General features: G+C 54.2%; 55 protein-coding genes and 4 pseudogenes (1 of these 59 cut by a window edge). 17 read left to right on the plus strand and 42 right to left on the minus strand.

From position 1 onward, the window contains the following. Positions 1–40 precede the first annotated feature (40 nt). Positions 41–955: an AEC family transporter gene (locus ACWI0H_RS20440; protein ID WP_101146886.1), complete on the minus strand. Its 915-nt coding sequence runs from the start codon at positions 953–955 to the stop codon at positions 41–43. A gap of 104 nt (positions 956–1059) precedes the next feature. Here ACWI0H_RS20440 and ACWI0H_RS20445 point away from each other — a divergent pair, with 104 nt between their 5' ends. Beyond that, positions 1060–1563, plus strand: a complete 504-nt coding sequence (locus ACWI0H_RS20445) for a hypothetical protein (RefSeq protein WP_485874394.1) — start codon at positions 1060–1062, stop codon at positions 1561–1563. Between the two features lie 5 nt (positions 1564–1568). Further along, the gene (locus tag ACWI0H_RS20450; RefSeq protein WP_485874395.1) at positions 1569–2162 is read left to right on the plus strand and encodes an SCO family protein; all 594 of its coding nucleotides are present in this window, start codon (positions 1569–1571) and stop codon (positions 2160–2162) included. A 6-nt stretch (positions 2163–2168) separates the two neighbouring features. On the opposite strand, the gene ACWI0H_RS20455 is transcribed toward ACWI0H_RS20450, so the two are convergent. The 7 genes from ACWI0H_RS20455 to ACWI0H_RS20485 form a co-directional block, all read right to left on the minus strand. Next, on the minus strand, positions 2169–3260 hold the full coding sequence (locus ACWI0H_RS20455; RefSeq protein ID WP_485874396.1) for an alpha/beta fold hydrolase: 1092 nt from the start codon (positions 3258–3260) through the stop codon (positions 2169–2171). A gap of 3 nt (positions 3261–3263) precedes the next feature. Then, the gene (gene bamJ / locus ACWI0H_RS20460) at positions 3264–3944 is read right to left on the minus strand and encodes a BamJ family beta-barrel-assembly machinery protein (RefSeq protein WP_176303036.1); all 681 of its coding nucleotides are present in this window, start codon (positions 3942–3944) and stop codon (positions 3264–3266) included. Positions 3945–4084: 140 nt separating this feature from the next. Then, positions 4085–4528: a universal stress protein gene (locus tag ACWI0H_RS20465; RefSeq protein WP_008956527.1), complete on the minus strand. Its 444-nt coding sequence runs from the start codon at positions 4526–4528 to the stop codon at positions 4085–4087. A gap of 21 nt (positions 4529–4549) precedes the next feature. Next, positions 4550–5833 carry a TRAP transporter large permease gene (locus ACWI0H_RS20470; RefSeq protein WP_101146890.1) on the minus strand — a complete coding sequence of 428 codons (1284 nt, stop codon included), beginning with the start codon at positions 5831–5833 and terminating at the stop codon, positions 4550–4552. Between the two features lie 30 nt (positions 5834–5863). Beyond that, positions 5864–6442, minus strand: a complete 579-nt coding sequence (locus ACWI0H_RS20475; RefSeq protein ID WP_485874397.1) for a TRAP transporter small permease — start codon at positions 6440–6442, stop codon at positions 5864–5866. Between the two features lie 296 nt (positions 6443–6738). Then, entirely contained in the window at positions 6739–7785 is a 1047-nt protein-coding gene (locus ACWI0H_RS20480) for a TRAP transporter substrate-binding protein (protein ID WP_008956524.1), read from the minus strand. 202 nt (positions 7786–7987) lie between these two features. Beyond that, a complete protein-coding gene (locus ACWI0H_RS20485) occupies positions 7988–8575 on the minus strand; it encodes a TIGR02444 family protein (protein ID WP_485874398.1) in 588 nt (195 codons plus the stop codon). Between the two features lie 29 nt (positions 8576–8604). Here ACWI0H_RS20485 and ACWI0H_RS20490 point away from each other — a divergent pair, with 29 nt between their 5' ends. Then, on the plus strand, positions 8605–10581 hold the full coding sequence (locus ACWI0H_RS20490) for an ATP-binding cassette domain-containing protein (protein ID WP_485874399.1): 1977 nt from the start codon (positions 8605–8607) through the stop codon (positions 10579–10581). Here the strand turns inward: ACWI0H_RS20490 and dtd are convergent. The 10 genes from dtd to ACWI0H_RS20540 all read right to left on the minus strand — a co-directional run bounded on the left by dtd (position 10578) and on the right by ACWI0H_RS20540 (position 19321). Then, on the minus strand, positions 10578–11015 hold the full coding sequence (dtd, locus tag ACWI0H_RS20495; RefSeq protein ID WP_339886291.1) for a D-aminoacyl-tRNA deacylase: 438 nt from the start codon (positions 11013–11015) through the stop codon (positions 10578–10580). The genes ACWI0H_RS20490 and dtd overlap by 4 nt on opposite strands. Positions 11016–11080: 65 nt before the next feature. Then, positions 11081–11650: a chalcone isomerase family protein gene (locus ACWI0H_RS20500; protein ID WP_485874400.1), complete on the minus strand. Its 570-nt coding sequence runs from the start codon at positions 11648–11650 to the stop codon at positions 11081–11083. Between the two features lie 100 nt (positions 11651–11750). Continuing rightward, positions 11751–12596, minus strand: coding sequence for a universal stress protein (locus tag ACWI0H_RS20505; RefSeq protein ID WP_485874401.1), 846 nt, complete (start codon positions 12594–12596; stop codon positions 11751–11753). A gap of 115 nt (positions 12597–12711) precedes the next feature. Further along, positions 12712–13542 (minus strand): bifunctional hydroxymethylpyrimidine kinase/phosphomethylpyrimidine kinase, encoded by an 831-nt coding sequence (gene thiD, locus ACWI0H_RS20510; protein ID WP_485874402.1) that lies wholly within the window; start codon positions 13540–13542, stop codon positions 12712–12714. 141 nt (positions 13543–13683) lie between these two features. Continuing rightward, entirely contained in the window at positions 13684–14796 is a 1113-nt protein-coding gene (locus tag ACWI0H_RS20515; protein WP_485874403.1) for a TRAP transporter substrate-binding protein, read from the minus strand. Positions 14797–14997: 201 nt separating this feature from the next. After that, entirely contained in the window at positions 14998–16401 is a 1404-nt protein-coding gene (locus ACWI0H_RS20520; protein WP_485874404.1) for a TRAP transporter large permease, read from the minus strand. After that, positions 16401–16961, minus strand: a complete 561-nt coding sequence (locus ACWI0H_RS20525; RefSeq protein ID WP_008956516.1) for a TRAP transporter small permease subunit — start codon at positions 16959–16961, stop codon at positions 16401–16403. Before ACWI0H_RS20525 ends, ACWI0H_RS20520 begins: the two co-directional genes overlap by 1 nt. Before the next feature lie 118 nt (positions 16962–17079). Further along, positions 17080–17916 (minus strand): endonuclease/exonuclease/phosphatase family protein, encoded by an 837-nt coding sequence (locus ACWI0H_RS20530; protein WP_176303026.1) that lies wholly within the window; start codon positions 17914–17916, stop codon positions 17080–17082. Positions 17917–17918: 2 nt separating this feature from the next. Next, positions 17919–18551 carry a thiol:disulfide interchange protein DsbA/DsbL gene (locus ACWI0H_RS20535; RefSeq protein ID WP_050805278.1) on the minus strand — a complete coding sequence of 211 codons (633 nt, stop codon included), beginning with the start codon at positions 18549–18551 and terminating at the stop codon, positions 17919–17921. 140 nt (positions 18552–18691) lie between these two features. After that, positions 18692–19321 (minus strand): c-type cytochrome, encoded by a 630-nt coding sequence (locus ACWI0H_RS20540; protein ID WP_101146900.1) that lies wholly within the window; start codon positions 19319–19321, stop codon positions 18692–18694. A 405-nt stretch (positions 19322–19726) separates the two neighbouring features. Between ACWI0H_RS20540 and yihA the strand changes: the two genes are divergently transcribed. After that, positions 19727–20365 (plus strand): ribosome biogenesis GTP-binding protein YihA/YsxC, encoded by a 639-nt coding sequence (yihA, locus tag ACWI0H_RS20545; protein ID WP_008956511.1) that lies wholly within the window; start codon positions 19727–19729, stop codon positions 20363–20365. Here the strand turns inward: yihA and ACWI0H_RS20550 are convergent. From ACWI0H_RS20550 to ACWI0H_RS20585, 8 genes are all read right to left on the minus strand, one after another. Further along, on the minus strand, positions 20338–21111 hold the full coding sequence (locus ACWI0H_RS20550) for an HAD family hydrolase (RefSeq protein ID WP_101146901.1): 774 nt from the start codon (positions 21109–21111) through the stop codon (positions 20338–20340). The two genes, yihA and ACWI0H_RS20550, sit on opposite strands and share 28 nt — an antisense overlap. Positions 21112–21125: 14 nt before the next feature. After that, complete coding sequence (locus ACWI0H_RS20555) at positions 21126–22067, minus strand: tyrosine recombinase XerC (RefSeq protein WP_101146937.1); 942 nt, start codon at positions 22065–22067, stop codon at positions 21126–21128. Continuing rightward, positions 22060–22770, minus strand: coding sequence for a DUF484 family protein (locus tag ACWI0H_RS20560; protein WP_101146902.1), 711 nt, complete (start codon positions 22768–22770; stop codon positions 22060–22062). The genes ACWI0H_RS20555 and ACWI0H_RS20560 overlap by 8 nt, the downstream gene beginning before the upstream one ends. Before the next feature lie 16 nt (positions 22771–22786). After that, positions 22787–23620, minus strand: a complete 834-nt coding sequence (gene dapF, locus ACWI0H_RS20565) for a diaminopimelate epimerase (RefSeq protein WP_336273438.1) — start codon at positions 23618–23620, stop codon at positions 22787–22789. Continuing rightward, positions 23620–24891 carry a diaminopimelate decarboxylase gene (gene lysA / locus ACWI0H_RS20570; RefSeq protein ID WP_485874405.1) on the minus strand — a complete coding sequence of 424 codons (1272 nt, stop codon included), beginning with the start codon at positions 24889–24891 and terminating at the stop codon, positions 23620–23622. The genes dapF and lysA overlap by 1 nt, the downstream gene beginning before the upstream one ends. A 32-nt stretch (positions 24892–24923) precedes the next feature. After that, positions 24924–25055, minus strand: coding sequence for an LPS translocon maturation chaperone LptM (lptM, locus tag ACWI0H_RS20575; RefSeq protein WP_336273436.1), 132 nt, complete (start codon positions 25053–25055; stop codon positions 24924–24926). Further along, on the minus strand, positions 25052–26455 hold the full coding sequence (gene argH, locus ACWI0H_RS20580; RefSeq protein ID WP_485874406.1) for an argininosuccinate lyase: 1404 nt from the start codon (positions 26453–26455) through the stop codon (positions 25052–25054). The genes lptM and argH overlap by 4 nt, the downstream gene beginning before the upstream one ends. Before the next feature lie 81 nt (positions 26456–26536). Then, the gene (locus tag ACWI0H_RS20585) at positions 26537–29320 is read right to left on the minus strand and encodes a sensor domain-containing protein (RefSeq protein ID WP_485874407.1); all 2784 of its coding nucleotides are present in this window, start codon (positions 29318–29320) and stop codon (positions 26537–26539) included. A 135-nt stretch (positions 29321–29455) separates the two neighbouring features. Between ACWI0H_RS20585 and hemC the strand changes: the two genes are divergently transcribed. Together hemC and ACWI0H_RS20595 are read left to right on the plus strand one after the other, a co-directional pair. After that, positions 29456–30400 carry a hydroxymethylbilane synthase gene (hemC, locus tag ACWI0H_RS20590; RefSeq protein ID WP_485874408.1) on the plus strand — a complete coding sequence of 315 codons (945 nt, stop codon included), beginning with the start codon at positions 29456–29458 and terminating at the stop codon, positions 30398–30400. Beyond that, positions 30397–31176 (plus strand): uroporphyrinogen-III synthase, encoded by a 780-nt coding sequence (locus tag ACWI0H_RS20595; RefSeq protein WP_336273432.1) that lies wholly within the window; start codon positions 30397–30399, stop codon positions 31174–31176. The genes hemC and ACWI0H_RS20595 overlap by 4 nt, the downstream gene beginning before the upstream one ends. A 165-nt stretch (positions 31177–31341) precedes the next feature. Here the strand turns inward: ACWI0H_RS20595 and ACWI0H_RS20600 are convergent, their stop codons facing one another. Further along, positions 31342–31779 (minus strand): hypothetical protein, encoded by a 438-nt coding sequence (locus tag ACWI0H_RS20600; protein ID WP_485874409.1) that lies wholly within the window; start codon positions 31777–31779, stop codon positions 31342–31344. A gap of 172 nt (positions 31780–31951) precedes the next feature. On the opposite strand from ACWI0H_RS20600, the gene ACWI0H_RS20605 reads away from it, so the two are divergent. Further along, entirely contained in the window at positions 31952–32767 is an 816-nt protein-coding gene (locus ACWI0H_RS20605) for a uroporphyrinogen-III C-methyltransferase (RefSeq protein ID WP_008956499.1), read from the plus strand. Next, positions 32764–34026 (plus strand): heme biosynthesis HemY N-terminal domain-containing protein, encoded by a 1263-nt coding sequence (locus tag ACWI0H_RS20610; RefSeq protein WP_101146909.1) that lies wholly within the window; start codon positions 32764–32766, stop codon positions 34024–34026. Before ACWI0H_RS20605 ends, ACWI0H_RS20610 begins: the two co-directional genes overlap by 4 nt. Positions 34027–34106: 80 nt before the next feature. On the opposite strand, the gene mscL is transcribed toward ACWI0H_RS20610, so the two are convergent. From mscL to ACWI0H_RS20635, 5 genes and pseudogenes are all read right to left on the minus strand, one after another. Further along, positions 34107–34625 carry a large-conductance mechanosensitive channel protein MscL gene (mscL, locus tag ACWI0H_RS20615; protein ID WP_101146910.1) on the minus strand — a complete coding sequence of 173 codons (519 nt, stop codon included), beginning with the start codon at positions 34623–34625 and terminating at the stop codon, positions 34107–34109. A gap of 452 nt (positions 34626–35077) precedes the next feature. Continuing rightward, entirely contained in the window at positions 35078–36280 is a 1203-nt protein-coding gene (gene pcaF, locus ACWI0H_RS20620; protein ID WP_485876287.1) for a 3-oxoadipyl-CoA thiolase, read from the minus strand. A gap of 26 nt (positions 36281–36306) precedes the next feature. Further along, entirely contained in the window at positions 36307–37080 is a 774-nt protein-coding gene (locus ACWI0H_RS20625; RefSeq protein WP_176302998.1) for a CoA-transferase subunit beta, read from the minus strand. Continuing rightward, positions 37080–37910 (minus strand): CoA transferase subunit A, encoded by an 831-nt coding sequence (locus ACWI0H_RS20630; protein WP_485874410.1) that lies wholly within the window; start codon positions 37908–37910, stop codon positions 37080–37082. The genes ACWI0H_RS20625 and ACWI0H_RS20630 overlap by 1 nt, the downstream gene beginning before the upstream one ends. A gap of 318 nt (positions 37911–38228) precedes the next feature. Beyond that, a pseudogene (locus ACWI0H_RS20635) lies at positions 38229–39799 on the minus strand (IS3 family transposase). Positions 39800–39943: 144 nt separating this feature from the next. Between ACWI0H_RS20635 and ACWI0H_RS20640 the strand changes: the two are divergent. Beyond that, positions 39944–40111, plus strand: coding sequence for a hypothetical protein (locus ACWI0H_RS20640; RefSeq protein ID WP_485874411.1), 168 nt, complete (start codon positions 39944–39946; stop codon positions 40109–40111). A gap of 25 nt (positions 40112–40136) precedes the next feature. Here ACWI0H_RS20640 and ACWI0H_RS20645 read toward each other — a convergent pair whose 3' ends face one another. From ACWI0H_RS20645 to tnpA, 4 genes are read right to left on the minus strand one after another with little or no spacing between them, the layout of a single operon-like run. Next, positions 40137–40406 (minus strand): hypothetical protein, encoded by a 270-nt coding sequence (locus ACWI0H_RS20645; RefSeq protein ID WP_062375866.1) that lies wholly within the window; start codon positions 40404–40406, stop codon positions 40137–40139. Then, on the minus strand, positions 40396–42033 hold the full coding sequence (tnpC, locus tag ACWI0H_RS20650; protein ID WP_172416382.1) for an IS66 family transposase: 1638 nt from the start codon (positions 42031–42033) through the stop codon (positions 40396–40398). The genes ACWI0H_RS20645 and tnpC overlap by 11 nt, the downstream gene beginning before the upstream one ends. 28 nt (positions 42034–42061) lie before the next feature. Next, positions 42062–42406, minus strand: coding sequence for an IS66 family insertion sequence element accessory protein TnpB (tnpB, locus tag ACWI0H_RS20655; protein WP_004578760.1), 345 nt, complete (start codon positions 42404–42406; stop codon positions 42062–42064). Continuing rightward, complete coding sequence (gene tnpA, locus ACWI0H_RS20660) at positions 42403–42693, minus strand: IS66 family insertion sequence element accessory protein TnpA (RefSeq protein ID WP_172416383.1); 291 nt, start codon at positions 42691–42693, stop codon at positions 42403–42405. Before tnpA ends, tnpB begins: the two co-directional genes overlap by 4 nt. A 55-nt stretch (positions 42694–42748) precedes the next feature. Here tnpA and ACWI0H_RS20665 point away from each other — a divergent pair, with 55 nt between their 5' ends. The 3 genes from ACWI0H_RS20665 (at position 42749) to ACWI0H_RS20675 (ending at position 45323) form a co-directional block, all read left to right on the plus strand. Then, complete coding sequence (locus ACWI0H_RS20665) at positions 42749–43117, plus strand: beta/alpha barrel domain-containing protein (protein WP_485874412.1); 369 nt, start codon at positions 42749–42751, stop codon at positions 43115–43117. Between the two features lie 71 nt (positions 43118–43188). Continuing rightward, complete coding sequence (locus ACWI0H_RS20670; protein ID WP_444676419.1) at positions 43189–44490, plus strand: IS1380 family transposase; 1302 nt, start codon at positions 43189–43191, stop codon at positions 44488–44490. A gap of 137 nt (positions 44491–44627) precedes the next feature. After that, complete coding sequence (locus ACWI0H_RS20675; RefSeq protein ID WP_485874413.1) at positions 44628–45323, plus strand: hypothetical protein; 696 nt, start codon at positions 44628–44630, stop codon at positions 45321–45323. Positions 45324–45549: 226 nt separating this feature from the next. Here the strand turns inward: ACWI0H_RS20675 and ACWI0H_RS20680 are convergent, their stop codons facing one another. Beyond that, complete coding sequence (locus ACWI0H_RS20680) at positions 45550–46911, minus strand: IS1380 family transposase (RefSeq protein WP_485874414.1); 1362 nt, start codon at positions 46909–46911, stop codon at positions 45550–45552. Positions 46912–46923: 12 nt separating this feature from the next. On the opposite strand from ACWI0H_RS20680, the gene ACWI0H_RS20685 reads away from it, so the two are divergent. From ACWI0H_RS20685 to ACWI0H_RS20705, 5 genes and pseudogenes are all read left to right on the plus strand, one after another. Beyond that, positions 46924–47391: a hypothetical protein gene (locus ACWI0H_RS20685; protein ID WP_485874415.1), complete on the plus strand. Its 468-nt coding sequence runs from the start codon at positions 46924–46926 to the stop codon at positions 47389–47391. Positions 47392–47417: 26 nt separating this feature from the next. Beyond that, entirely contained in the window at positions 47418–47939 is a 522-nt protein-coding gene (accB, locus tag ACWI0H_RS20690) for an acetyl-CoA carboxylase biotin carboxyl carrier protein (RefSeq protein ID WP_485874416.1), read from the plus strand. Between the two features lie 28 nt (positions 47940–47967). Then, positions 47968–49326: an acetyl-CoA carboxylase biotin carboxylase subunit gene (gene accC, locus ACWI0H_RS20695; RefSeq protein ID WP_485874417.1), complete on the plus strand. Its 1359-nt coding sequence runs from the start codon at positions 47968–47970 to the stop codon at positions 49324–49326. Positions 49327–49348: 22 nt separating this feature from the next. Beyond that, a complete protein-coding gene (gene dctP / locus ACWI0H_RS20700; protein WP_176302993.1) occupies positions 49349–50353 on the plus strand; it encodes a TRAP transporter substrate-binding protein DctP in 1005 nt (334 codons plus the stop codon). Between the two features lie 190 nt (positions 50354–50543). Continuing rightward, positions 50544–52114 (plus strand): annotated as a pseudogene (locus tag ACWI0H_RS20705) (IS3 family transposase). Here ACWI0H_RS20705 and ACWI0H_RS20710 read toward each other — a convergent pair. From ACWI0H_RS20710 to ACWI0H_RS20730, 5 genes and pseudogenes are all read right to left on the minus strand, one after another. Next, positions 52111–52605, minus strand: a complete 495-nt coding sequence (locus ACWI0H_RS20710) for a PhnE/PtxC family ABC transporter permease (protein ID WP_485874418.1) — start codon at positions 52603–52605, stop codon at positions 52111–52113. The pseudogene ACWI0H_RS20705 and the gene ACWI0H_RS20710 overlap by 4 nt on opposite strands. A gap of 51 nt (positions 52606–52656) precedes the next feature. Next, positions 52657–53682 carry a phosphonate ABC transporter substrate-binding protein gene (phnD, locus tag ACWI0H_RS20715; protein ID WP_485874419.1) on the minus strand — a complete coding sequence of 342 codons (1026 nt, stop codon included), beginning with the start codon at positions 53680–53682 and terminating at the stop codon, positions 52657–52659. A 26-nt stretch (positions 53683–53708) separates the two neighbouring features. Then, positions 53709–54188, minus strand: a complete 480-nt coding sequence (locus tag ACWI0H_RS20720) for an ATP-binding cassette domain-containing protein (protein ID WP_485874420.1) — start codon at positions 54186–54188, stop codon at positions 53709–53711. A 113-nt stretch (positions 54189–54301) separates the two neighbouring features. Further along, a pseudogene (locus tag ACWI0H_RS20725) lies at positions 54302–55342 on the minus strand (IS1380 family transposase); the annotation flags it as partial. Between the two features lie 35 nt (positions 55343–55377). After that, a pseudogene (locus tag ACWI0H_RS20730) lies at positions 55378–56795 on the minus strand (IS3 family transposase); it runs 153 nt beyond the window's last position.

Below are 56795 nucleotides of genomic sequence, written 5' to 3' on the forward strand. Positions count from 1 at the left end.
ACGAATATTTTTTATTTGCAGCTTTGAGTCTGCCTATCCATCAGCTTACCAATCGCAGCCAAAACGGTAGCGTCGCCATGGCCAGTAGGGTTTGTCCGGTGATAATGGCCGCCATCAGTTCAGCATCGCCGCCCAGTTGGCGGGCTAAAATATAGGCAGATGTAGCGGTGGGCAGCGCTGCAAACAGGAGCGCCACATCACGACTGACCGGGTCCAGTTGCAGCACCCAGGTTAATACCAAGACAAACGCGGGCATCAGCAACAGCTTAACGCTATTGGTAGCCAGCACGCCGCGGTCAATACGCAGCAACGCCGCTGGGCGCAGCGCTACCCCCACCGCTACCAGCCCCAGCGGCAACGCCGCACGCCCCAATAGCTCGACCGTGTCTTGGCTCCAACCAGGTAAACCGACACCGGAAAGGTTCAGGCCAATACCAATAAGGCAAGCAAGGATTAGCGGATTTTTAATCAGCGCCATTGCGCTTTTACCCACGCTAGCGCCGCCTAACGTGCCAGCAGCCACAAAGCTAGCCACGCACATCACGTTCACCACCGGTACCATTAGTGCCACCGCGACGGCTGCAGTGGTCGCTCCTAAGCTGCCGTGTAGCGCAGCGGCACCAGCAACGCCCACATAAGTATTAAAGCGTACCGCTCCTTGAAACACCGAGGTAAACGCAGCGGGTGTAAGCCGTAACCAGCCTCGTAAACGCCAAAGCAGTATGCCAAACAACGCCATTGCGCCCAGCAATACCAGTGCTAGGCGGCCTACCGGCACTTGGCTCACATCGGCCGTTGCCAACGTTCCCACCAGCATGGCGGGGAACAGTACAAAATAGATCAGCCGCTCCATCTGCGGCCAGAAAGTATCGCTAGGCCAACGCCAATAGCCGAGCATGGCGCCCAGTAAAATCAATAAAAACAGGGGGCCTAAAGCGCCAGTGATACTCTCCATTTGCGTCCCTTTTGCCTGCGACATCCCAGCACAGCGATATCGGCTCGATTACTGTTACCATGGCGAAACACCCGCCTCACGGCTTGCGTAGCGATTATTCTGCCATGAAGATGATATCAAAACCTGCACACCCGGCAGGCTTTCCTGCTTTAAGGGTACTGATACTGGTCACTGGTATAGCGCTGGCTGCCTGTGCCTGGTATGCCTTTGCCCATTGGTTGCACCGCGATAGCGATGTGACCTGGTTCCCCCCCGCTGCAAGCTGCGACTTGCATACAGCGCCTTGTTCCGCCACGTTAGGCGATAAAGGCCGCATCACCCTCCATGTTCAAGCGAGCGGGCGGATTGATGCATTAGAGGTATTACCACTGGAAGTTGAGGTTGACGGCGTTACGGCCACTCAGGTTGACGTTGATTTTGTTGGCCGTGATATGGACTTAGGACTGCACCGTTTTGCCCTCAGTGCAGGTGCACCCGGCCATTTTCAAGGACAAGGCCAAGTGGGGGTTTGTACCCAAACCGTTATGCCCTGGCGAGCGCGTGTCATACTGGACACTGCAGAAGGTAAAGTGGGTAGCTGGTTCGATTTTGACGTTATTCGGAGTTAACGCACATGGCACGTAAACCGTTATGGCTGGGCGCTGGTGTCGCCGCTGTATTAATTGTGGTTAGTGGCATCGGTCTCTATCACTACGCTTTCGCCCCCAAAGATGGCGAACCTGTAGGTGGCCCTGTGGAAATGCCTTCGACCCAGGGTGATTTTTCGCTGACCCAGCTGGATGACGACCAGCTAGCCATTTTGTCGTTTGGTTACACGTTCTGCCCCGACATATGCCCGATGACCCAGTCGGTCAAACGCCAAGCCTTGGCTCAACTCTCTGAGGAGCAGCGCGAGCGGGTGGTGCCGGTGATGATTACCGTTGACCCCGAACGCGACACCATAGAGCGCATGCAGGAGTACATGAGCTTTTTCGGCGAGGAGTTCATTGGTGCGGTAGGTAGTCAGGAGCAGCTTGAAGATGTTGCGTCGCGCTATGGCGTGATATGGCGAAAAGTCGAAGCGCCGGATTCCGCAATGGCGTATACCATTGATCACAGCGCCTCGCTTTTTTTAGTCAATCGCGAAGGCGAGATATTGCAGCGAGTGCTCTATTCGCCAACTCCCCATGGGTTAGTCTCGGCATTAGAGAGCGAACTGGGCAGTTAGTCGACTTTACTCTGGCGAGGCGTTTTCGGGAGCAGTTTGCAAGCGATCCAACATCGCCATCAGCGCACCAATCTGGGTGCCGCTACGGGTATCGTGCTGAGGGCTTAACTGCCAAGTGCTTTCGGCAAATCCCCACCAGTCCCAGCAGCCTTGCGGGTTCGCCATACTGCTTTCCGCCTGAGGATAAAGCACAATTTGCTGATGCGCTGACGCCCAGGCGTTTAACCCAGTGTAACGCACAAACGTTTCACCAATCGCCTCTGCGTTCATTTGGCAGCCGTGCAGCGCCAACGTTACCGGGCAGTTACCCGCTTCACAGCCTTCCGGTATAAACACATAGCCTGTGTCGGCTAGTCCTTTTACCGCAAATTCCGACTGATCAAACGCGGCTAACTCGCCACCCAGTTTGCCGTTCGCCTCAGAGGCTTCACGTTCGGGATAAAGCCAGTTCAACATATCACCAGCGATATCTTCATCGCAGGCTAATACATAACTACCGCCCCCTTGGCGACAATCGCCCCACTCTTGGGGGCCGGGCGATACATCATCAGGTAAGCGTACCGGCCAGCCATGCCCGGCATTTTCGCTACGCGCAACGCGCAGTTGACTTGGCGAGGCAAGCCATTGCGTCCACTGCTCGGCAAGGAGATCGCCCAGCAGCGGTTCAACGACGTCATCTTCTTCGCCGTGCCAAAAGTAGGCCCGCAGCTGGCTAAGGCGCTCTGTGCTTCCGACCTGTTCAAGCGCTATATAGCGATCATAGCGGCTCGCCAGCTCGTCTAATGATGGCGCGCCGCGGCGCGTCATCATGCACTGGTTAAGCGCCAAACTCAGCGAGCCTTGTGCACAACTCCAAGGCCCCGCCGCCAGTACGCCCAGGCCACTAAACCGTTCTGGCCAAGCGACCGCTAGCTGGGTTGCCATATAGCCGCCTGACGAAACCCCCACCACGCTTGCCTGCTCGCTAACGGCACCCAGGGCGGGTAATGCCTCGGGCTCAACCTCCGGCTCGGCCTGTGCCAACAACGGGATACCAAGGCTCAGGCAGACCAGAGCGTATGCAAGTGGGCGAAGCATGGAAGGGGCGGCTGAAGTCATTGCTTATTCGACGCCTAACAATTCAACGCGGAAGGTCAGCACTTCATTGGGTCCAATCGGCCCTTGACCATTTTCGCCGTAAGCAATATCAGCGGGAATATATAGCATCCAGCTATCGCCAACGCTCATCATCTGCAGCGCTTCCTGCCAACCTTCGATCACTTGGTTGGTTTGGAAACTGACTGATTCACCGCGCTCAAAGGAGCTATCGAATACAGTGCCGTCTAACAGCATGCCTTCGTAGTTCACTTCAACAGTGTCTTCAGGGCCAGGTGTTGCGCCATCGCCCGACTCAAGCACTTCATACTGAAGGCCAGAATCCGTCACGGTCACTTCTTCACGTTCAGCGTTTTCGGCCAGGAAAGCTTCGCCTTCTTCGAGATTCGTTTGCGCTATCTCTTCAGCTTCGGCTTCACGTGCTTGCATTGATTGCTCTTGGAAGGCCATCAATGCTTCGGTCATCTCTTCTTCACTAAGCGCTAAGTCATTACCTTCAAACACGTCACTCATGCCGTCATGAAACGCATCTAAGTCGAGGTCTTCGATATCGGCCTGCATGCTTTCGCCCAAGGTGACACCCAGGCTGTAAGCCAAACGCTGTTCATCGGTTTCGGGCGCTGCCGCTGCAAAAGGGGCGACCAAAAGCAAACCTGTCAGAGCCGTTGTAGAGAGCAGTAGTTTCATGAAAGATCCTTTTATCTTTTATATAGCGGCGCCGAACGCCTATCTGTGTCACTTAAAGATTAACACCCACCGCCCCAAGCTGCATCTTTGGGGCGGTGGGTGTTAATAAGACCATAAAGCAAGCAAGAGGTTTAACGAATTTAGACGACCAACGTAGGACAGTGAGCGGCGCCAGCAACCCGCTGAGACACACTGCCCAGCAGCGGATTCTTTTCGCCGTTGGTGCCCTGGGCGCCAATCACGATCAGATCGCACTCTCGCTTACGGGCGAAACGCACGATAATACGCGAGGGGCGCCCACCTTTTACAAAGGCACGCACGCGGGAGTCATCAGCGCCCAGCTCAATAGCATGCGCCTTCGCATGTACGGCAATCTCGGTGGCGTACTCTTTTAACGCATCGTCAGGAATATCCAACTGATTGGGCCGCACCATGGAAAGCGAGGCTTCCAGCAGGCTGTGGTGTTTAAACACGCACAGCAGATAAAGCTCGGCGCCCGTTAGCATCTGTAAGCCTACCGCCTTCTCCAGCGCCCTTAAGGCGCCTTTTGAGCCATCCACCGGGACTAATATGCGATTAAACATTCGCGTACTCCTTGTGGCTGTTTAGCGGAAGGCAACATCGCGCAGGAACAGCGCAATTTGCGGGAACATGATCAATAAGGCGGCCGCTAAAATCAGCATGAAAATAAACGGCGGTGTGCCTTTTATGACATCCCAGTAAGGGCGTTTGAAAATCGCAATCGCAGTAAAGATATCGCACCCAAAGGGCGGTGTTGCCGACCCTATCGCCACCTGCAGCGTAATCAAAATACCCACCAGCACAGGGTCGAGTCCGGTGGCTTCAATCGCCGGTGTAAAGATCGGCGTTAGCACCAGGATGACGACGATGGGGTCAACGAACATACAGGCGACGAAAAAGGCGATACAAATGGCAATCAACACGCCCGTGGGGCCTGCTTCATTGATCCCCACTGCCTCCAGAATCATTTGCGGGATCTGGGCAAAAGAGATAATCCACGAGAAGCCATTACCCACTGCCACCAAAATAAACACCACAGCGGTGATTAAACCGGTGGATTTGGCAATGGCGTAAATGTCGTTCATTTTGAGCGAGCGGAAGACCACAAACTCAAGCAAGATGGCATACAGCACACAGGCGGCGGCGGCTTCGGTCGGGCTAAAAATACCGCCATAGATACCACCAACAATAATCACCGGAAAGCCGAGCGGCCATAACGCTTGTTGTACTGCTTTTGCGCGCTCTTTCCAGCTCGATTTTGGTTCTGTGGGTACATCTTTAACAATGGCGTAGATAATGCAGTAAGCCGAGAACATACATAGGATCATCAAGCCTGGACCAATCCCGGCGATAAATAGCTCACCGATAGAAGTACCCGAAATAACCCCGTAGATAATCATGCCGATACTAGGCGGAATCAGAAAAGCAATATCGCTGGCATTAATGATCAGCGCCAGCGTAAACGAGTCTGAGTAGCCCGCTTTAAGCATTTTCGGGCGCAATGGTGAACCAACGGCCACCACGGTCGCTTGCGTTGACCCGGACACGGCGCCAAACAGTGTGCAAGAGGCCGCCGTGCTCACCGCTAAGCCACCTTTAATATGGCCGATAAACGACATCACCATATCAATTAAGCGATTAGCGGACTGCCCGCGAGTCATAATATCGGCAGCAAGAATAAACATTGGCACAGCAATGAGTGAGGCTGGGCGTATACCCGCCATCATCTGCTGGATCAGTGTATCCATCTGGCCGAAGCCGTTAAACATCATGAAGAAGCCAATTATCGCAGCGGTAATCAGCGGAATCATCATTGGAAAGCCCAGCAGCAGCAGGGCAATCATGGTAGTAACCATTATTGTCGTCATAGCTGTTCCCCTAGGGTGCAGTGTCCCGCGTTAGACTTCAGTTTCCGTGTCTTTGTAACCATCCACCACGCCCGTCGAGAGATACACATCGTGGGAAGTAAAGTTTTTAACAGCGGTCAATAAGTATTGAATCCCAGTGACCAAAAAGCCCAGCGGTACCCATAGGTAAATGATCCATACCGGTAAGCCCAGGGAGGGCAGCACGCGCCCTTTGCTATACAGGTCAACAATATAAATAATTGAATAATAAAGAAGGAAAAACATTACCAGCGATGTGAATAGTGCAATACCAATCATCAGCACTTTGCGGCCACCCACCGGCAATGCATCATAAATAGCCGACATACGAATATGGCGGCCATGTCGGGCGGCATAACCAATCCCGGCAAAGGTGATCATGATGATCAAAATTCGGTTTAATTCACCGGAAAACATAATGCTGTTGCCAAACACGAAACGGGCAACCACGTTGGTGACCGTATTCAGCGCCATTAGCAAAACGCCCATCGCCAGGATTACGGCTTCCATTTTGCTAATTGCAGTGTCGATCACACCTAAAACCCCCGGCAAACCGGAGCGATAACTCTTTTCCATCTCTTCATCGGTCATGGCCGGACTCCTTTCTAACGGCTTTAACGGCATCAGTTCAGTGCCGTTAGCACAATTAACACAGCGTTATTCCAGACCTACCTATTGCAAACCTGCCCGCGTTATTCAGCAAGGAATCACTACTAGCGTAACGGTATGCCGCCGCTAGTGATTCAACGCTAGATATACGTAACCCAGCGTAATGATGCTAAATTCCAAACCGAAAACCCATAGCTTACCGCGGCAGCATAAAAAAGGGGCAGCCTTTGCTGCCCCTCGGGTAAATCATCCAACATGCAAATGCGGCTTAAGGATGATTACTCGTTGCTTACGGCTTCCAAATCGGCTTTGAACTGCTCAAGCAACTCTTCGCCTTTGTCGCCGGTCATTTCCAAGAAGGCTTCTTCAACCTGTGGAGCACGGTCACGGAAGGCTTGAATCTGCTCTTCATCCAGACGCGTTACAGTCACTTCATCAGACGCTTCCTGAATCTTCGCTAACGACTCTTCAGCCAAGCCTTGGATATGCTCGATGGTGTGGTCATAAGCTGCTTGTGAAGCTTCATCAACCAGTGTTTGGTCTTCTTCAGACAGGCCTTCATAGAAGTCCTGGTTAGCCATCATCGCGGTGGTGAACCAGCCATGGCCAGTGAAGGTCAGGTGCGGAGACACCTCATACAAACCACCGGACTCGATCCAGAAAATCGGGTTCTCTTGTCCATCGATGATGCCGGTCTGTAGGCCACCATAGACTTCACCCCACGGTAGCGGCGTAGGCGTCGCACCAAAGGCGTCGTAGGTTTCCGATAGCAGCGGGTTGGTCATGGTACGGATTTTTTTATTATCCATATCTTCCGGCGAGCTGATCGGCTCGTCGGTCGTTATGACCATTTCACCTTCTGGATACATCTTCAGTAGCTCAAGGCCTTGCTCGGCATAAAGCTCTGGAAACATCTCGTTGATTGCTTCGCTTTCTTCGAAGAACGTTAGTACGGTCTCTTCGTCGGTCGGCAGCAGGTAAGGAATGAAGAAAATTTGCGCTTCAGGAATCAGCGCACCGGTAAAGCCGGGCGACTGGTTCACAAACTGCAGAATACCGTTCTGAGTCTGCTCCATAATATCGTCAGACTCACCCAGCTCACCAAAGCGGTAAACCTGAACCGTGTGATCGGAGTTCTCTTCGATATGCTCTTTAAAAGCATAGGCAAAGACATCCTGTACGTCGCCTTCGTACTCTTCATGAGCATAACGCCAGTTATCCGCTTGCGCGACAGCTGTCATGCCCATCAACAGTGCACCCACGCTTGCTGTTGTCACTAATTTGGTGGTTACAGAACGATTAAATACGGGTTTGCTTGCCTTCATACGGTGTTCCCCTTGCAGTGATAAGCGCGCTACTCAAGTGCGCAAAAACCTAGGTCAGTTTTGCATTTCTAAACACGACACTGTCATTTACGACACTGTTATTCGCTAATTGGTGTTCACTAACAAACACTGAAGTACTGTTCTTAAAGGTGTGCTAGCGAGCGAATAACGCTAGGTATTTCAAAATCAGCTTAAATTCAGGCTAGCGCGCTCCTTGATGAGGGTCAAGCTGGCAAGTAAGCATTTGTAGCGCCTCACACAGTGCCGACGTGGTATTTAAGCTACTCTCCGAGTGGGTGTTAGCTTTACTAAAAAGCAGCTGATTTCGCAGCCATTTAGCCGAATCTTGCGGCATTTCGACGATATTCATTACACGCTGCTCATCAGCATGCGCTTCTAAAACCCATTCTTGCCAACGTTGAAGGTTCTCACGCTCGGCCATTAGTTCCGCCTGCTTAATGGTTTCGCGCAGCGCTGCCACAGAGTCACTAGACGCTGCCGAGGCTTTTAAATCGCGACGTAAACCACGCAAAACTGCCGTGACACTGCTCTGCCATTGGCGACGCTGCTCGCGCTGGCGAGCGACCGCGCAGGGGACCGCTTCTAAATCGCACGAGTAGAGCCAGCAATGAAATAGTAGCTCACAAACATCCAGCTCACCCTCCTCTTGCAGCGTCAGGCAAGCAGCCTCAACACCCGGCTTGGCGTAAAGCGCCAGCGCAAATTCCCATAACGGTGCCTGCTGTAGGCGCTGCAATCGGGTAGAATCAAGCGCAATAGAATTTTGCATCGTATGACCCACTTTTTTCGGGAGAAAGCATGATCGCACTGCGCCAAGTCGCCCTGCAACGCGGCACGCAAACGCTACTCGACAATGCAGACGTTACCCTTAATAACGGGGTGAAGGCCGGTATTATCGGGGCAAACGGCGCCGGCAAATCGAGCCTGTTCAAACTGCTGCTGGGCGAGATTGCTCCTGACCAGGGCGATGTCGAGATGAGCGGCGGCCAGCGCATCGCGCATATGGCCCAGGAAGTTGACGCCCTTGATCGCCCCATTATTGAGTATGTACTTGATGGCGATGTAGCGCTACGCCAGGCAGAAGCCGACTTGCTGGCCGCTCGGGAGGCCGGAGAAGCCCATCGTGAAGCCGAACTGCACGGCTTGATTGAAACCCTGGATGGCTACCGCGCGGAATCGCGCGCAGCACAGCTACTGGTGGGGCTAGGCTTCCTTCAGACCGATCTCACCCGCCCACTCTCGGCGTTTTCCGGCGGCTGGCGGATGCGGGTCAACCTCGCCCGTACGCTGTTTATGCCTTCTGACCTTCTGCTGCTGGATGAGCCCACCAACCACCTGGATCTGGACGCCCTGCTGTGGCTGGAGCAGTGGTTGACTCGCTACCCTGGCACGCTGCTGCTGATTTCCCACGACCGCGACTTTTTGGATGCCGTATGTGATCACATCGTGCACATGCATCACCAAACGCTGGAGCTTTACCGCGGCAATTACTCCCAGTTTGAGCGCACCCGCGCCGAAAAGCTCGCCTTGCAGCAAGCCGAAGCCGCTAAGCAGCAGGCACGCCGTGAGGAGATCGAGCGCTTTATCGCCCGCTTTAAAGCCCAGGCGACCAAGGCAAAGCAGGCGCAAAGCCGGGTCAAGATGCTGGAGCGGATGGAAGATATCGCTGTGGCCCATGTGGATTCTCCCTTCCACTTCACCTTGCCTGCTGCCGATAAAACATCGCGCCCGCTACTGGTGCTTGATCAGGCGCAGCTAGGTTATCGCGGCAAAACGGGCGATGGAAGTGACGACAACATCCAGTTAGACAAGGTCAACGTTACCCTGCTGCCCGGCAGCCGCATTGGCCTGTTAGGCCCCAACGGGGCGGGTAAATCGACACTCATTAAATCCCTCACCGGCGAACTTGAGCTACTTAATGGCAAGCGCGTGCCTGGCGAGCACTTGGCGATTGGCTATTTTGCTCAGCATCAGCTTGAGAGCCTGGATGTTTCATCGACGCCCTTTGTGCATGTGCAGCGCCTCTCGCCCACCGCCAGCGATCAGGATATCCGCAACTTCCTAGGCGGCTTTGGTTTTAAGGGCGACGACGCCTTCGGCAAAGTCGCCAACTACTCAGGTGGTGAGAAAGCCCGCTTGGCGCTGGCGCTAGTCGCATGGCAAAAACCCAACCTGCTGCTGCTCGATGAGCCGACCAACCACCTGGATCTAGAAATGCGCGAAGCGCTGACTCAGGCGCTGGCAAGCTTTGAAGGCACGGTGATTCTGGTGTCTCACGACCGGCACTTGCTGCGCGCCACGGTCGATGAGTTTTGGCGGGTAGCGGATCACCGCGTTGAACCTTTCGATGGCGATTTAGAAGATTACCGCGTTTGGCTTAAAGCGCGCCTGGAAGAGAGCCGCCGGGATTCCCGCGGCGAAAAAGCCGAGCGCCAGAACCAGCAGCCCAGCGGCGACAGCCGTGAAGCGCGCAAAGCGTCACGCAAAGCGGCCGCCGAGCTACGCGAGAAACTGCGCCCACTGAAAAAACAGCGCGATCAAGCGGAAAAAGCGATGGAAAAGACCCAGCAGGAACTTGATCAGGTAGAACAAGTGCTGGCAGACCCCGAGCTCTACACCGACAGCGCCCGCAAACCCGAGCTGACCAAGACGCTTAGTCAACAAGCTGAAATCAAAGCACGACTGAATGAAGCAGAACAGCAATGGCTTAGCGCAGAAGAGTCGCTGGAAGCAATGGAAGCCGAGCTGCTCGCTAGCGAAGAGACGGCTAACTAGCTTTCGAGTAAAAACGTTACCGGGCCATCGTTTATTAGCGCCACCTGCATATCAGCGCCAAACTCACCGGTAGCGACATGTGGCCAGGCAGTGCCCGCCTGGACAACCAGCAAGTTAAACAGCGCTTCACCCTGGGCGGGTGGAGCGGCGCTTGAGAAGCTGGGTCGTAGTCCTTTTCGGGTATCCGCCGCCAGGGTGAACTGGGAGACGAGCAGCAAACCGCCGTTTACCTGCTGCAAGTTCTGGTTCATTTTACCGTCGGCGTCGCTGAATACCCGGTAGTGGAGCAGTTTATGCAGCATCTTTTCCACACTGGCCGCATCATCGTGCTTCTCCACCCCTACTAGCGCGAGCAGCCCGTGGTCGATACTGCCGATGATTTCCCCATCTACTTCCACACTGGCGCGCTTTACGCGCTGAATGAGTGCCTTCACAACGCCTCTCCCCGGCAAAGAAACGACTATTGTAACCGCCGCTCATTCGCTTTTCCTTCACCGAGTCAGTTTCGCCCTAGTAGCGCATCGCGGAAGTCGTCGCCAAGTGGGCGTTCACCTAGCCAAATACTAAACATCGCGCTGGCAAACTCGGCACTCTCCTCTTCAAACAGCACCTCACCATTGAGCGCAAGGCGCAGCTGCTCGCCGTTCCAGCTAAGCAGGTAGCGATCACCGGGGACGACATCGCGATAGCGTTGATTTAGGCGCGCAAGTGGTTCTTCGATCTGAGTGAATTCATACAGCGTAAGAGTGTCTTGCAGCGTTTTTTCAGTCGCTTCGGCAAAGTCGCTGGCTTCAATGGCATGAAAGTAGGCAAGCTCCAAGCGCCGCGGAATATTGCCTAACGGCTGAGGCTGGGTTTCACCCTCAAGCTGATAATATGCCCCCGCGTAGGCCGTCCAGATCATGTAACGGAATACGCCACTGCCAATCAACGTATAGCGTTGGCCTTCCTCTACTACACTGCGCTCAAACGACTCGCCGTTTTCTGACACGTTACTGGCCATCACCCAAGGAGCCAGCATTAACCCCACTAACATCAGCGTAGTTTGGGCGGGAATGGGCGTGAACATAAAACCTCCTCATGGACGCATTGCTATACATAGCAATACACTCAATAAAGGTTTTGCACAATATCCAGCCTATCCAAAAGCAATATAAATGATGAGTCGCCTACCAAGCGCGGCAGAGCATCAAATCGCAGTGCGGCTCACACAGCAGCATCTCGGTGAGCTGGCTAGTGTGGTGGGGTTGCCCACGGCTGCCGATCATGACGAGATCGGGTGAATGACGTTTCATATAGGCCTGAAGCACATCACAGGGTGCGCCCTGCTCTAGCACTAGCTCAACGTCTGGTACCCCCTCTAGCTCGCGCATTAGGCTATCGACCTCATTGGTCAGCTGTTCGCGCAAGCGCTGCACTTCATGCTCACGCCAATGGGCATAGTACGCTTGCGAACCCAACTCACGCTCGCCGGGAAGCGACCAAGCGTGCAGCAGCGTCAGCGAGGCATCAGGGAAATGAATCAGCGCCTCTCTCAAGGTATGCCGCGCGGTGAGCGAAAAGTCGATAGGCACCAAAATATGCTGCCAGGGCTGGGTGGGTTGATAAGAGGCCACCACCACCGGGCAAGGAGCGCTGCGCAGAACACGCATCAATGTTGTACCCATCAACAGGTCTTTTTGCCCGCGCTTGCGATGCATGCCCAGCACAATCAGCTCGGCGTTGCGCTCATGGGCTTCACGTACAATCTCAACGTGGGGCGAACCTGTCACGGTTTGGATTAGCGTTTTCGGCGCCTCCAAAGCGTAGTCTTCACGCAGATCGGTCAACGTGGTGGTAATGTCCTCTACTACCGCGCTCTCTACATCAAGCAAGACACGCCGCGGTAAGTAAGGGTCCAACACGTGCAGCACGTCGAGCTGAACCCCGTAAGCGTAGGCTAAACGCAGCGCACGGGCACAGGCGGCGCGATTATCAGCAGAAAGATCAGTGGCAAACAGAAGTGTACGAGGCATGGCGAAACGCTCCTCAGCCGATTGAATCAGCCTTATAAGCCGTTAAGCAGACACTCCTCAGCATGGTGTGCAATACCCATTCACGCAAGCTGCCTATTACGCTGGTGGCAGCGCCTCACCACCAAGCGTGAAAATGGTGCACCGGACCGCGCCCTTTACCCACATTTAAGCGCACACTCGCTTCCAGCGCTGCATGTAGCCAACGCTTGGCATCGCCGATCGCCGCCACCGGGGCATCAGGACCTGACTGCTCTGGCAGTTTCGCCAGACAGGCGGCAATCGCCGAGGAGAGCGCGCAGCCGGTGCCGTGCAAATTGTTGGTGTCGATTCGCGAGGCGGGCAACCATTCATGGCCGTTGGGGGTTGCCAGCAGGTCTGGGCAGGTCGCTCCGCGCAAATGACCGCCTTTTAATACCACATAAGGCGCCCCCAGCTGGGTCAGTCCCGGCAACATTGCCTCCATGTCATCCAAGCTGGTAGGCGATGGCGAATCGAGTAGAACCGCGGCTTCCGGCAAGTTGGGGGTGATGACATCGGCAAGCGGCACCAAGATGTCACGCACGGCACGAATACCGGCGTCATCAACCAGTATGTCACCGCTCTTGGCGACCATTACAGGGTCGAGCACGATCCAGCGCGGTCGGCGCTGGCGCAGCACGTCGGCGATTACCTCAGCAACCTCGCGGCTGGCCACCATGCCAATTTTGACCGCGTCCAGCGCCACATCATCTAGCAGGTGCTCAAGCTGCTCGCGAATGGCCTGAGGAGAGACTGGATACACCGAGGCGACGCCACAGGTATTCTGGGCAATCACCGCGGTGATCACGTTAGTGCCATACACGCCGAGGACCGAAAAAGTCTTCAAATCGCCCTGTAAACCAGCTCCGCCAGACGGGTCGGAGCCAGCGATGGTGAGCACATTGCGCAGACGGGAATGGGTAGACATGAGGCTCCTTTACGACAAAATCGTCACTGTCTGCCTAGGATACCCAAGCTATGCATTTTGTGCTGCTTAAAACCTACGCTCCAGACACACAACAGCCGCCCGAAGGCGGCTGTTGTGTTCGTGTGCGTTAAGCACAGCAGTCTATTGCGCGGTGTCGCCTTCCGGGTTACGGGCGTTGTAGTACGCCTGCTCGGAGATAGCGTGGTAATCCTCGACCTTTTCCTGGAACGCTTGATAAGAGTCATAGATGCGCGTGGCTAATTCGCTCGACTCCGCCAGTTCGGCGACAACATCAGCCGAATGCTCGCGGGCTTGAGCAAGCACGTCGTCAGGAATACGGCGCAGCTCAACCTCGTGCTCGTTCACCAGGGTTTCCAACGCATCGTTGTTACGTGCGGTGTACTCATCCAGTACGCTTTGGTTGATATCGCTAATAGCGGTACGCAGGATTGCCTGCAAATCCGCTGGCAGCTCAGCGAAAGCGTCTTCGTTAACGATCGCCTCGAACATGACCGTCGGCTCGTGCCAACCTGGGTAGTAGTAATAGTCAGCAGCCTGATGCAGGCCAAACGCCAAGTCGTTATAGGGGCCAATCCACTCGGTAGCGTCAATCGCGCCCGACTGCAGCGAGGTAAAGATCTCGCCGCCCGGCATGTTCACAATCGCTACACCCATACGGCTCATTACTTCGCCACCCAGGCCAGGCATACGCATTTTCAGACCGTCTAGGTCATCAACCGAGTTGATCTCTTTGTTGTACCAGCCGCCCATCTGCACGCCTGAGGCACCGGCGACCATGACGTCAACGCCAAAGCCGTCATAAAGCTCGTTCCATAACTCCATACCGCCGCCATAGCTTAACCAGGCGTTCATTTCCTGAGCGTTCATGCCAAACGGCACGGCAGCAAAGAACTGAGCGGCGGGGGCTTTTCCTTTCCAGTAGTAGGAAGCGGAGTGGCCGAGTTCAGCAGTGCCGTCGGAAACGGCGTCAAACACTTCAAACCCCGGCACCAGCTGGCCAGCGCCGAAGACTTCGATGGTCAGGCGGCCATCCGACATTTCATCCACCAGCTCAGATAGGCGCTCTGGGCCTTGGCCAACACCTGGGAAATTCTTCGGCCAGGAGGTGACCATTTTCCAACGGAACTCGTCCTCTTGCGCCTGGGCGTGGTTATCGAAGCTAGAGACCACCAGCAAACTGGCAGAGAGAGCGGTCGTCATCGCGATGGCGACTGGGAGTGTTTTGGCTTTCATACAATAACCCTCTTACTTTCTATTATTACTATTATGAGTAGGGAATACCCCGCCTAGCGTAGAACGCTAGGCGGTTTGCTACAGACCATTACTTGCTATAGGACACTAATGGCTCGTTGCTGCTTTATAGTTAGGTTGCCACATATATTCGTTGATAGCTGCGTTGACCACAGTGATACTTTTCAACTTACCTCTTGTTGACTAGAACTGCGAGGGAAGCCAAGTTGCCAACTGCGGGAAGAAGCTAAGCATGATCAGCATACCCAACTGCATCAGAATAAACGGGATAACGCCACGGTAAATAGCCGACGTCGACACAGACGGCGGCGCGACACCGCGCAAGTAAAACAGCGCGAAACCAAACGGCGGCGTTAAGAACGATGTCTGCAGATTGATGGCAATCATGATGCCCAGCCAAATCGGGTCAAGGCCCATGGCAAGCAAGATCGGCCCGACAATGGGCACCACCACAAAGGTGATTTCGATAAAGTCGAGAATAAAGCCGAGCAGGAATATAACCAGCATGACGATAATCGTGGCGCCCACCACGCCGCCGGGCATCGCCTCGAACAGCTCGGTCACCATGTGCTCGCCGCCGTAGGCACGGAAGACCAGCGAAAACAGCGCCGCACCGATCAGGATCAGAAACACCATGGTGGTGACGTGAGTGGTCGAGCGCAGCACGTCTTTCAGGGTCTCCCAGTCGAGCTGACGGTAAGCCAACGCCAACACCAGGGCGCCAAAAGCACCCACCGCGGAGGCTTCAGTCGGTGTGGCAAAGCCGCTTAGGATCGACCCCAGCACCGCCACAATCAGCACGACGGGTGGCACCAAGCCTTTGAGCAGCAGCATGCCTATACCTGAGGTATGGCCAAGCTCGGCCATTAACTCTTCACGGTCGGCAGCGGGCGCCATGTGCGGTCGCAACCACGCCACCAGCGCCACATAAATCATATACATCACGACTAGCAGCAACCCAGGCACCAACGCGCCCATAAACAGGTCGCCCACAGAGACCGTTTTAGGGCTGAAAATCCCCATATCCAGCTGTGCTTGCTGGTACGCCGATGACAACACATCACCCAGCAGCACCAGGGCGATGGAAGGCGGAATGATTTGTCCCAACGTGCCGGTGGCACAGATAGTGCCGGTCGCAAGCGATGTGCTGTAGCCACGCTTTAGCATGGTGGGTAGCGACATCAGCCCCATGGTGACCACTGTGGCCCCCACAATGCCGGTAGAGGCAGCCATCAACATGCCCACCAGCGTCACCGAAATACCCAACCCGCCCCGCATGGAACCAAACAGCAGGGCCATGGCATCCAGCAGCGTTTCCGCCACTTTGGATTTTTCCAGCAAGACGCCCATCAACACAAATAGCGGCACCGCCAACAGCGTTTGGTTGGTCATAATGCCGTAAAGCCGGTTGGGCAAGGCGGCGAGATAGCCGCTATCAAAATTGGCATCGATACCAATGGCTTCCAGGCCCAGCCCCATACCGGCAAACAGCAGCGCCGTGCCCGCCAGCGAAAGCGCTACGGGAAAGCCGAACATCAACACAATGCAGATGACGGCAAATAAAATAATCGGCATGAATTCCAGCATCAAACACGCTCCTCAAGATGGTTGCCGCCAGCAGCAGCCGGCACTATCCGTCCGGCCATCACATAGCTATTACGCACGATCTCAACCACGCCTTGCACGATCATCAGCACGGCAAACAGTGGAATTAAGGTTTTCAGTGCATAGACAGCCGGAATGCCACCATAGTCGGAGGAGGTTTCCAGAATACGCCAGGAGTTGGCAACGTAGCCCAGGCTGGAAGCGATGATAAAGATCATCACGGGAATCAGTAGCGTAATAATACCCACGACATTGATTAACGCTTGGCGGCGCGGAGTCATGCCTCGATAGAAGATATCCACCCGCACGTGGCCGTCGTGACGAAAGGTGTAAGCAGCAGCCAGCATAAAGACGCTAGCGTGCATATACATCACCAGCTCTTGCATAAAGATGCTGTTCACGCTGAAGGCATAACGAAGCAGTACAATCGCGAACTGAATCAACATCATAATGATGATCAGCCACGCAAGGGTACGGCCGAACCACTCTGAAGCGCGGTCCAGCGCACCAATAAAGGCAGGTAGTTGTGTTGTGTCCGACATGGAAGTGTCTCGCGTAAAACGACTAAGGGGAGTCAGCGCCCCAGACAATAGCGCATATACGCGGACAATGCAGCGCCCACAGGCGACAAAGGCTATCTTGTTGGCCTAAACACTTAGCCTAAACGCTTGAGCGAATAGCCGCTAAACAAGCCTCTGGCAGCGGAAGATTGACGGCTATCGGTAGGTGATCAGAGAACAGATGATCCAGCACACGTACTTCCGCGGCCTCTAGCGACTGCGACAACAGAATATGATCCAGCGCATGGCGCGGTTGCCAGGAAGGATAGCTGAAAAGGGGTTTAACCGGGTGCAGGGGCAGCGACAAACTAAAGCGCTCGTGAGCGTGTAGTTGGTCAGGCGTACAGTTGAGATCGCCCATCACCACGACGTGGCGCAGCGGCTGAATAATATCGCTTAGATAGTTGAGTTGGCGCACACGACCGCGGTGGCTAAGCGCCAAGTGAGCAACAAAAATATGCAGGGCATCCGGGCCTTCGCCAAAGCGGGCATGAATAGCGCCTCGGCCAGGCATTGCGCCCGGTAAGCGGTGCTCAACGACCTGACTAGGTACCAAGCGCGACAGTAACCCATTGCTGTGCTGGGCAATACGCCCCAGGTTGCGGTTTAACTGCTGAACATGGTGCGGAAATCCCGCTTTGGTAGCGAGATACTCCACTTGGTTAACGCGGCTGGAGCGAAAGCTGCCGCCATCAACTTCTTGTAGCCCAACTATGTCGAACTTACTCAGCACTTCGCCCATCATATCCAGCCGCTGCTGTCGACGCGGATGCGGCAATAAGTGCTGCCAGCTGCGCGTGAGATAGTGATGATACGCTGACGTCTGAATACCCACCTGCAGGTTAAACGTTAACAGCCGCAGATGGCCCTCTTCCAACAGCACCGGACGATGGCTACTGGGTACTGCCTCATCACGCTCTCTCGCTTCACGCAACACGGTTATTCTGCGCGCTCTGCACGCACCTGCTCGACCAGCGCATCAGCAATTTTCGGCATATTTTCCAGGCTACCGGCTGAACTCGGCGAAACAACGTAGCGTCCGTCAATCACCAGCGCGGGCACCCCCATCAACTTCATCTCACGCATACGGTTGTTGGCTTCATTGACATCGCTACGAACACTAAAGTCGGTCAGCGCTTTTTTGGCCTCTTCTTCGCTGACACCATAGTTAGCGAAAAAAGCGGCAATCTCATCGGACTCAGTGAGCGACTGATTTTCCTGATGGATAGCATTAAAGAAATCGGCGTGTAGCTCCTCTTCAATACCCAGCGACTCAGCCGCGTAGAAAGCGGTAGCGTGGGTATTCCAGTCGCCGCCCATGGTAGCTGGCATATGTTCTACGCTAACGTCGTCTTCCAGCGTCTCGTACCACTCATTAACCGGTGTTTGTAGCCGGTAACAGTGCGGGCACCCAAACCAGAACACTTCAGTAACTGCAATTTGCCCATCTTCAGCGTGGGTTTCTACCGGTGACTCAAGCACTTCATAGTGCTGGCCTTCAACCACATCCTGGGCACTCACTAGCGCAGAAAAACCTAGACCGGCCATCGTAACCATTAGCGTTTTAAACATTGTCGTTTTAAACATCGTATAAATCTCTCCATGGGTAAGCGAGGACTAAGACCGTGGTTATATTAGCGGGTTCCCTCATTTCAAGCACATAGACAAATGAGGGAACCAAACGGCACAAGGAGGTATAAAATTTTGCAGCCTTAATTCAGTCCTAATACGTAATTCGCCACTGCTTCCATATCCCTGTCACTCATTTTGGAAGCAATATCGCCCATAATATTATTGGGGTCATTGGTGCGATCGCCGGACGCAAATGCCTGCAGCGTAGAAACCGTATATTGAGCATGCTGACCGGAAAGGCCAGGATACACGGCACTACCGATACCTACCCCGGTCGGCGTGTGACAGGCTGAACAGGCGGGGATACCCTTAGCCATATCGCCAGCACGGTAAATCTCTTCGCCGCGCGCCAATAATTCAGCGTCTTCGTCGTTGGTTTGGCCCAAGTTAGCGTCTTGTTCCGCAAAGTAGGCCGCAGCATCCCAGGCGTCTTGGTCAGAGTAGTCATCCACGATGCCCGCCATTTGAGGCACCACACGATCACCGTCGCGGATATCCATAATCTGCTTGGCCAGGTAAGACATTTGCTGCCCAGCCAGGTTAGGAAACGCGCCTGAAGGGCTAATACCCTGCTGCCCATGACAGGCGGCGCAGACTTGGGACATTTCTTGACCAGCAGATGCGTCCGCATCGGCTTGATAGTCCGTTTGAGCGTGGGCAGCGCCAACGGCGCCCATGGTAATTGCCAGGCTTGCCAGTAACTTTCTCATTGCTCTTCCACTATGCCGTTTTATGTTTGACTGGTACGCACCCTGGGCGCTTCCCAGGCTCCACAAATTACCAGGGTTAGCTCCGCCAAAACGAACAACGTGTCGCGTTGGTCGCTGCCGGCTAGAGGGCGATGGTACACTAGCGCCCCAGGTCGCAGATATAAACCGCTTGCATTATAACGAATCACCCCAGCGGCGGGAATGCAAGTCCTGGTCTGCTTTAGGGGTAATTCGTCGCAGTCCTGCTCTCATTTCTCTATTATGCGTCACTACCAAGCGTTCTACTTTACGCGCTGAAGTAGCCATAATGGGTTGATAGTGCGTTGATGATAGCGCATTGATGAGCACATTGATGATAGTGCGTTGAGTAGGCCGCTTTTATGTTCGTTTTTCAGGATTAAGTCCATGACTACCCCTCACGATAGCCCAGTCCCTCGGTTGAACTACCCGACGGCAAGTTTTATTATCAGCGCTCCCACCTTGGCTTTGTGCCCAGATGATACCGGCGCTGAAGTAGCTTTTGCCGGGCGCTCTAACGCGGGCAAATCAAGTGCTATCAACGCCTTAACACAACAAAATGCGTTGGCGCGCACGTCGCGTACACCGGGGCGCACTCAGTTGATTAACTTCTTCAGTGTCATGAACGATGAATCGCTGCGCTTGGTCGACCTACCCGGCTACGGCTACGCCAAGGTTCCGGAATCGGTCAAGCTAGAGTGGCAAAAGCACTTAGCAGAATACCTACGCAATCGCTTTAGTCTACGCGGCTTAGTACTGCTAATGGACGTTCGCCACCCGCTCACTGAGTTCGATCAGATGATGCTCAATTATGCCGACCAGCGCGAAATGCCGGTGCATATTCTGCTGACGAAAGCGGACAAGCTTAAAAAAGGGCCCGCCAGCGCTTCGTTGCAGAAAGTACGTTCGCGCTTGAAGGAGTGGGAAGACTTGGTCTCTGTACAGCTCTTCTCTTCGCTCAAGCGTGACGGCGTCGATACACTATCCCAGAAACTCAATCAGTGGCTGTACACACCGCCGGAATGATGCGTTTCCAAGCCCGCCTTTTCTAACATCTCAAGCACGCGGGGCAGCTCTTTAATATGAGCAATACGGTGTACCCGCGGGGGAAGTGGTTGATCTTCCAGCGCGGAAATCCACACGGCATGCATACCCAGCTGCTGGGCGGGTAATACATCTTCCTGCCATGAATCGCCTACGTGCATGGCGTGTTCGGGGGCCACGTTCAAGCGCGCAAGCGCCGTCAGAAACGGCGTGGGATCAGGTTTAGGTGCTAACAACTCGCCTGCTGCGATGGCCACCGGAAAATAGGCGGCCAGCGGCTGACGCGCCAAATGAATATTGCCATTCGTGATGGCTGCTAGCTGATAACGCTCGGTTAACACCGCCAGCAAACCGGCCGCCTCTGGGTGTGGTGTGACTTGCACGCGCAGGCGATGGAACTCATTCATCGCCGCTGCCGCCCACAACAAAGCGGCACTGCGGGTCAGGCCTTCCGCCTCTAACTGCGCTTCCAGGGCGCGCATTCGCAGCCAAGTAAAGTCACCGCGCCGTTCGGGCACCTCTTTGGCTAACTGTTGACGACGCTGAAGGTAATCCTCCCGGCCGCCTTCTTGGGTCAATGTTAGGGCTGGTTCCTGGCTTGCCGCTCGCCAAGCCTCAAGCGCCTCCAGCAGCCAGCGGTAGTGTCCCTCTTCGGTACGCGCCATCACGCCATGGTTGTCCCACAGCGTGTCGTCTAAATCGAAGGTAATGGCCTTCAACTTGGTCATGGTTTGCTCCTGGGCTATTTGTTTCTGTTTTCGCCGTTTCTGGGACTGGGGCTTCTTTTAGCCCGGGGATGCGCCGCATCGTAGCTGGTTGCAAGATGCTGCCAGTCAAGCCGGGTATAGATTTGCGTGGTCGACAGGTTAGCGTGGCCCAACAGTTCCTGCACCGCGCGCAGATCCTGGCTCGACTCAAGCAGGTGGCTAGCAAAGGAGTGGCGCAAACGGTGAGGGTGCAAATGTTCGGGCAAGCCGCGGGCTAACGACAGCTGCGCTAAGCGTTTCTGAATGGCCCGATGGCCTAGCCGCGTGCCACGCTGCCCCACAAACAGCGCCAATTCATCCACCGGTGCGAGCGCGGAGCGACAGCCCAGCCACTCCGCCAGTGCCTGCTGGGCGCGCCGCCCGACGGGCACTTGGCGCGGTTTGCCGCCTTTGCCGGTCACCCTTACCCGGCTGTTTTGCAAATCGCCCAAATCAAGGGCTGCAAGCTCTGCTAGACGCAGCCCGCTGGAGTAAAACAGCTCAAGGATGGCCTGATCCCGCACGCCCAGCGGCGAGCCGTCGTGAGGGGTATCGAGAAAGCGCGCCAGGGCGTCAACATCCACCGGACGCGGCAAATGGCTCGGCTGTTTGGGCGTACGCAACAACCCCACCGGGTTATCGGCCAGCACGCCCTGTTTAACCAAATAATCAGCAAATTTGGAAAGCGCCGCCCGGCGCCGGGCAAGGCTTCTTGGCGCTAAACCCCGGCTGCGCTCCGACCCTAAAAAAGCCCGCAGCAGCGCGGTATCTAACGCCGCGGGGTCCGTCACCTCCCGGCGCTCGGTAAAGGCACACAGCGCGGCCAGATCATGCCGATAGGCTTCCACCGTTGCAGGACTTGCATGGGATGACAATGCGGCTAGAAAGCCGTCAATGTGCTTGGCTATCGACACTTCACCCAAGGGAGCCTCAACCATGATCACCCAGGCGCACCAGTAGCCGTGCGACGATATCGCCCAAATACTCGGTGAAGAGTGTGTCCATGCTGGCCCGATAGGCATCCGGGCTGGGGCTTGCCAGCAATAGATACCCGAGCGGGTCGCCTGCGGATAGGCGAGAAATGGCACAGGAGCCCGCTTTACGCGGCGCTTTAACGTGAGGCAGCAGGCACTTCCAATCGCTAACGCTAAGCTTAACGCAGCGGCTGGTGCGGCCATCCAGCAGCGCTGTCAGCCGTGCGCTGGCGTGTTGATCCAACACATGGCGCGGTGGCTGGGGCGGCGTTGGCTCACTGTCGCTTAATGTGGCCGGGCACCATAGCGCCATGGCAGGCGTTTCAAAGCGCTCGCTGAGTTGGGTAGCCAACGCTTGCGCCAGCGCATCGCGGTCTTGCGCTTCCACCAGCGCAATCAGCGTTTCTCGCAACCGACGGTATTGGGACTCGTTATGGCGAGCGGTTTCCAACAAGTGCTCCAGGCGGCCTTCCGCGTTTTCAGCGCGCTTGCGTAGATCAAAGACCAAGCGTTCCAGCAGCGATACCGCCCCGTCGATATGCGGGTGGGGCACCTGCAATTGCTGCAGAAGCCCTTCGCGACCGACGAAAAAATCGGGATGACGCGCCAGCCAGAACGCCACTTGATCAGGATCGAGCGTTTTGCGGGGTTCGGGGGCTTGTGACATCGCCGTTCTCCTCGAATTAATTAATGGCTACGCGGCCATCGAAGACGCGTGTAGCTGGTCCCACCATTGTTAGCGCCCCTTCAGGATCAGGCCACTCAATGCTGAGTTCTCCACCGGGCAAATGAACCTTCACGGGACTTTTCAGCAGCCCCTGACGGATACCGCTGGCCACGGCGGCGCAAGCACCGGTACCGCAAGCCAGCGTTTCGCCACTGCCGCGCTCATACACGCGCAGACGGATTTCGCTGGGCGAGACGACCTGCATAAAGCCCACGTTAACACGCTTGGGAAAACGAGGATGCGCTTCCACCAACGGCCCCAGGCGCTCGACCGGCGCAGTGTCCACATTGTCGACCTGAATCACCGCATGAGGATTACCCATGGAAACCACACCGATCTGTAGTGTTTCATCGCCCACTTCTAAGCGGTGCAGTGGTTGGTCCCCTGGAGCATCGAACGGCAGCGCCAAAGGACTAAACCGCGGGCGGCCCATATCCACACGCACCATGCCGTCGTGCTGCACGGTCAGCACCAAGGGTCCGCCTGCAGTTTCCACATGGATTTCATGCTTATGAGTCAGCCGCTGATCACGCACAAAACGGGCAAAACAGCGCGCCCCGTTGCCACAGTTTTCCACTTCACTGCCATCGGCGTTGTAAATGCGGTAGCGAAAATCCATTTCCGGATCACGGGGCGGCTCCACGACCAACAGCTGGTCGAAGCCTATGCCAAAGCGCCGGTCCGCCAGAGCGCGGATTTGCGCTTCATCCAGCCGGGCACGCTGAGTGACTAGATCCACCATGACAAAGTCATTGCCTAGACCATGCATTTTGGTGAAGTGTAAAAGCATCAGTGCTCCCCTTCGGGCAGCAGTGCCTCACCCGCCCACAGGCTAGCGACAGTCTCCCGTGCACGTACCACGTGGCAGTTGTCGCCATCGACCATTAACTCGGCAGCACGAGGACGGCTGTTATAGTTCGACGCCATGACAAAGCCGTAAGCCCCCGCCGAACGCACCGCCAGCAGGTCGCCTTCGGCAATTGCCAGCTCGCGCTCTTTGCCCAGAAAATCACCCGTTTCGCATACCGGGCCAACCACATCGTAAAGGGCGCTTTCGCGTACTTCGCGGGTATCGACGGGCACAATCGCCTGCCACGCCTGATACAGCGCCGGGCGAATCAAGTCGTTCATGGCGGCATCGACAATGGCGAAGTTTTTGGTTTCGCCGGGCTTGAGAAACTCTACCCGAGTGAGCATGACACCGGCATTGGCGGCGATGGAACGGCCGGGCTCAAACAACAGTGTCAGCGCTTCGCCACCTTCCCAGCGCGATAACCGTGCCAACAGCTGGCTGGCGTAATCGAACGGCTGGGGCGGTTTTTCATCGCGGTAAGGCACACCCAAACCGCCGCCTAAATCGAGATGTTCGATTTCGATGCCGCGTTCACGCAGGCGCTCCATGAGCATCAACAAGCGATCAAGGGCATCCAGAAAGGGTGCCGTTTCAGTAAGCTGAGAACCAATGTGACAATCGAGCCCCTTCACCTTCAAATTAGGCAGGCTCGCGGCTAGTTCGTAAACATCCAGCGCTTCATCTACCGGGATGCCGAACTTGTTGTCTTTCAAACCGGTAGAGATATACGGGTGGGTGCCCGCGTCCACATCCGGGTTCACTCGTAGCGAGACCGGCGCGATTTTTCCCAGCTCACCGGCAACGCGGTTCAAGCGCTCAAGCTCCGGGCGCGATTCAACGTTAAAGCACTTAATGCCCACTTCCAGCGCTCGGGCCATTTCGTGAGCTTGCTTGGCCACGCCAGAAAATACCACCTTGGCCGGGTCACCACCGGCTTTAAGCACGCGTTCAAGTTCGCCGATAGAGACAATATCAAACCCCGCGCCGAGCTTGGCCAAAAGGCCCAGTACTGCCAAGTTGGAATTCGCCTTCACCGCATAACAAATCAGGTGCGGGTGGCCGCCCAGCGCTTCAGTGTAAGCGCGAAAGTGACGTTCAAACGTCGCTTTTGAGTAGACGTAGCAGGGCGTGCCGTGCTCGTCGGCAATCCGTGATAGCGGCACATCTTCGGCATACAGCACGCCATCGCGGTAATTAAAATGATCCATAATGCTCTCCCCTTCTCCTGGCCTGCAACGCTCTATTCAGCAGCCTGACTAGACTGCTCATCAGCAGGTGCATCGTCCGGCAAATAAAGCGGCCCTTTTTGCCCACAGCCTGCCAGCCCGGTTAACAGCAGTGTGGTAAGGGTCAAGATTGCCAACGTTTTCATGCGCCCGCCTTGAGTGCGCTGAGTGCCTCACGCGCTCGCTGGGCAGCAGCCCGCACTTGGTTTGGCGCGGTGCCGCCAATGTGGTTGCGGGCAGCTACCGAACCTTCCAGGGTAAGTACCTCGAACACATCCTGCTCGATGGTAGCGGAGAACTGCTTAAGCTCATCAAGGCTCATTTCAGACAGATCTTTTTCGGTTTTTAGGCCATAGGCGACTGACTGACCAACGATTTCATGAGCGTCGCGGAAGGCCACGCCTTTGCGCACCAGATAGTCAGCCAAATCCGTCGCAGTGGAGAATCCGCGCCGTGCCGCTTCATACATGCTGGCTTTTTTGGGCTCAATCGCGGGCACCATGTCGGCGAAGGCTTTTAAGCAGTCGCGCACGGTATCCACCGCATCGAACAGCGGTTCTTTATCTTCCTGGTTGTCTTTGTTGTAAGCCAACGGCTGCGATTTCATCAGCGTTAGTAGCGACATCAGGTGACCATATACCCGGCCCGTCTTACCCCGCACCAGCTCGGGCACGTCAGGGTTCTTCTTCTGCGGCATGATCGAAGAGCCGGTGCAGAAACGGTCAGGTAGATCGATAAAGTTGAACTGGGCGCTGGTCCACAGCACCAGCTCTTCACTCATGCGCGACAGGTGCATCAGTAGAATGCTGGCAAAGCTGGTAAATTCAATCGCAAAGTCGCGGTCTGAAACGGCATCCAGAGAGTTTTCTGAGGGTCGGTCAAAGCCTAGTAGCTCTGCGGTCACGTGGCGATCAATCGGATAGGTGGTGCCAGCCAATGCGGCCGCGCCCAGCGGCATCACATTAACGCGTTTGCGGCAGTCCAGCAGGCGCTCATGGTCACGTGCCAGCATCTCTTGCCAGGCTAAAATATGGTGCCCGAAGGTAACCGGCTGGGCGGTTTGCAAGTGGGTAAAGCCGGGCATGATCGTCTCGGCTTCACGATCAGCCAATTCGATCATGCCTTCACGCAGGCGCTTCAATTCCACTTCGATAACATCGATCTCATCGCGCATAAACAGGCGAATATCGGTGGCGACTTGGTCGTTACGCGAACGCCCGGTGTGGAGTTTTTTGCCGGTAATACCGATCTTTTCGGTCAGTCGCGCCTCGATATTCATGTGCACATCTTCTAACGGCACCGACCAGTTAAACTCGCCGCGCTCAATTTCGCCCTGAATCTCGTTAAGGCCGTTAATGATAGCGTCGCGTTCATCATCGGTGAGTACGCCTACACGGGCTAACATGGTGGCGTGGGCGATAGAGCCCTGAATATCCTGGCGCGCCAGGCGCTGGTCGAAAGTCACAGACGCGGTGAAACGTGCGACAAAGGCATCGGTGGGCTCGCTAAAGCGACCGCCCCAAGACTGATTCGTTGCTTGGCTCATCGAAGGTATATCCTGCTGACAAAACGTAAAAGTCGTTACGGAAAGTGGGAGTCATTGCGGAAAGTGTACCAGAGTCGCCGGTCAGCGAGCAGCAAACACAGGGGGTGATGCCAAAAATGCGCAGAGGGCGTCTAAGGGCATAGGACGAGCGAAGTAGTAGCCTTGAAAGTAGTGGCAGCGGTGCTGTTCAAGGTAGGCAAACTGCTCCAGCGTCTCTATCCCTTCCACTAGCACTCCTAACCCCATTTTTCCCGCCATGGCGACAATACCATCGATAATGGCCGCATCGTTGCGATCGGTAATCACATCGCGCACAAACGAACGGTCAATTTTAATTTTATTAATCGGCAGGCGCTTAAGGTAGCTCAAGCTAGAGAAGCCGGTGCCAAAATCGTCTAAGGCAATATGAACGCCCAACGCAGACAAATCCGCTAATACCTGGATTGCTTGTTCGGCGCTGTCCATTAAAACCCCCTCGGTAATTTCAAGCTCTAGCAGAACTGGCGCTAAGCTACTCTGTGCCAACACCTGTTCAATAGAGGCCAGAAAACCGGGGCGTTGAAACTGCATCGGGGAGATATTGACCGCCATGGTGATCGGGCCAACACCCATGGCATTAAGCTGCTGGGCATCCCGGCAAGCGGTCGCTAGCACCCAATCGCTGATAGGTATGATCTGCCCGGTATCTTCTGCCAAGCTGATGAAATCAGACGGCGGAACATTACCGCGCTCTGGATGTTGCCAGCGGATTAATGCTTCTACGCCTACCACACGGCCACTCGGGGCATGGACTTGTGGCTGGTAATAAAGCGTAAACTGTTGTTGCTCAATGGCTTGCTGAAGCGCGCTGCGTAAACTAACCCGCTCACTCACCTTGCGATTTAAGTCTTCGGTATACCAGTGGTAGGTGTTGCGTCCACGTCGCTTGGCCTTGTACATGGCCAAATCTGCTTGTTGGATAAGTTGGCGAGGGTTTTTCATATTGCCGTCGTTGATAGCAATGCCGATGCTGGCGGTAATACGCAGTTCGCTGCCGCGGTACCAATAAGGCGGCGAAAGCCTCTGCAGCACGCGTTCAACCACCTGTATCACGTCTTTTTCATGGGCTAAGTCGGGCAGTAAAACAACAAACTCGTCGCTGCCAAAGCGCGCCACGGTGTCCCAAGGGCGTAGTTCATCTTCAAGACGCTTGGCAACCTCGACTAAGATAAAGTCGCCCACCTCATGGCCGAGCGTATCGTTAATGGGTTTAAAATCATCTAGATCGATAAACAGAACGGCAATAAAGCGCTGATAGCGACGTGCTAACACGCACCCCTCTTCCAAGCGCTGACCAAGCATTACTCGATTAGGCAGCCCGGTAAGCGCATCGTGATTGGCGTTATAGGTAAGCTGGGCCTGATATTCGCGCTGTTCAGATACATCGTTTTGAACACCCAGATAGTGAGTCACGTCACCTGTTTCGTCGCGCACTGGCGAAATATACAAGTCGTTCCAAAAAATCGAACCATCACGCCGATAGTTACGGATCACTACGTGCACTTCGTGCTGCTGAGCAATACCTTCCTGCAGCAGTTTGACGGTAGCGGGGTCGGTATCTTCGCCCTGCAAGAACCGGCAATTACGCCCCAGCGCTTCACTGCGCGAATAGCCGGTTATGCGCTCAAAGGCGGCATTGACGTAGACCATGGGGAGATCGCTGCTTTGGGCAGCGACAATAATCACCCCGTTGGTGCTTGATTCCACACTACGCTCTAGCAGCTTCAGCTGATGCTCACTCGCTTTGCGCTCGCTAATGTCGCGAAAATAGACGGTAAGCCCTTCAGCTGAAGGATAAACATGCACTTCCAGCCATAACTCTAACCGCGGATTGAAAGCTTCAAAATGTACCGCCGTTTGTTGGCTAGCCGCACGTTGATATTCGTCGTCAAAGTAGCTGCCTTTTGCATCAGGAAAGCTCTGCCAAATATGCTGGCCCAGCAGCTCGCCTTTGCGACGCTTCAAAATGCGTTCCGCCTCACTATTAACGTAGGTAAAACGCCAATCCGTATTTAAGGTGAAGAAACCATCGGTAATACTATCAAGCGTAATGGTGAGTCGTTGCGCAAGCTGGGTTAGATTTTCACGCAGCTGTTTTTGCTCGGTAATATCTTGCGTCGAGCCCTCCACCTGACTGATTTCCCCACGCTCATCGCGCACGGCCTTACCAATAACACGCACCCAGATATGCTTACCTTGGTAAGTGATCACCTCTAGCTCTTCGTCAAAACTCATTCCCTGTTGGCAGCAGGCGTTAAAGACTTCCAAGATACGTGGCTGGGAGGAGGGCGCGTAAAACCCAATCGCTTGTTCAACGGTCGGCTGGAAGCCGGGAGCCACACCATGGAGGCGGCAAATTTCATCCGACCAGTTAGGCCTCCCTATGACCATGTCCACGTACCAGCCGCCTATCAGCGCCGTTTCACCGGCTATTTTAAATAGTCGCTGGTTGCTCAGTAACTGTGCTTCTGCCAACTTACGCTGCGTGATGACCCGGGCAATAATATAAATAACATCACCACCGGCAGTCGGGGTAATTTCAATCCAATGGACCTCCCCAGACACCGAGATGGCGCGGACTTCAAAGGGAACAACAATTTCCCTGCGCTGCATACGCACCAGCGCCGCTTCAATCACCGGATAATCCTGCGGATCTACCACCACTCCGCAGCGACGCCCGACTAACGCACCGGCTGAATATCCTAACAGCGACTCAAAGGCAGGATTAACCTCAAGCAACGTGCCCTGAAAGTCGATACAGCAGAACAGATCCTGCGAGAGCAGAAAGAACTGATCCAACTGACCTTTAGTAAGCACTGAGGACATACGATTTCCTAGGCAATGAAAAGACACGTTGCGAGAGCATAATTAGCTCCGTTATTTTTACTGTGACGCTCGGTGCTTTATGATGAGGTTTAACATAGTTTGACTCGCCGTGTCTGCGGTATTAGGGAGAATAACGTGCTATCTATCACCAAATTGCGCATTGCCACGCGTAAAAGCCAACTGGCTATGTGGCAGGCTGAGTACGTTCGCGACCGTTTAATGGCGGAGCACAGTGGTCTTGAAGTGGAGCTTGTGCCTTTATCCACCAAGGGCGATAAAATTCTCGATACGCCGCTTTCAAAAATTGGCGGTAAGGCACTGTTCGTCAAAGAGCTGGAAGACGCCATGCTGGATGGCCGCGCCGACATTGCCGTTCACTCCATGAAGGATGTGCCGATGCACTTCCCTGAAGGACTGGGTTTATCGGTCATTCTGGAGGGCGCCGACCCAACCGATGCATTTGTATCCAACCACTACTCTAGCATTGATGAGCTTCCAGAAGGGGCGCGTATTGGCACCGCCAGCCTGCGCCGCGGGTTGCAAATGCGTGAAGCCCGCCCTGACCTGCAAATTCTTAATCTACGCGGCAATGTGCAAACGCGGTTGGCCAAGCTAGATGCGGGCGAATTCGACGCCATCATTTTGGCTACCTCGGGCCTTAAACGCTTGGGTTTGGATGAGCGCATTGCTCAGGCGCTGCCACCGGAAGTGTGCTTGCCCGCCTGCGGCCAAGGCGCGTTAGGTATAGAATGCCGCCTGCATGACCCCGAACTCGTCGCGTTGCTGGCGCCGCTGGATGATGCCGATACTGCCACGCGCGTGCGTGCAGAGCGGGCCATGAATACGCGTTTAGAAGGCGGTTGCCAAGTGCCTATTGCGGGCCATGCGGTGCTGGACCTGGATAATGAAACCTTGTGGCTGCGCGGCCTGGTCGGTAACCCTGAGGGCACAGAAGTGCTACGCGCCGAAGGGCGAGGCTCGATGTATGAACCTGAAGCGCTGGGTATTCGCATTGCCGAAGAGTTGCTCGACCAAGGCGCTGGCGATATTTTGGCAGAGGTTTACGGCCGCGAAATATGAGCCAACCGGTACTGATCTGCCGCCCAGGGGAACGCGGCGAAGCGTTAGCGGCGGCGTTGCGCAACCAGGGCGAAAGCGTTGAATCACTCAATGTGATGCAGCTTGAAGCACTGCCAGAAGACCCCGCCATGCGGCAAATTTGGCTGGATATTGATCAGTACCGTAAGATAATTGTCATCAGCCCTTTTGCTGCCACCTGCTTAAGTGAGGCGCTGGATCGCTTCTGGCCCCAGCTACCGGTGGGAATTGACTACTATAGTGTTGGCAGCGCCACCGCGAGTACGCTTTACAATCAATTGGGAATCCGCGTCCATGTGCCTTCGCCCACCGCGGGCGAAGATACTAGCGAAGCGCTGCTGGCGCTTGCATCGCTGCAGCAATTAGCGCATCAGCGTGTTCTACTGGTGGCAGGTGAAGGCGGCCGGCCCCTGCTCGCTGAAACGCTTGCCGAGCGGGGTGCAAAGGTGACGCGCATTGCCGTGTATCGGCGCACCTTTCATGCGCTTGCACCTGCTCAGCAGGCGCGCCTTTTTTCAGGTAATTATCGGGCGTTGATCGTCACCAGCAGCGAACTGCTGGAACATCTGGCAAAATGGTGTAATCAGGCGGCCTTGAACCAACCGCTAATCGTTTCCAGTCGCCGTTTGGCTACACTGGCTGGCATACTGGGGTTTTGTAACCTCAAGGTGGCGTCTGGAGCAACGCCAGCTGCGTTGATAGCGGCGTTGGAGACCTGCGACCCACAGGGTGCCGATGTCGATCAAGGAACTTACTAAGGGCTAGCGACAGATGAGCAAACAAGTAAACGATCAGGACGATGTACAACCTACGTCCGCCGATGCCTCCCAAGGCGTCCCCACGACGACTGACAAAGCAGCTTCCACTACCGACGCCACTGAGCCTAGCACGCAGTCACCCCCGACTAGCTCAGCAACACCGTCTCACAGTGGGGCTAAAAACAGTCGTTCGCGGCGGCGTGGAAAAGGATCCCAGAATACGGGCTCAACTGCTGCTAGCTCTTCAGATAGCACCTCAGACAGTGCCTCAGAAAAGAACCCTGCCGCGGCCAGCACTTCACAGGCGAGTGCAAAACCGGCGGATGTAACGCCGACGACGACTTCCAGCACGGCTAAAGGCAGCAGCACAGCTTCGCCGAGCGCGGCTGCACCAAGCCCTTCAAACACCTCGTCTAACGCTTCTTCAGATTCCACAGCTTCAAAACCCGCTACTGAGAAGGCTGGCAGCGCGGGCCATGGTAGTGGAAATGTTAGTGGTGGAAACAGTGGTCGTGGAAATAGTAGCGGTGGAAACAATAGCGGCGGGAATAGCGGTAAAAAGGGCAGCGGTCTCGCCATCGCCCTGGTACTTATCTTAGCCATTGCCTTAGCGCTCGTTGCTTGGCAAGGCTGGCAGCGTCTGGAAAGCCAGCAACAACGCCTCGACGAACTGGCGCAACAGGCTGAAGGTAGCGCTTCGCAACAGGCAGTCAGCGACCTTGAGTCGCGTTTAGACAGCGGTGAAGCGGAGCGCAATGAAGCAACTCAAAGCACCATGGAAGAGCTGCGTAGTGAGTTTGACAGCTACCGTAGTGATGTCGACGAGACGCTGGGCCAAGTGCTTGACCAGCTCTCACAAGAGCAGGACACCGACGAGCGCGAATGGCTGCATGCCGAAGCCGCTTATCTACTACGCCTAGCCAACCAACGCCTGCAGCTAGAAGGCGACGTTGATGGCGCCGCCGCGCTACTGCGCACTGCCGATGCACGCTTGGTCGATGCGGATAACCCCGCGCTGACCCCCGTTCGCGAAGCGATTGCCAATGAGCTAGCCGCGCTTGACGCCGTGCCCCAGGTTGACCGTACAGGGCTCTACCTAGCACTGAATGCGCAGCAGGAGCGCATTTCTGAACTGCGTCTCTCGCAAGAAATTGAAGAGCAGGCGGTAACGTCGAGTATCGAGCAGCCGCCTACCGGCACGTTCCAGCGCCAGCTAGCGCGTTTCGGTGAAGAGCTCAAAGACTTGGTGGTGGTTCGCCATCACGACGAAGCCCTGGAAGCACTGATTACCCCGGAGCAAGAGTCTTACCTGCGCCAAAGCCTGCGCTTAGTACTGGAGCAGACTCAGCTAGCCCTGCTCAATGAAGAAAAAGAGCTTTATGATGCGAGTATCGATAAAGCGCTACAGCTGCTAAACGACTACTACGACACCACTCGCGAAGAGACGCAAAGCGTTATTACTCGTCTAGAGGAGCTACAGCAAGCCGAGGTTAAACCGGAGCTGCCGGATATCAGCGCCTCTCAGCAGGAACTGGCACGCTTTATTGAGAATCGCTATGAGACGCGTGGCCAAAGCGGAGGTGATGCATGAGAAAGCTCGTTCTCCTCATTGTCGCCGGGCTTGCCGTCGGGGCCCTGTTTGGGCACCTGATGATGTCGGTACCCGGTTACTGGCTGATCCGCGTGGGCGACTCATCTATTCAAACCTCTTTCTGGTTTGGCCTAGTGCTGCTGTTTGCGGCGTTTGTCGTGCTGCACTTTGTACTGCGCTTACTCAGCGGCATTATTCGCCCCATGGGACGCTTTCGCACCTGGAACAGCCGTGCCCGCAACCGCCGCGCCATGCAGCGCACTCAGCGTGGCTTGGTAGCGCTCACCGAAGGCCGCTGGAAAAAAGCCGAAAAGACCTTGGTGAATGCCGCTGACGACTCTAGCACACCACTGGTCAACTACCTCTCGGCGGCCCTGGCCGCGCATTACCAAGGGCATCACGCAAAATCCCAAGAGCATCTCAACCAAGCGCAGCTAACCACCGACGGCGCCGATACCGCGGTGGGCTTGATGCAGGCGCAAATGATGATTGAGCGTCAGCAGCCGGAAGAGGCGCTGGCGATCCTGAACCGGTTGGATAAAAAGCTCTCGAACCACCCGCAGGTACTCAAGCTACTCAAACAGGTGCATTTGAGCGTCAACGACTGGGAAGGCTTACGGCGCTTGATTCCAAGGCTAGCTGCGCAAAAGCTGATTACCCAGCAAGAGCGTGAGCAGCTGGAATTTAAAGCCTACCGCGAACTGATCGTGTTTGAAGCGCAAAACCCCACCAATATTGAACGAGTGCGGGGGCTGTGGGCCGACATGCCCGACTACCTGCGCGGCAACACCGAGCTAATCGTGCTCTACACCGAAGCGCTGATTCAGGCTAACGAGGAGCCGATTGCCGAGCGTTTGCTCAACCACTCGCTGGATCATCACTGGGACGCGCGCTTGGTGAAACGCTATGGCCTGCTGAATGTGGACGCAGGACGCCAACTGGCGAAAGCTGAGAAGTGGCTGCAGGAACGCCCCAATGATCCTGAACTGCTGCTCGCCTGTGGTCGTCTCTCTCTGCGTGTTGGCCAGTGGGAAAAAGCGCAGGAGTACTTCGAAGCCAGCCAGCGTCAACGCCCCAATGGCGTGGTATGTGCTGAACTTGCCCGCCTTTATGCAAGCCTTGGTGAGCATAACAAAAGTCAGCTTTACTACCGCCACAGCGTTGAAATGCTGGCCAAGTCGCTACCTTCGCTGCCCCAACCAAGCGATGCGAACGATAGTCAAAAGCCGGATACGAAAGCGGCCAAAAAACGCGCTTAACCTAGCATTTCTATCATTGAAAAAGCGGCTTTAGAACACGCAAAAAGGTGCCTGAATAGGCACCTTTTTGCTTTGGACGATTACTTGGCAACCGGCGTTTCAGTGGGCTGAGGAGACAAAGGTTCAGCCGATGCCTCTGGGGACGGCAAGGCCGCCGTGCAGTGTCCACACCGTGTGGCTTTGATAGGCACCACCATTAAACAATACGGGCAAGGCTGCTCCGTAGGACTCGCAGGCGCCACTGCCTCTTCGCGCTTTAACCGGTTGATGGTGCGTACCAACAGGAACACCACGAAAGCGACAATCGTAAAGCTGACGACCGCATTAATAAACAGCCCCACGTTCAATGTCACCGCCCCAGCGGCTTGCGCATCCGCCAGCGTCGCATAAGGGCCACCCACCGCCCCTTGGCGTAACACCACAAACAGATTTGAAAAATCGACACCGCCTACCAGCAACCCAATCAGCGGGTTCATCACATCAGCCACCAGGCTCTGCACAATCAGCGTAAACGCCCCGCCGATGATGATGCCCACCGCCATATCGACCACATTGCCTTTTACCGCAAATTCTCGAAATTCCTGGAAAAATTTTGTCATTGAGCTTTCCTTATAACCATGTCTGTACTGGTAATAAAGAATAGCGCAGCTTTAATATAGGCACTTAAAAAATATAATGTTAGTAGCTACAAGTCGCTATTTTAAGCTTGTCTGGAGCTTAAACCATGCTAGGGCTACTCAACATAGCACCAGGGCTACTATCAAAGGCAAGTGACCCAAGCCATCAAAATTTCTAGCGGCACGACATCAAGTTCCGATGCCAATAATGGCCAAAACTTCCTTACCGCCAGAAAGCTGAGTATTAACTTATTTTGACACTAAATTACCTGAAAGGTATGGCAGCCATGGATTTCACAAAGCTGGTCGTAGAGCTTATCGTTGCCACGGCCCAACTAGGTGCGCACCAGCCCACTTCCGTTTCGGATCACTGTCAAGCAGTCGATAAGCCACGCTGCGGCCATTGATGGTATGAAAAGCCATATCTGCCTCCGTTAAACCCGTTCGATCAGCGTAGCGATACCCTGCCCTACGCCAACACACATGGTACACAGTGCGTAGCGCTTGCCGCTGTTTTGTAGTTCATGAGCAGCGGTGAGCAGCAGGCGTGCGCCGGACATGCCCAGCGGATGCCCTAGGGCAATCGCGCCGCCGTTGGGATTGACGCGAGGGTCGTCATCGGTCAGCCCCAGGTCGCGCATACAGGCTAACGCCTGGGCGGCGAACGCTTCGTTGAACTCGAATATATCAATATCGTCCATGGCGATACCGGTGCGCTTGAGCAGTTTCTGCACTGCCGGTACTGGCCCGTAGCCCATGATGCGCGGCTCAACGCCCGCCGTGGCCATGCCGATAATTTTCGCCATCGGCTTAAGACCATGCTGTTTGACCGCTGCTTCGCTGGCAACCAGCATCGCCGCCGCGCCGTCGTTGACGCCAGAAGCATTGCCTGCGGTAACGCTGCCGCCTTCACGGAAGGGCGTAGGCAAACCTGCCAGTTTTTCGAGCGTGGTTTCCCGTAAATGCTCATCCTGGTCAAAGATCAGCGGCTCCTGCTTGCGGCGCGGGATCTCGATTGCCGTGATCTCCTGGGCAAAGCGCCCCGCTTTTTGAGCGGCAGAGGCTTTCTGCTGGGAGCGCAGGGCAAGAGCGTCCTGATCTTCGCGAGAGATATTGAACTGCTCGGCGACGTTCTCTGCGGTCTCCGGCATAGACTCGACACCGTAGGCTTTCTTCATCAGCGGGTTGATAAAGCGCCAGCCGATGGTGGTGTCTTCGAGCTTTTGATTGCGCGCGAAGGCGCTATCGGCCTTGCCCATGACGTAAGGCGCGCGGGACATGGACTCCACACCGCCTGCCAGCGCCAGCTCCATTTCACCGGCTTTAATGGCGCGAAACGCGGTACCCACCGCGTCCATACCCGAGCCGCAAAGGCGGTTCATGGTCGTGCCGGGCACTGAGGTAGGAATGCCCGCCAGCAGCGACGACATACGCGCCACATTGCGGTTATCTTCACCGGCCTGGTTGGCGCAGCCCATAAAGACTTCTTCAATGGCAGCAGGGTCGAGATCCGGCGCTTCCGCCAGTACGGCTTTAAAAATCGTCGCGGCGAAATCATCCGGGCGTACGCTGGCCAGAGTGCCACCAAAACGTCCCACGGCGGTGCGACGGGGATGACATAGAAAGACGTCTTGCATAACAACATCGCTCATAAATAGATCCTTTATGCGTCCGCGTGGGCCCGCTCGGTGCGCGCTTTGAGCTCACGAAGAATTTCAAGCTCATTCGCACTGGGTTCAGGTGTGCTTTCAAGCTGCTCGGCAAAGCGCACTTCCCAGCCGGTAGCCTCAATCACTTCCTCGCGACTCACACCGGGGTGCAGTGACACCACGACCAGCTCTTTGCTGCCCGGGTCGGGCTTCATCACGCACAGGTCGGTAATCACGCGGGTGGGGCCCTTGCCGATATTGGGCACGTTGTCGCGCCCTTTCCCGTCGCGGCCAAAGCCAAGGGTGGTGACGAAGTCGACATCTTTCACAAAGGCACGCTTGGAGTGCTTCAAAGTGATAAACACTTCACCGGCGTTGGTGGCGATTTCCGGCGCACCGCCGCCACCCGGCAGGCGAACCTTGGGCGCTTTGTAATCGCCGATAAGCGTGGTGTTAAGGTTAGCAAAGCGGTCGATTTGCGCGGTACCTAAAAAGCCCACGTCGACTTTGCCGCCCTGGAGCCAGTAGCGGAACATCTCCGGCACCGCCACGGTGGTGAGCGCCGATTCGCACAGCTCACCATCCCCAATAGATAACGGCAGAATATCGGGCTTGGTCTGCAGCGTGCCGGACTCGTAAATCAGCACTACATCGGGGGCGTGCGTCAGCCGTGCCAGGTTGGCGGCTTCCGAGGGCAGCCCGATACCCACAAAGCAGGTCATGCCATTTTCCAGCGCCCGCGCGGCGGTCACCGACATCATTTCAGAAGAGGTGTATTCCAGACTCATCAGGCTTGGCCTCCCACGTTATCGGCGGCATTAAAAACGTTGTTGTCGAGCCACTGGGTGAAGGTGTCGCGATCGCGAGCGATGGCATCCCACTCTTTATAGAAGCGGTTGCTGCGACCGTAATAGCCGTGGGTGTACGAGGGCAGCGCACCTTTCTCGGCTACCGCAATGGCGCTGATAGCCCAGCTGGGAATCACACAGGCGTTGGGGGTAGCCCTCAGGTCATCAACAATCTCTTCCACCGTGACAATACTGTGCTTGGCGGCTAGTACGGCTTCTTTTTGTACGCCGACAATGCCTTCTACCAGTACATTGCCTTGGCGATCCGCGCGCTGGGCGTGAATGATCGAGACGTCCGGGCGCACTGACGGCACGGCCGCCAGGCGCTCACCGGTAAACGGGCACTCTATGAATTTGATTTGATCGTTGACGCTGGGCAGTTCACTGCCGATATAGCCGCGGAAAACGGCCAGCGGCAAACCCGCTGCACCGGCTTCAAAGGCGCAGGCCATGGCCGCGTGGCTGTGCTCAAGAATCTCGATCTTGCGCGGCCAGCCTTTCTCAACCGCATCGCGCAGGCGGTGAAGCGATCCCACGCCGGGGTTACCGCCCCAGGAGAAGATCACCTTTTTAGCGCAGCCCGCGCCAATCATCTGATCGTAGATGATATCGGGGGTCATGCGGATCAGCGTCAGGTCACGCTTTTTCTGGCGGATCACTTCGTGACCGGCGGCAAACGGAATCAGGTGGGTAAAGCCTTCCATGGTCACGGTGGCGCCGTCTTGGACGTAGCGCGCTACCGCGTCATGCAAGCTGAGAAACTCGGACATGATGGGTGCCTCAACAAAATTTATAGTACTGTTCGCAATGCGAATATTGATTCAATATACGAACAATAAAGTATGGAAAGAATGCGCACCCGTCAATCCATAACTGCGGTAAATTGAGGCTTAGTAATCTAATCAATGTTCTTAAAGAACCAATACCGATGTTTTTTATTATACTTTGGTATCAAGTTTGTTGATAAAAATTCTTTTAAAACAATACTTTAAAAAATAGTTCGCAATACGAACTGTAATTCTCTTGACGAACTACGCCTCTAAACACATTCTCGGTAATTTTCAACCCAGTTGTCCAAATGGCTGCCTCTAAGCAGCCCGTTTATTACGCTCAACTTCCTGCAGCTTGCCAGGGTTGAGCGCTACCGAACCAGGTACTTCCCAGTTTCGGGTGTTGCCTGACCAGCGCTGTGGATGTCGGCGCTTGGCGCTTTCATACACCGCTTTGCGATGTTCAAGGCGTTCTCGGTCGACACCTCGATGCCGATCAGCGGGCGTCACGTAGCGAAGGCCACTGTGCAGGTGCTTTTCGTTGTAAGCACGTTCGAACGTCAGCATCCAGTCACGTACCGCGTTTAGCGATGCAAAGCCCTTTGTAGGCCATGCGGGGCAATATTTGACGGTGCGGAACAACGCTTCTGAGTAAGGGTTGTCATTGCTCACTCTCGGTCGGCTGTAAGACATCAACATCCCAAGCTCTGTTAACCTCGCTTTCAGCGTATAAGACGTCATCGGCGCACCGTTATCCGAGTGCAGCACTGGAGGCTGGTGCCAGCAACCTTCGCGCAATAAGGCGCGTTCCAGCAGGTGTTTCGCTAACTCGCCTGATTCCGCATCGTGGACTTCCCAGGCGATGATTTTGCGACTGTAGATATCCATGATCAGGTAAAGATACCAGTGCTGGCCACGCACAACGGAAGAGCAGTAGCTGATGTCCCAGCACCAGACTTGGTTAGGCCCAGTGGCCGTAAAGCTCGTCGGCTCAGGCACTGGGCGACGTGGCTTCATGCGCCCGCGGTGGTGCTGCTGTTGGTGCTTTTTCAGTACCCGATAGAACGACGACTCGGAGGCCAAGTAGACCCCTTGATCAGCCAGTGACGGCACGATCTGAGACGGCGGTAGGCTTCGATACTCGGGGCGATTGCAGGCGTTTAAAATGGCCTGTTCCTCCTCATGAGTCAGCTGATGCGGCTGACTGCCTTGTACCGCGTGTAGACGCTGATCCTCAGCCACAGCGCCCTCCCCAGAACGCCAGCGTTTCAGCGTGCGCTCACTCACGTCGATAATCGCCGCTGCTTGATAACGGGAAGCGCCCCCGGTGACCGCTTCATCAAACAACGCAATGAGCCTTGCACGTTCCTCAAGCGGTGTCAGTCGTCCCCGCCGCTGTTCGGGTCTTCGCCGTACAAGGCGTCGAGCTTTTTTGAGAGCACCAGTAACGAGGTGGTTTCCGCTAAGGCTCTATCTTTGCGGCGCACTTCCGCTTTGAGCTGTTTGATCGTCTTACGGTCTTCTTTACGCTGCTTTTGTGCCGTTTTTTGCTGATCGTCTTGTTGACCAGCGCCCTGGAGACAAGCGGCTTTCCACTGCTGGATCTGCTCGGGATAAAGACCTTTTTCGCGGCAGTAAGCCCCAAGCTCTGTTTCTGACAGGGTGGCAGTTTCGATGACCACCGCGAGCTTGGCGTCTGGCGACCATTCGCTGTCGCTTTGGGTGTAACCCGGCACAGGTACTCCTTTTTCTCGACACTGTTTTAACCAACTATACAGCGTCGCGTCAGAGATGCCTTCTTCAGTGGCAACTGACACCACACTACGATTGTGGGGCGGCAGTAACTTTTTCAAGACAGCCGCTTTACGCTCTTTAGAATAACGTGGCACACGTGCTCCATGCCGCTCCCTCTGGATGTGATTTAGGCGATATTGCCAACTGGACAACTAGGCTGACAGAGGGGGTTCTCGTAGGCACTAAAGGGCTTTGTTAGGGCCTACAAAAGCTTTTATATACTGTAAGGAGTTACACTAATGTCTAATAAAGAAAATAAGAGCATTGCTTCAATTTTTGGCGAAGGGGGGCGACCAAAGAATAGTCAACGCGAAATTAAAATTATCGATACCACTTTTCGTGATGCACACCAGAGCCTATGGGCGACGCGAATGCGTACTGAACATATGATGGGCATTGCAGAGTAAGCGTTCATCCTACGACGTAGTTGACCTACTTCACGTCACGCAGAGGCCTAAGTAACTCCGGCGAGACCTTGTACTGTTTCCTGCCTTCCTCGCCCAGCACGATCACACTCTTGCGGTTGATCTTGGTGACGATCCCCAACACCGGTCCTTCTCGGCCTTCGAAGGTCACTTTCAGACCAACCCGCAACCGACTCAAGGCTTGCAGGGTTTCCTGTTCTTGCAGTTCATCAATGCGCTGGCAGATGTACTGGTTCAGTTCCAGCAACTCGTCGATGCTCATGTCCTCAATGCGCATGGACGACCTCCACCGGTGTGAGTTGCGTGGCTTGTCGGTCCGGATGACGGGGATCGATCAGAGCCCGTAGCGGATTCTCGGCGAACCGGATTTTCCAGCGCCGTGGAGTCAGGTTCGCCACTTCACTGGCGGGATGCTGACTGACGCGTTGCAGCACGTCCACCAGGTAAGTGTAGGGGTTAATATCGTGCAGCTTGCAGGTGCTGATCAGGCTCTGGATGATGCCCAGGTGTTCCGCGCCCAGTTCGGTCCAGCAGAACATCCAGTTTTTCTTGCCCATTGGAATGGGGCGTAGCGCCCGTTCCAGGTGGTTGGTGTCTGGCTGCACGTCCGGGTTTTCCAGGAACACGGTCAGGCTCGCTTCGCGACCGAGCACGTAGTTCAGGGCCTTGGTCAGCGGGTCGCTGGGCACGAGGCCGCCTTGTGCCAACTGATCCCGGCACCACTGGAAGAAGTCGCTGACCACCGGTTTCGAGTGATCCAACCGGTACTGGCGTTTCTTCTCGCCAGTCAGCCCCTGGGTTTTGATGGCCTCTTCATTCCGGTACACCTTGGCGATCTGTTGCAGCGCGTTGGTGACTGTCTCCGGGTGATCTTTCTGTGCCTCGATAAAATAACGGCGACCATGCACCCAACATTGGGCATGGGTGACGCTCTCCTGAGCGGCAGCGTAGCGGGCATAGGCCGCGTAGCCGTCACTGATCAGGGTGCCGCTGAACGATTCGCTGAGTACTTCTTCGATATGGGCACGCCCACGGCTGTTCGAGTAGGTGAACACCACCTCGTCGGCATCGCCGTATAACGGCCAGAACCAGCCGGTTTTCATCTTGCCCTTTTGCGGGCCGGCCCGGCCCTGATGACCGGCTTTGATGGGCGTTTCATCCATGGCCAGCACCCGACTGCGCAGCACATTGTCGGTCTGGGCATCCACGATGGGTCGCAACAGGTCGATGGCACGCTTGACCAGGTTCGTCAGGGTGCTGCGACTGACGGTGATACCGGCCTGCTGGATGCGCTGGTGTTGACGATACAGCGGCAGGTGGAACTGGAACTTGTCCACCAGCAGCCCGGCCAGCAGGCTGACGTCGGCCAGGCTGTTGTCCAGCACGTTGAACGGAGCCAGAGTCGTCACCGGCTTCTCGGCCCCCTTTCGCCGGAACACCGGGCGTTCGCACTTAAGCACCACATAACTGGAGGCACGCTGGGCCAGCCGGTAGGTGGTCTTGCTACCGATCACTTCGTACTGGTCAGCCTCCGGCCCGGTCAGTTCCGGTGGCAGGTGCTCAATGACCTCCATCGGCACATCGGCGGTAAAGCGCAGACCGGAGTCATTCAAGCAGTCGTCGTCCCGCTGCTTTTTGCCGGTGCCGCGCTGATAGGCCTTGATGGTGCGTTTTTCTTCGCCAGCAGGCTGCTCCGGCAGCGGTGCTTCATCGGGCTGGAACAGGCTGTTCTGGCCCGGCAGATCAAACACCTGCTTCTCGGACTTGGGGCCGAACAGCTGCTTCTTGAACCAGTCCAGCTGGCGCTGCAGGATCTGGACCTGCTCACGCAGCAGTGCATTCTCATCGGCCAGAGCCGAGGAGGACGATGCATTGGGACAAGGATCAGAAGCCGTTGAATTCATGACCGATATTATACCGGAAGTCCGTCTTCTATACCCCTCGAAAACGCTTGAACTGGCGGTATTTCTGCACCTCAATGCCATCGATCAGCAGTTGCAGATCCGTCAGGGTCAGGGCTCGCTGCCCCGAGGCAGATAATGGCACCCGGAACTGCCCCTGCTCCAGGCGCTTGGCCCACAGGCAGTAACCGGTGGTCGTAAAATACAGCATCTTCATCTGAGTCTTGCGGCGATTGACGAAGACGAAATACTGGCCGCTGAGAGGGTCGTGCTTCAACTGATTCCGGACCAGGGCACTCAGGCCCCGGAACGATTTGCGCATATCGGTGGGCTCGGTGCACAGCCAGATCCGGGCCTGACTATCGAGCCCGATCACCCGTTCTGGCTCAGCCGCAGTTCAACGCCATTGCCCAGGCTGAGCACAATGTTCCAGCCTGGGCCGGAGGATTGCGATGTGTCCATCAGTGACGACAAATCCAGAAAGCTGGCTTCACCGGATCCAGCCGAATCATCGGCCGACGGATCAGACAGGCGCTTGCGCCAGTTGCAGAAACTCGCGTAACCAATGTTCTCTTGTTCGCAGAACTGCCGAGCTGACAGACCACTGTCACGCTGCTGATTGACCAAAGCCTGCCACTGGTCGGGTGTGCGGTGCTTTCTCATGGCGATAACCTCGTGTTGGAAACTGTGAGGTTACTTTAGGGCGAATTTTAGCGGGGTGGCAGAACGTCGCGGAATGGACGCTTACATTGCAGATACAATGAACAGTGCTGGTTTCCATCACATTGATATGATGGCACCTATCCAGTTTGATGTATCTGTGCGTTATCTCAAGGAAGATCCATGGGAACGTGTAAGAGAATTACATAAAGCAGCCCCCGAAACTAAGTTTCGTGCATTAATTCGTTCAAAAAATATCGCTTCATTCGACTTTCTCCCTGATGATGTAATTGATGGGTGGGTCGATCAACTATATAACAATGGCTTCCGAGTTATTGGCGCATTTGATGGATTAAATGATGTTTCCAATATAGTTGGTTGCTTAAAGCGCGCCAAAGCATTAGCCCGAATTTCTCACAGGGGATAATAGAAAGCGGCTGAAAGTGTTATTATTTCAGGACGTTACACCAGAAAAAACACCAACAGCCGCTATCCAAAATGGTACCTGAAAAACTGACCTTCTCGCCACTCTCTCGCCGTCAAATTGAAGCCGATTTTTCCGGCGGTCACATCACCTCCGATGCCGGACTGTTTTTGCTGCGCGAGGTCGATAAACAACATCGCCTGACTCGCCGACTAGCCTCGGTACTTCACGATCCCCGGGATCCAGAACAGATTCGCCACCGGCTAGACACCATGGTTCGTCAACGGGTATTTGGCGTGGCCGCTGGATACGAAGACCTGAACGATCATGAAGCCCTTCGCTTTGATCAAGCGCTGCAAACGGCGGTTGGCCAGGACGACTCCTTGGCAGGCAAGTCCACGCTGTGCCGGATGGAGCAGCAGGCGGATCGGCAGGCGATAGTGAAGGCCCATCAACTACTTTGGCACCACTTCATCGAGCAGCACGAGGAGCCACCGGCGGAAATTGTGTTGGACTTTGACGGTACCGATATCCCGGTTCACGGCGAGCAGCCGGGCAAGTTCTTCAACGGCTACTACGACCACCATTGCTACTTCCCGCTGTATGTCTTCTGTGGCCGCCATCTGCTAGTGAGCTATCTGCGTACCAGTGACCACAGCGACAGCCATCACAGCTGGGCCATCCTGGCGTTACTGGTGCGCTTTATCCGTCAATACTGGCCCGATACGCGCCTTGTGTTACGAGGTGATAGTCACTTTTGTCGCTCCCGGATGCTCAACTGGTGCGATCGGCATCACGTTGACTATATCGTGGGTATCGGCAAGAACAGTCGGCTGCTCAAGGAAGTGGATGTGCCCATGATGCTGGTGCGCAAGACCCAATGGCAGGTGGGAGGGAAAGTGGCAGAGACGTTCCGCTTCCAATATCAAGCACACGCCTGGAAGTATCCACGCTGGGTGGTGGCCCGTCTGGAAGAAGGCGAACTGGGCTCTAATCCCCGGTTTATCATTAGTTCCCGTTATGACGACGGCTTCAAGCTCTACTACGAGCAGTACTGCGCTCGGGGCGACATGGAGAACCGGATTAAAGATCAACAGCTGAGCCTGTTTGCTGATCGTACCTCCAGCACGCACTGGTGGGCCAATCAGTGGCGTCTGATCTTATCGGGCTTTGCCTATACGCTGTTCGAGCGATTACGAACACACCTGAAAAAGACGCCCTTCGCGCGTATGAGCCCGAGCAATCTGCGGCTCAAGCTGATCAAGGTGGGGGCCGTCATTATCCGCAACACCCGGCGAATCCGGGTGCTGATGAGTGACAGCTACCCTTACAAGGCGGAACTATCCGATCTCGTCAGGCGGTTGGCTCCGGGCTGACTGCTCGGGCTCCCCCGGCCCGACTCAATGGGGGGAAGGGGGAAGTGTGTCTGGACGGTGGAAATTGGTTAAATAGTAGACAATCTGAGCAGTCGTCATAGGCCGTTGGCGGTATTACGACCTATTTATGCAGCTCATTGAGGTGCAGTGAGAAATCCGGGTTAGGTGCCTATACTTTTGGCGCTCTTTCTTTCTGTGAAAGTCCTGTACATACAGATGAGCTTTTCGTAAAAACTGCAGTTGAACTGATTGAGCAAGCTGATGTAGATGCAATTATGCTTAAAGATGCTGGAGGCTTGCTTACCCCAGAACGTATTCGCACTTTAGTTCCTGCTATAAAAAAAGTAATTGGCGATCGTCCTCTTGAACTTCATAGCCATTGCTTGACTGCATTATGCCCATTAGTATATTTAGAAGCTGTCGAGTTAGGCTGCGATCTTTTACATACTTCTATTGCGCCTTTAGCCAATGGTGCTGGACAGCCAGCAACCCAAACCATCGTAAAGTCATTACGAGAACTAGGGTACGTAGTAAATGTTAATGATGAAAAAATTGAAGAAGTTAGCAGCTATTTTAAAAACATTTGTGAAGTAGAAGGAAAACCAGAAGGTAAGCCTGCTGAATATAACCCATTACATTATAAGCACCAGTTGCCAGGAGGAATGTTATCCAATTTTCATGCTCAACTAGAGACGGCTGGGCTGGGTAATCGGTATGAAGAGCTCCTAGAGGAAATTGCCCTAGTTAGAAAAGAGCTGGCATGGCCTATTATGATTACTCCTTTTGCTCAGTTTGTTGGAACTCAAGCGGTAATGAACGTTATTTCTGCCTGAATCCGTGAAGCCGGCGCCGACACTTTCCCTATCACCGCCAGCGAGCACTTTTTGATCATTCGCCCCGTGCAAGTTGGCTTTCGCAAGCCCGTTATTGCCAAAACCCACCGTGCTGATCGGTGCTGACGGCCCGTTTTGTCATGCCTTTCCACCCGCCAGGCACGACATATCTGGCGATCGCGTGTCGCTTGGAACTGCTTGTGGATAGAGTGTCGCCGATTGACGGTCAGCATGGCGTTCCTCGTGGATAACGCAGTCGGCTCCGCAGCGTCTTGAGCACCGTCATGCGCCCGATATCCTGCCCGAAGTCGAGGATGATCTGCCGTGCCTTGTGAATCACGAGAGCCGCACGGTGCACCAGCTCTTGTAGCACGGTGCGCAGCCGGCGCCGCTTGGCCGGGTGGCGAACCGGGCTCAGCTCGCCGGTCATGCCCAGCTGTCCCATCAGGCGCAGGATGTTGTAGGCCAACTGGGCGAGATGCAGGATCAGATCGTTGGTGGCGAACTTGCCGGACGGCAAGCGCTCCAGGTCGAGATCGGTCTTGATCTCGCTGTGAAACTGCTCATGGGTGGCATGCGCCTGGTAGCGCTTGATCACCGCCTCCGGCGCCTCGTCCAGGCTGGTCCACCAGCCTTCCAACTCATAGTCCGGTTCGAGCAGCAACTGGCCATCGCGATCGGCGGTGCGCTCTACCAGGCGCATCACGCGTTGGACGACGTATTCGGTCTTGTTGTCGTCGTGGATCGAGACGGCCTGCGTCCACAGCGCCTGGCGCTTGCCAGGACGCAGCTCTTCCCAGTAGTCCGCCGCCACCGCCAGCCAGGTATCTCGATCAGCCGTGGCCGAGCCGCGCGGGTTCCATTTGACGACATAGTCGAGCCGGCGCCCCTCGTCGGCAAAGACCTGGCGTTGCTGTTCGAGAAGCGCCAGGTGCGCCTGGCTGTCGAAGCCGCTGTCCTCGCGTAACAGGATCGGTTGCTTGGTCAGGCATTGGGCGCGAGGCAGTACCCGCTCCAGGAAGGCGTTGCTCTCCTTCATGGTGTGCTGCTTGCCAGGCCGCAGTTCCAGACCCAGGCACCACCCTTCGTTGCCCAGGTAGGCGGCGATCGGGGTGTAGCCATCGACCTTCTGGTAGGTCCGCGAGACGCCTTCCTTCTTCGAGTTGCTGTTGTCCATGACGAAGGTGTCGATGTCCAGGCAGACGTGCGTCGTCTCGGCGGTGATCGGTGCCTCGATCAGTGACAGCAGGGTCGTGGACCAGGTGGCGGTGCGCGCCTGCAGGTCGTTGGCGGCAAGTTTCTCCAGCCGCTGTCGCAGCGTCGCCGCGCTCGGCACCTTCTGCAGGGTCAGCAGTTGTTGGAAGGGCTTGTCGCGGCGGAAGTTCTCGACAGCGTCATAGTCGCTCATGCCCAGACACAGCAGGCCCAGGTAGCTCTTGATCACGTCACTGGTGCGCATGCCCAGCGTGGTGGGGAAGCGGCTGTCGATGCTGTCGACGCCAGCGATCTCGAAGCATTGCCCGATGATGGACAGCCCGGCGTGGCTGGTGAGGGTGCGGCGACTGGCGCGGAACTTGACGTTGGGCATGGCACTGTCTGGGTGAATGGCGATATCCGCTATATTGCCATGCGGACCAGTAGGTTAGAAGCGTTTCAGGGATCCGGTCTCACGGATTCAGGTTCTGGTGAACGCTACGGAACAGTACCGAATGAAATTAAAAAGTATGTTCTGGGCTATTATGGCCGCCTATTAGGTCCTGTTGATTCAGAAGTCTATAAAAAAATACTTGAAAATGGTTCCTCAGAAATTAATGAGAAACCTACAGCCCCAAAACCTATGATGAAAGACCTAGCTCAACAGCACCCAAATGCTACAAAAGACGAGCTTTTGTTACGTGCCATGTTTGCAGGCAATCAAGTTGATGGGATGAAAGAGGCTATTGCCAATGGTGAATCTGGTGATGACTTCAGCGGGGGGCTAGTCTCTTTTATTAAAGAGCTTGCTAGTGGCGATGAAAAGCAAGTTAAGCTATCAACTGAAAACCTAAATATCTCGATTTCAAGATAGTTTTAATAAACACAGGAGAATTAAAAATGAAAGATTTTGATATTAGCTTAAATGACTTAAAACAACTCACTAAATGGGTAAAGGAAAGTAGCGATATACGTGAGTTATCTTTATCTTATAACGGACTTGAGCTTTTTATTAGTCGTAATGAAAATACGCAACGTTCTGTATCTTCTGATGCTGCGGGAACATCTGTAACTACTGCACCTGCTCCCAGTAAACAAGAACAACCCGAATTAAACAAACCTACTACTGCCCCAACTGTAAGTAAATCATCACCGACAGCTGACGTATCTGTGGCTGAAAATGAACATTTAATTACTGCTCCGATGGTTGGTACTTTTTACATGTCGCCAAAGCCCGGTGCGCCTGCATTTGTTGAAATTGGTCAGCAAGTAGAACCAAAATCTGTTGTGTGTATCATCGAAGTTATGAAGTTGATGAATAATCTCGAAGCTAAAGTTAATGGTCGTGTAAAAGAAATCTATGTGGAAGACCAACAGCCCGTAGAGTATGGGCAACCCATTATGCTTATTGAGAAAGAATGAGGTTCTTCTCGATCAAACGGGAGTTTTCATGTTAAATAAAATTAAAAGCGTAATGATTGCTAACCGAGGCGAAATATCGCTTCGGATTATTCGAGCTTGTCAAGAGCTGGGGGTAAAAAGCGTAGCTATCTACTCTGAAGCTGACAAAGATACATTACCAGTTAAGTTGGCTGATTCAGCTGTTTGTATTGGACCTGCTCCTGCTCAGGCGAGCTACCAAAATCAAGAAGCCATCATTAGCGCAGCTTTGGCGTTTGGTGTAGATGCGATTCATCCAGGTTATGGGTTTCTTTCAGAAAAAGCAGACTTTGCAAAGAAGTGTGAAGATAATGGCATAATTTTTATCGGCCCTTCTGCTGACATAATCAGCAAGATGGGAGATAAAATTGAAGCTAGGAAAATAGCCGACTCAGCTTCAGTACCTACAATTCCTGGCTCAGATGGCGTTGTTACTGAATTCAAAAAAGCTCTAGAAATAGCAGAAAGCATTGGTTTCCCTCTTTTGATCAAAGCATCCGCGGGTGGTGGCGGCAGAGGTATGAGGGTTGTAGAGTCTAGAGATACCTTAGAGCAGGATCTGAATGAGATCATGTCTGAGGCTGAAGTGGCTTTTGGCGATTCATCTGTCTATATTGAGAAATATCTTACAGACATTCGCCACATAGAAGTTCAACTTCTTGCTGACGGCGACAGTTGTATTCATCTTGGTGAGCGCGATTGCACTGCTCAACGACGTAATCAGAAGTTAGTTGAAGAGGCCCCTTCTCCTGCATTAAGTACCTCCCAACGAAATGACTTGTGTCAATCTGCTGTTCGCCTAGCTAAAAAAGTTAAGTATAAAAGTGCCGGAACGGTTGAGTATGTTTATGACAATATCGATAAACAATTTTATTTTATCGAAATGAACACTCGTGTTCAGGTTGAACACCCTGTATCTGAAATGATTACTGGCATTGATATAATAAAAGAACAAATCAAGATAGCAGATAACCAAGCGTTAAATATCAAGCAGGAAGACATAGTGCTCTCTGGTCATGCTATAGAGTGCCGTCTCAATGCAGAAGATCCAGAAAATGGATTTTCCCCATGCCCAGGCACAATAAGCTATTATCGTCCACCAGGTGGTTTTGGTATTCGTATGGATAGCCATTTAGAAAGTGGCTATACAATTCCACCATATTACGACTCGATGATCGGTAAGCTAATTTGTTGGGGAGCAGACCGTAATGAAGCCATCATTAGAATGACACGTGCTTTATCTGAAATGAAAGTTGAAGGTGTTAAAACAACAGCGAAGTTCCATAGTAAACTAATTAACAGCGACCAATTTAAATCCGGGAATTTTAATACTGTCTTTGTTGCCAGTTTACTTGAAAAGCAGCACTAACATAAAAACAAGGAGCATTATAATGAAGCTACTCAAGAAAAGTATTAAACATTGCGCGATAGCCTTAGCTGTGGCAGGTACAGCAGGTACTGGTTTTTCTTCAGAAGTGGAAGCTCAACAGCTTAATATGCTAGCTGGCTACCCTTCTAATTTTGCCTGGTATAGGGAGATTGGGCCTAAATTTATCGAAATGGTAGAAGAGTATTCTGACGGCAGCGTTCAAATCAATGTGCAAGGGCCAGACGTCGTTCCTGCATTTGAGCAACTTCAACCAGTACAAGCTGGGGCTTTTGATCTATTGTTTACTCATGCGGCTTATCACTCAGGTACAACGGCCATTGGGCTCTCTCTTGACGCGATAGATGTTGATCCAATTAAGCGCCGCGAAGAGGGGTTAATCGATTATATTGATGAACATTATCAAGAACTCGGTTTAAAGCTAATTTCAGCTCCTTCCACAGGAACTAAAGGTTTTCGTTTCTATTTACGTGAGCCTATTACTGGTGAGCCAGGGTTAGAAGGACGACGTATTCGTGGAACAGTTTCATATCAATCTATGATTGAAGAGCTTGGCGGAGCCGTAGTGAATATGCCTGTTACTGATATCTACACGGCATTACAAAGAGGCGTTATTGACGGAGCTGCATGGGGCTTAACTGGCGCTAGTGATCTCCAATGGCATGAGATCATAGACTACATGACAGATCCTGAGTTCGGTCAAGTTGGTGTGATGATTTATATGAACCTTGATCGCTGGAATGCTTTAGATAGTGATGCACAGAATGCGCTGATTGAAGCTGGCAAGCAGATTGAAATTGATTCTGTAGCTCACTTCGATGCTGTACAGAAGGAAGAAGCTGATTTTCTGATTGATAATGGTATGCAAATCACTTCTTTTAGTGAGTCTGAATCAGAAGCTCATGAACGCTTATGGGCAGAGGGTGTATGGAAAGTAGCTGAAGAGCAAAGTGGCGATGATGCTCGACAGTTACGAGAAATGGCAAAATCAGCTGACATGACCTACTAATAGCTGCCGTCATTTGGCTGGGGTATATGCCCCAGCCACTCAAAGGTTTATAACTATGTTTACAAAGATTATTGACGCTATTACTAAAGCCTTTTTTTTCTTGGCTTCATTAGCTCCCCCTCTGTCAGCCTAGTTGTCCAGTTGGCAATATCGCCTAAATCACATCCAGAGGGAGCGGCATGGAGCACGTGTGCCACGTTATTCTAAAGAGCGTAAAGCGGCTGTCTTGAAAAAGTTACTGCCGCCCCACAATCGTAGTGTGGTGTCAGTTGCCACTGAAGAAGGCATCTCTGACGCGACGCTGTATAGTTGGTTAAAACAGTGTCGAGAAAAAGGAGTACCTGTGCCGGGTTACACCCAAAGCGACAGCGAATGGTCGCCAGACGCCAAGCTCGCGGTGGTCATCGAAACTGCCACCCTGTCAGAAACAGAGCTTGGGGCTTACTGCCGCGAAAAAGGTCTTTATCCCGAGCAGATCCAGCAGTGGAAAGCCGCTTGTCTCCAGGGCGCTGGTCAACAAGACGATCAGCAAAAAACGGCACAAAAGCAGCGTAAAGAAGACCGTAAGACGATCAAACAGCTCAAAGCGGAAGTGCGCCGCAAAGATAGAGCCTTAGCGGAAACCACCTCGTTACTGGTGCTCTCAAAAAAGCTCGACGCCTTGTACGGCGAAGACCCGAACAGCGGCGGGGACGACTGACACCGCTTGAGGAACGTGCAAGGCTCATTGCGTTGTTTGATGAAGCGGTCACCGGGGGCGCTTCCCGTTATCAAGCAGCGGCGATTATCGACGTGAGTGAGCGCACGCTGAAACGCTGGCGTTCTGGGGAGGGCGCTGTGGCTGAGGATCAGCGTCTACACGCGGTACAAGGCAGTCAGCCGCATCAGCTGACTCATGAGGAGGAACAGGCCATTTTAAACGCCTGCAATCGCCCCGAGTATCGAAGCCTACCGCCGTCTCAGATCGTGCCGTCACTGGCTGATCAAGGGGTCTACTTGGCCTCCGAGTCGTCGTTCTATCGGGTACTGAAAAAGCACCAACAGCAGCACCACCGCGGGCGCATGAAGCCACGTCGCCCAGTGCCTGAGCCGACGAGCTTTACGGCCACTGGGCCTAACCAAGTCTGGTGCTGGGACATCAGCTACTGCTCTTCCGTTGTGCGTGGCCAGCACTGGTATCTTTACCTGATCATGGATATCTACAGTCGCAAAATCATCGCCTGGGAAGTCCACGATGCGGAATCAGGCGAGTTAGCGAAACACCTGCTGGAACGCGCCTTATTGCGCGAAGGTTGCTGGCACCAGCCTCCAGTGCTGCACTCGGATAACGGTGCGCCGATGACGTCTTATACGCTGAAAGCGAGGTTAACAGAGCTTGGGATGTTGATGTCTTACAGCCGACCGAGAGTGAGCAATGACAACCCTTACTCAGAAGCGTTGTTCCGCACCGTCAAATATTGCCCCGCATGGCCTACAAAGGGCTTTGCATCGCTAAACGCGGTACGTGACTGGATGCTGACGTTCGAACGTGCTTACAACGAAAAGCACCTGCACAGTGGCCTTCGCTACGTGACGCCCGCTGATCGGCATCGAGGTGTCGACCGAGAACGCCTTGAACATCGCAAAGCGGTGTATGAAAGCGCCAAGCGCCGACATCCACAGCGCTGGTCAGGCAACACCCGAAACTGGGAAGTACCTGGTTCGGTAGCGCTCAACCCTGGCAAGCTGCAGGAAGTTGAGCGTAATAAACGGGCTGCTTAGAGGCAGCCATTTGGACAACTGGGTTGAAAATTACCGCCAGTCGTATGTACGAACAAAGCCATTGTGCCTGCAAACGGTCCCAAACCTACAGCTACTACGAAGAGCATAGCGAAAACAAGTTCGTTTATTGCTCGACACGCATCCATTAGCCGTCTTACTGGTTGATTAATCCACCATGGAGCGAGGTTCTCTGATGAAAGCAAGCCGAATGGTATTGCAAATAGAACTGCTAGAAAGGTACCCCATATAGCAATTTGAATTGTTACCAGCATCTGATCGATATAGTATCCAAGGTGCCTTAAACTTGGTGGAAAAAAGTCGCCAGACAGAGTTGCCATATTCCCAGCATTAGCTACTAACTGCCCAGGCGCTATTTCAGCACCCTCCCAGGCCCAGGCAAGTAAGAAGAAAATTATGATCCAGCCCAGTAGTTGCCACCAACTAAATTTCTTGCCGAAGACTTCAGCATCGGGCGTTAGTGTAGAATTCATTTGATAGCTCCGTTAATGAGGCGGTAGTCCCGCCCCTAATTCCTTATGATATCAATGAGTTATCATGGCAGTAGAGTTGTTTAGCGAGTCTTCTTCTAGCAATTCTATACGGTTGTTCAAAGTTTCGAGCTGAGCATCGATCTCTGAAAGTCTTGCTTTTTTGGCTTCGTCATCTAGCGAATTATCAGACGATATTTGTGAGCGTTCCCTAAAAAGCTCTAGTTGACGTATCGGCAACAATTGGTCGTTGTCAGATGCTGCAAAGCCAGACCAATTCATTGGTTCCAGAACTTCTCGCTGTGCGGCTGTATCTCCATAGCTCAAGATAAATTGTCTTAAACTATCTTTAATTTCTTGTTCTAAGTCGCTGCGCCAGACAAGTGGATCGGATGGTATGAGAGGTGATTCCCAAATAATTTTTAATTGAGCTGCTTTGTCGGGATGGTTAATTTCTAAGCGTTTCATACTGTCTGTACTGAAGGTGGCGACATCAACTTGGCCGTTGGCGACAGTAAGGGCATTTGTCTCATGATTTGAGTTGAGCGTACGTCTGAAGGCTGTTCTAGGGTCAACATTGTTTTCAGCAAAGACATAATACCCAGGCACCAAAAATCCTGATGTTGAATTAGGATCTCCGTTACCGAAGGTTAACTCATTAGCATTTTCAAGAATTTCATCGATGGAGCTGTAGGGGCTATCTTGGTTGACAATCATAAGTCCCCAATATCCTTGGTCACCATCAGAGGATACTGTTTGAGCAAAAATTTCTCCGTTAGCACGGTCAACTGCTTCCATGGCTGATTTATTTCCGTACCAAGCAAGATCAATTTTGTCGAAGCGCATTGCCTGAATTACAGCTGCATAATCTGTGGCAAAGAAAGGCTCGACATCAACCCCCAATGCATTGGACATATCATCTAAAAAGGGTTGCCACTGATCGGCTTGATTTTGGCTCGACTCAGTGGAAGTGATACCAAACCTGATTGTCTCTACTTCTGAATATGCGAGACCGCTACTTAATAAGCCTATGCTGGCAGTCAGTAGTAAAGTAGTGCGACGAAATTGTGATACAAACATTTGATTCTCCTTAGTGGTCAATAGATTTAGCTCACAGTGTGTAGTGGTGTAGAAAGCGCAGATGAAACGTTGCTTGGGTTTATTTCGTCTAGTCCATTGTTTTCATAAAGCCCTTGTAGAAGACCATCCGTTAACCCTTCTATCGGGCCGTCGTAATAGAGCCTTCCTTCCTTGAGAGCGATTGCTCTACGACAATAGCGGCGTGCAACATCAACTTGATGTAAGGTGATGACAACAGTCCTTCCATCCTCATGATTAATACGCTGGAGAATCTCCATTACCTCGCGAGCACTGCGGGGATCTAGAGAAGCGATGGGCTCGTCGGCAAAGATAACTTCGGCATCCTGAACGAGAGCTCGGGCGATGGCTACCCTTTGCATCTGCCCACCTGAAAGAGTGTTGGCGCGCTGATCTGCTAGGCTTTTAATACCAACTCTCTCCATCGCTCTGAGTGCTAGCCCGGATTTCTCATAGCACCTCAGCAAGTACCGCACCCAGGCCGCCATGCTATTAAAAACCTATTGGTACATCTTAAATTGCCTACTTTTTAACCACTTTCCGTCGTTAAGACACACTTCCCCCTTTCCCCCATTGCGTCGGGCCGGGGGAGCCCGAGCATTCAGTTCGGCACCAACCGCCTGACGAGATCGGATAGTTGCGCTTTATAGGGGTAGCTGTCACTCATCAACACCCGGATTCGGCGCGTATTGCGGATGATGACTGCGCCCACTTTGATGAGTTTGAGCCTCAGGTTGCTTGGGCTCATGCGCGCGAAAGGCGTCTTCTTCAGGTAAGTGCGTAAGCGCTCGAACAGCGTATAGGCGAAGCCCGATAAGATCAGCCGCCACTGATTGGCCCACCAGTGCGTACTGGAGGTCCGGTCAGCAAACAGGCTCAGTTGTTGATCCTTGATTCGGTTTTCCATGTCGCCCCGAGCGCAGTACTGCTCGTAGTAGAGCTTGAAGCCGTCGTCATAACGGGAACTAATGATAAACCGGGGATTAGAGCCCAGTTCGCCTTCTTCCAGACGGGCCACCACCCAGCGTGGGTATTTCCAGGAGTGGGCTTGATATTGGAAGCGGAACGTCTCTGCTACTTTCCCTCCCACCTGCCATTGGGTCTTGCGCACCAGCATCATGGGCACGTCCACTTCCTTGAGCAGCCGACTGTTCTTGCCGATACCCACGATGTAGTCGACGTGATGTCGATCGCACCAGTTGAGCATCCGGGGACGACAAAAGTGACTATCACCTCGTAACACAATGCGCGTATCGGGCCAGTACTGGCGAATAAACCGCACCAGTAACGCCAGGATGGCCCAGCTGTGGTGGCTGTCGCTGTGGTCACTGGTGCGCAGATAGCTCACCAGCAGATGGCGGCCACAGAAGACGTACAGCGGGAAGTAACAATGGTGATCGTAATAGCGGTTAAAGAACTTGCCGGGTTGCTCGCCGTGCACGGGAATATCGGTGCCATCAAAGTCCAGTACGATCTCCTTGGGTGGTTCGTTATACTGTTCAATGAAGTGATGCCACAGCAACTCATGGGCCTTCACCATCGCTTGTCGATCGGCGTTCTGCTCACTCCGGCACAGCGTAGACTTGCCCGCCAGCGCCTCTTTTTCACCGACCGCCGTCTGAAGCGCTTGGTCGTAACGTACGGTAATTTTCAACCCAGTTGTCCAAATGGCTGCCTCTAAGCAGCCCGTTTATTACGCTCAACTTCCTGCAGCTTGCCAGGGTTGAGCGCTACCGAACCAGGTACTTCCCAGTTTCGGGTGTTGCCTGACCAGCGCTGTGGATGTCGGCGCTTGGCGCTTTCATACACCGCTTTGCGATGTTCAAGGCGTTCTCGGTCGACACCTCGATGCCGATCAGCGGGCGTCACGTAGCGAAGGCCACTGTGCAGGTGCTTTTCGTTGTAAGCACGTTCGAACGTCAGCATCCAGTCACGTACCGCGTTTAGCGATGCAAAGCCCTTTGTAGGCCATGCGGGGCAATATTTGACGGTGCGGAACAACGCTTCTGAGTAAGGGTTGTCATTGCTCACTCTCGGTCGGCTGTAAGACATCAACATCCCAAGCTCTGTTAACCTCGCTTTCAGCGTATAAGACGTCATCGGCGCACCGTTATCCGAGTGCAGCACTGGAGGCTGGTGCCAGCAACCTTCGCGCAATAAGGCGCGTTCCAGCAGGTGTTTCGCTAACTCGCCTGATTCCGCATCGTGGACTTCCCAGGCGATGATTTTGCGACTGTAGATATCCATGATCAGGTAAAGATACCAGTGCTGGCCACGCACAACGGAAGAGCAGTAGCTGATGTCCCAGCACCAGACTTGGTTAGGCCCAGTGGCCGTAAAGCTCGTCGGCTCAGGCACTGGGCGACGTGGCTTCATGCGCCCGCGGTGGTGCTGCTGTTGGTGCTTTTTCAGTACCCGATAGAACGACGACTCGGAGGCCAAGTAGACCCCTTGATCAGCCAGTGACGGCACGATCTGAGACGGCGGTAGGCTTCGATACTCGGGGCGATTGCAGGCGTTTAAAATGGCCTGTTCCTCCTCATGAGTCAGCTGATGCGGCTGACTGCCTTGTACCGCGTGTAGACGCTGATCCTCAGCCACAGCGCCCTCCCCAGAACGCCAGCGTTTCAGCGTGCGCTCACTCACGTCGATAATCGCCGCTGCTTGATAACGGGAAGCGCCCCCGGTGACCGCTTCATCAAACAACGCAATGAGCCTTGCACGTTCCTCAAGCGGTGTCAGTCGTCCCCGCCGCTGTTCGGGTCTTCGCCGTACAAGGCGTCGAGCTTTTTTGAGAGCACCAGTAACGAGGTGGTTTCCGCTAAGGCTCTATCTTTGCGGCGCACTTCCGCTTTGAGCTGTTTGATCGTCTTACGGTCTTCTTTACGCTGCTTTTGTGCCGTTTTTTGCTGATCGTCTTGTTGACCAGCGCCCTGGAGACAAGCGGCTTTCCACTGCTGGATCTGCTCGGGATAAAGACCTTTTTCGCGGCAGTAAGCCCCAAGCTCTGTTTCTGACAGGGTGGCAGTTTCGATGACCACCGCGAGCTTGGCGTCTGGCGACCATTCGCTGTCGCTTTGGGTGTAACCCGGCAC

The organism is Halomonas sp. NYA30, from assembly GCF_976980765.1.

Coding starts and splice junctions, on each gene's coding strand:
- ACWI0H_RS20560 (WP_101146902.1), bottom strand. CDS start 22,770: ATGTCACAAGCCCCCGAACCCCGCAAAACGCTCGATCCTGATCAAGTG.
- ACWI0H_RS20630 (WP_485874410.1), bottom strand. CDS start 37,910: ATGTCCGAGTTTCTCAGCTTGCATGACGCGGTAGCGCGCTACGTCCAA.
- ACWI0H_RS20450 (WP_485874395.1), top strand. CDS start 1,569: ATGGCACGTAAACCGTTATGGCTGGGCGCTGGTGTCGCCGCTGTATTA.
- dctP (WP_176302993.1), top strand. CDS start 49,349: ATGAAGCTACTCAAGAAAAGTATTAAACATTGCGCGATAGCCTTAGCT.
- ACWI0H_RS20710 (WP_485874418.1), bottom strand. CDS start 52,605: ATGAATTCTACACTAACGCCCGATGCTGAAGTCTTCGGCAAGAAATTT.
- ACWI0H_RS20485 (WP_485874398.1), bottom strand. CDS start 8,575: ATGCAAAATTCTATTGCGCTTGATTCTACCCGATTGCAGCGCCTACAG.
- ACWI0H_RS20500 (WP_485874400.1), bottom strand. CDS start 11,650: ATGTTCACGCCCATTCCCGCCCAAACTACGCTGATGTTAGTGGGGTTA.
- ACWI0H_RS20490 (WP_485874399.1), top strand. CDS start 8,605: ATGATCGCACTGCGCCAAGTCGCCCTGCAACGCGGCACGCAAACGCTA.
- ACWI0H_RS20625 (WP_176302998.1), bottom strand. CDS start 37,080: ATGAGTCTGGAATACACCTCTTCTGAAATGATGTCGGTGACCGCCGCG.
- phnD (WP_485874419.1), bottom strand. CDS start 53,682: ATGTTTGTATCACAATTTCGTCGCACTACTTTACTACTGACTGCCAGC.
- ACWI0H_RS20610 (WP_101146909.1), top strand. CDS start 32,764: ATGAGAAAGCTCGTTCTCCTCATTGTCGCCGGGCTTGCCGTCGGGGCC.
- ACWI0H_RS20455 (WP_485874396.1), bottom strand. CDS start 3,260: ATGACTTCAGCCGCCCCTTCCATGCTTCGCCCACTTGCATACGCTCTG.
- lptM (WP_336273436.1), bottom strand. CDS start 25,055: ATGAAAACGTTGGCAATCTTGACCCTTACCACACTGCTGTTAACCGGG.
- ACWI0H_RS20445 (WP_485874394.1), top strand. CDS start 1,060: ATGAAGATGATATCAAAACCTGCACACCCGGCAGGCTTTCCTGCTTTA.
- ACWI0H_RS20555 (WP_101146937.1), bottom strand. CDS start 22,067: ATGGTTGAGGCTCCCTTGGGTGAAGTGTCGATAGCCAAGCACATTGAC.
- argH (WP_485874406.1), bottom strand. CDS start 26,455: ATGAGCCAAGCAACGAATCAGTCTTGGGGCGGTCGCTTTAGCGAGCCC.
- ACWI0H_RS20550 (WP_101146901.1), bottom strand. CDS start 21,111: ATGACCAAGTTGAAGGCCATTACCTTCGATTTAGACGACACGCTGTGG.
- accB (WP_485874416.1), top strand. CDS start 47,418: ATGAAAGATTTTGATATTAGCTTAAATGACTTAAAACAACTCACTAAA.
- ACWI0H_RS20480 (WP_008956524.1), bottom strand. CDS start 7,785: ATGAAGGCAAGCAAACCCGTATTTAATCGTTCTGTAACCACCAAATTA.
- ACWI0H_RS20465 (WP_008956527.1), bottom strand. CDS start 4,528: ATGTTTAATCGCATATTAGTCCCGGTGGATGGCTCAAAAGGCGCCTTA.
- pcaF (WP_485876287.1), bottom strand. CDS start 36,280: ATGCAAGACGTCTTTCTATGTCATCCCCGTCGCACCGCCGTGGGACGT.
- ACWI0H_RS20720 (WP_485874420.1), bottom strand. CDS start 54,188: ATGGCGGCCTGGGTGCGGTACTTGCTGAGGTGCTATGAGAAATCCGGG.
- ACWI0H_RS20515 (WP_485874403.1), bottom strand. CDS start 14,796: ATGAAAGCCAAAACACTCCCAGTCGCCATCGCGATGACGACCGCTCTC.
- yihA (WP_008956511.1), top strand. CDS start 19,727: ATGACTACCCCTCACGATAGCCCAGTCCCTCGGTTGAACTACCCGACG.
- ACWI0H_RS20640 (WP_485874411.1), top strand. CDS start 39,944: ATGTCTAATAAAGAAAATAAGAGCATTGCTTCAATTTTTGGCGAAGGG.
- ACWI0H_RS20475 (WP_485874397.1), bottom strand. CDS start 6,442: ATGACCGATGAAGAGATGGAAAAGAGTTATCGCTCCGGTTTGCCGGGG.
- ACWI0H_RS20520 (WP_485874404.1), bottom strand. CDS start 16,401: ATGCTGGAATTCATGCCGATTATTTTATTTGCCGTCATCTGCATTGTG.
- lysA (WP_485874405.1), bottom strand. CDS start 24,891: ATGGATCATTTTAATTACCGCGATGGCGTGCTGTATGCCGAAGATGTG.
- tnpC (WP_172416382.1), bottom strand. CDS start 42,033: ATGAATTCAACGGCTTCTGATCCTTGTCCCAATGCATCGTCCTCCTCG.
- ACWI0H_RS20605 (WP_008956499.1), top strand. CDS start 31,952: ATGGAAGAGCTGCGTAGTGAGTTTGACAGCTACCGTAGTGATGTCGAC.
- ACWI0H_RS20585 (WP_485874407.1), bottom strand. CDS start 29,320: ATGTCCTCAGTGCTTACTAAAGGTCAGTTGGATCAGTTCTTTCTGCTC.
- dapF (WP_336273438.1), bottom strand. CDS start 23,620: ATGCTTTTACACTTCACCAAAATGCATGGTCTAGGCAATGACTTTGTC.
- ACWI0H_RS20540 (WP_101146900.1), bottom strand. CDS start 19,321: ATGAGAAAGTTACTGGCAAGCCTGGCAATTACCATGGGCGCCGTTGGC.
- bamJ (WP_176303036.1), bottom strand. CDS start 3,944: ATGAAACTACTGCTCTCTACAACGGCTCTGACAGGTTTGCTTTTGGTC.
- mscL (WP_101146910.1), bottom strand. CDS start 34,625: ATGACAAAATTTTTCCAGGAATTTCGAGAATTTGCGGTAAAAGGCAAT.
- thiD (WP_485874402.1), bottom strand. CDS start 13,542: ATGTCTACCCATTCCCGTCTGCGCAATGTGCTCACCATCGCTGGCTCC.
- ACWI0H_RS20645 (WP_062375866.1), bottom strand. CDS start 40,406: ATGCGCATTGAGGACATGAGCATCGACGAGTTGCTGGAACTGAACCAG.
- ACWI0H_RS20595 (WP_336273432.1), top strand. CDS start 30,397: ATGAGCCAACCGGTACTGATCTGCCGCCCAGGGGAACGCGGCGAAGCG.
- accC (WP_485874417.1), top strand. CDS start 47,968: ATGTTAAATAAAATTAAAAGCGTAATGATTGCTAACCGAGGCGAAATA.
- ACWI0H_RS20600 (WP_485874409.1), bottom strand. CDS start 31,779: ATGGCTAAGATAAGTACCAGGGCGATGGCGAGACCGCTGCCCTTTTTA.
- ACWI0H_RS20670 (WP_444676419.1), top strand. CDS start 43,189: ATGGTACCTGAAAAACTGACCTTCTCGCCACTCTCTCGCCGTCAAATT.
- ACWI0H_RS20505 (WP_485874401.1), bottom strand. CDS start 12,596: ATGCCTCGTACACTTCTGTTTGCCACTGATCTTTCTGCTGATAATCGC.
- ACWI0H_RS20440 (WP_101146886.1), bottom strand. CDS start 955: ATGGAGAGTATCACTGGCGCTTTAGGCCCCCTGTTTTTATTGATTTTA.
- ACWI0H_RS20525 (WP_008956516.1), bottom strand. CDS start 16,961: ATGTCGGACACAACACAACTACCTGCCTTTATTGGTGCGCTGGACCGC.
- ACWI0H_RS20470 (WP_101146890.1), bottom strand. CDS start 5,833: ATGACGACAATAATGGTTACTACCATGATTGCCCTGCTGCTGCTGGGC.
- ACWI0H_RS20535 (WP_050805278.1), bottom strand. CDS start 18,551: ATGTTTAAAACGCTAATGGTTACGATGGCCGGTCTAGGTTTTTCTGCG.
- tnpA (WP_172416383.1), bottom strand. CDS start 42,693: ATGAGAAAGCACCGCACACCCGACCAGTGGCAGGCTTTGGTCAATCAG.
- ACWI0H_RS20680 (WP_485874414.1), bottom strand. CDS start 46,911: ATGCCCAACGTCAAGTTCCGCGCCAGTCGCCGCACCCTCACCAGCCAC.